The organism is Streptomyces sp. 7R007, from assembly GCF_054850255.1.
In genome coordinates this window covers 54,682-111,277 of sequence record NZ_JBTWMV010000009.1, presented here as the reverse complement: position 1 = coordinate 111,277, position 56,596 = coordinate 54,682, and the positions used below count along the sequence as shown (strand labels likewise).

General features: G+C 73.4%; 48 protein-coding genes and 1 pseudogene (2 of these 49 running past the window's edge). 15 read left to right on the top strand and 34 right to left on the bottom strand.

Going from position 1 to position 56,596, the window contains the following annotated elements; translation table 11 throughout:
- Positions 1-1,336, top strand: the 3' portion of a protein-coding gene (locus ACYF6T_RS14530) for an N-acetylmuramoyl-L-alanine amidase (protein ID WP_461696494.1). 629 nt of this gene lie to the left of the window's left edge; 1,336 of the gene's 1,965 nt are visible here — the last part of the coding sequence; its start codon lies off the left edge, out of view; the stop codon is at positions 1,334-1,336.
- Between the two features lie 19 nt (positions 1,337-1,355).
- On the opposite strand, the gene ACYF6T_RS14525 is transcribed toward ACYF6T_RS14530, so the two are convergent.
- The 8 genes and pseudogenes from ACYF6T_RS14525 to ACYF6T_RS14490 all read right to left on the bottom strand — a co-directional run bounded on the left by ACYF6T_RS14525 (position 1,356) and on the right by ACYF6T_RS14490 (position 10,547).
- Complete coding sequence (locus ACYF6T_RS14525; RefSeq protein ID WP_461696493.1) at positions 1,356-1,850, bottom strand: hypothetical protein; 495 nt, start codon at positions 1,848-1,850, stop codon at positions 1,356-1,358.
- Between the two features lie 52 nt (positions 1,851-1,902).
- The gene (locus ACYF6T_RS14520) at positions 1,903-4,785 is read right to left on the bottom strand and encodes an ATP-binding protein (protein WP_461696492.1); all 2,883 of its coding nucleotides are present in this window, start codon (positions 4,783-4,785) and stop codon (positions 1,903-1,905) included.
- A 303-nt stretch (positions 4,786-5,088) separates the two neighbouring features.
- Positions 5,089-5,990: pseudogene (locus ACYF6T_RS14515) on the bottom strand (universal stress protein).
- A gap of 140 nt (positions 5,991-6,130) precedes the next feature.
- Entirely contained in the window at positions 6,131-6,373 is a 243-nt protein-coding gene (locus ACYF6T_RS14510; RefSeq protein ID WP_461696490.1) for a DUF397 domain-containing protein, read from the bottom strand.
- An 82-nt stretch (positions 6,374-6,455) separates the two neighbouring features.
- The gene (locus ACYF6T_RS14505) at positions 6,456-7,622 is read right to left on the bottom strand and encodes a thiolase domain-containing protein (RefSeq protein WP_461696488.1); all 1,167 of its coding nucleotides are present in this window, start codon (positions 7,620-7,622) and stop codon (positions 6,456-6,458) included.
- Positions 7,619-8,677 (bottom strand): thiolase domain-containing protein, encoded by a 1,059-nt coding sequence (locus ACYF6T_RS14500; RefSeq protein WP_461696487.1) that lies wholly within the window; start codon positions 8,675-8,677, stop codon positions 7,619-7,621. Before ACYF6T_RS14500 ends, ACYF6T_RS14505 begins: the two co-directional genes overlap by 4 nt.
- Entirely contained in the window at positions 8,674-9,615 is a 942-nt protein-coding gene (locus ACYF6T_RS14495; RefSeq protein ID WP_461696486.1) for a Zn-ribbon domain-containing OB-fold protein, read from the bottom strand. The genes ACYF6T_RS14500 and ACYF6T_RS14495 overlap by 4 nt, the downstream gene beginning before the upstream one ends.
- A 131-nt stretch (positions 9,616-9,746) precedes the next feature.
- The gene (locus ACYF6T_RS14490) at positions 9,747-10,547 is read right to left on the bottom strand and encodes a crotonase/enoyl-CoA hydratase family protein (RefSeq protein WP_461696485.1); all 801 of its coding nucleotides are present in this window, start codon (positions 10,545-10,547) and stop codon (positions 9,747-9,749) included.
- 189 nt (positions 10,548-10,736) lie between these two features.
- Between ACYF6T_RS14490 and ACYF6T_RS14485 the strand changes: the two genes are divergently transcribed.
- From ACYF6T_RS14485 to ACYF6T_RS14475, 3 genes are all read left to right on the top strand, one after another.
- Entirely contained in the window at positions 10,737-12,347 is a 1,611-nt protein-coding gene (locus tag ACYF6T_RS14485) for an acyl-CoA synthetase (RefSeq protein WP_461696483.1), read from the top strand.
- Between the two features lie 166 nt (positions 12,348-12,513).
- The gene (locus ACYF6T_RS14480; RefSeq protein ID WP_461696482.1) at positions 12,514-14,418 is read left to right on the top strand and encodes an alkaline phosphatase family protein; all 1,905 of its coding nucleotides are present in this window, start codon (positions 12,514-12,516) and stop codon (positions 14,416-14,418) included.
- Between the two features lie 112 nt (positions 14,419-14,530).
- Positions 14,531-14,941 carry an excalibur calcium-binding domain-containing protein gene (locus tag ACYF6T_RS14475; RefSeq protein ID WP_461696481.1) on the top strand — a complete coding sequence of 137 codons (411 nt, stop codon included), beginning with the start codon at positions 14,531-14,533 and terminating at the stop codon, positions 14,939-14,941.
- An 18-nt stretch (positions 14,942-14,959) separates the two neighbouring features.
- On the opposite strand, the gene ACYF6T_RS14470 is transcribed toward ACYF6T_RS14475, so the two are convergent.
- On the bottom strand, positions 14,960-15,823 hold the full coding sequence (locus ACYF6T_RS14470) for an alpha/beta fold hydrolase (protein WP_461696480.1): 864 nt from the start codon (positions 15,821-15,823) through the stop codon (positions 14,960-14,962).
- Between the two features lie 189 nt (positions 15,824-16,012).
- Here ACYF6T_RS14470 and paaK point away from each other — a divergent pair, with 189 nt between their 5' ends.
- On the top strand, positions 16,013-17,308 hold the full coding sequence (gene paaK, locus ACYF6T_RS14465; protein ID WP_461696479.1) for a phenylacetate--CoA ligase PaaK: 1,296 nt from the start codon (positions 16,013-16,015) through the stop codon (positions 17,306-17,308).
- 605 nt (positions 17,309-17,913) lie between these two features.
- Here the strand turns inward: paaK and ACYF6T_RS14460 are convergent.
- The 5 genes from ACYF6T_RS14460 to ACYF6T_RS14440 form a co-directional block, all read right to left on the bottom strand.
- Complete coding sequence (locus ACYF6T_RS14460; protein ID WP_461696477.1) at positions 17,914-19,410, bottom strand: acyl-CoA synthetase; 1,497 nt, start codon at positions 19,408-19,410, stop codon at positions 17,914-17,916.
- 150 nt (positions 19,411-19,560) lie between these two features.
- The gene (locus tag ACYF6T_RS14455; protein WP_461696476.1) at positions 19,561-20,415 is read right to left on the bottom strand and encodes a hypothetical protein; all 855 of its coding nucleotides are present in this window, start codon (positions 20,413-20,415) and stop codon (positions 19,561-19,563) included.
- A gap of 100 nt (positions 20,416-20,515) precedes the next feature.
- The gene (locus ACYF6T_RS14450) at positions 20,516-22,069 is read right to left on the bottom strand and encodes an acyl-CoA synthetase (RefSeq protein ID WP_461696475.1); all 1,554 of its coding nucleotides are present in this window, start codon (positions 22,067-22,069) and stop codon (positions 20,516-20,518) included.
- Positions 22,066-23,175 carry a nitronate monooxygenase gene (locus ACYF6T_RS14445; RefSeq protein ID WP_461696473.1) on the bottom strand — a complete coding sequence of 370 codons (1,110 nt, stop codon included), beginning with the start codon at positions 23,173-23,175 and terminating at the stop codon, positions 22,066-22,068. The genes ACYF6T_RS14450 and ACYF6T_RS14445 overlap by 4 nt, the downstream gene beginning before the upstream one ends.
- Before the next feature lie 54 nt (positions 23,176-23,229).
- Positions 23,230-24,120 (bottom strand): helix-turn-helix transcriptional regulator, encoded by an 891-nt coding sequence (locus ACYF6T_RS14440; protein WP_461696472.1) that lies wholly within the window; start codon positions 24,118-24,120, stop codon positions 23,230-23,232.
- 54 nt (positions 24,121-24,174) lie between these two features.
- Between ACYF6T_RS14440 and ACYF6T_RS14435 the strand changes: the two genes are divergently transcribed.
- On the top strand, positions 24,175-24,978 hold the full coding sequence (locus tag ACYF6T_RS14435; protein WP_461696471.1) for an SDR family NAD(P)-dependent oxidoreductase: 804 nt from the start codon (positions 24,175-24,177) through the stop codon (positions 24,976-24,978).
- A gap of 66 nt (positions 24,979-25,044) precedes the next feature.
- Here ACYF6T_RS14435 and ACYF6T_RS14430 read toward each other — a convergent pair whose 3' ends face one another.
- From ACYF6T_RS14430 to ACYF6T_RS14415, 4 genes are all read right to left on the bottom strand, one after another.
- Positions 25,045-25,233: a DUF2795 domain-containing protein gene (locus ACYF6T_RS14430; RefSeq protein ID WP_461696470.1), complete on the bottom strand. Its 189-nt coding sequence runs from the start codon at positions 25,231-25,233 to the stop codon at positions 25,045-25,047.
- Positions 25,234-25,319: 86 nt separating this feature from the next.
- Positions 25,320-25,769, bottom strand: a complete 450-nt coding sequence (locus ACYF6T_RS14425) for a DUF7144 family membrane protein (protein WP_461696469.1) — start codon at positions 25,767-25,769, stop codon at positions 25,320-25,322.
- A gap of 31 nt (positions 25,770-25,800) precedes the next feature.
- Complete coding sequence (locus ACYF6T_RS14420; protein ID WP_461696468.1) at positions 25,801-26,271, bottom strand: SHOCT domain-containing protein; 471 nt, start codon at positions 26,269-26,271, stop codon at positions 25,801-25,803.
- Positions 26,272-26,349: 78 nt separating this feature from the next.
- Entirely contained in the window at positions 26,350-28,224 is a 1,875-nt protein-coding gene (locus ACYF6T_RS14415) for a hypothetical protein (protein ID WP_461696467.1), read from the bottom strand.
- A 328-nt stretch (positions 28,225-28,552) separates the two neighbouring features.
- On the opposite strand from ACYF6T_RS14415, the gene ACYF6T_RS14410 reads away from it, so the two are divergent.
- Complete coding sequence (locus tag ACYF6T_RS14410) at positions 28,553-29,962, top strand: DUF2252 domain-containing protein (RefSeq protein ID WP_461696466.1); 1,410 nt, start codon at positions 28,553-28,555, stop codon at positions 29,960-29,962.
- Positions 29,963-29,974: 12 nt separating this feature from the next.
- Here the strand turns inward: ACYF6T_RS14410 and ACYF6T_RS14405 are convergent, their stop codons facing one another.
- The 9 genes from ACYF6T_RS14405 to ACYF6T_RS14365 form a co-directional block, all read right to left on the bottom strand.
- Positions 29,975-30,172 (bottom strand): hypothetical protein, encoded by a 198-nt coding sequence (locus ACYF6T_RS14405; protein ID WP_461696465.1) that lies wholly within the window; start codon positions 30,170-30,172, stop codon positions 29,975-29,977.
- Between the two features lie 52 nt (positions 30,173-30,224).
- Positions 30,225-30,743, bottom strand: a complete 519-nt coding sequence (locus tag ACYF6T_RS14400) for a hypothetical protein (RefSeq protein WP_461696463.1) — start codon at positions 30,741-30,743, stop codon at positions 30,225-30,227.
- A 13-nt stretch (positions 30,744-30,756) separates the two neighbouring features.
- Positions 30,757-32,385: an MFS transporter gene (locus ACYF6T_RS14395; RefSeq protein ID WP_461696462.1), complete on the bottom strand. Its 1,629-nt coding sequence runs from the start codon at positions 32,383-32,385 to the stop codon at positions 30,757-30,759.
- A 107-nt stretch (positions 32,386-32,492) separates the two neighbouring features.
- Positions 32,493-35,156 (bottom strand): helix-turn-helix transcriptional regulator, encoded by a 2,664-nt coding sequence (locus tag ACYF6T_RS14390; protein WP_461696461.1) that lies wholly within the window; start codon positions 35,154-35,156, stop codon positions 32,493-32,495.
- Between the two features lie 139 nt (positions 35,157-35,295).
- Positions 35,296-36,864 (bottom strand): phytoene desaturase family protein, encoded by a 1,569-nt coding sequence (locus ACYF6T_RS14385; protein ID WP_461696459.1) that lies wholly within the window; start codon positions 36,862-36,864, stop codon positions 35,296-35,298.
- A gap of 180 nt (positions 36,865-37,044) precedes the next feature.
- The gene (locus tag ACYF6T_RS14380) at positions 37,045-39,330 is read right to left on the bottom strand and encodes a serine/threonine-protein kinase (protein ID WP_461696458.1); all 2,286 of its coding nucleotides are present in this window, start codon (positions 39,328-39,330) and stop codon (positions 37,045-37,047) included.
- A gap of 63 nt (positions 39,331-39,393) precedes the next feature.
- On the bottom strand, positions 39,394-40,236 hold the full coding sequence (locus tag ACYF6T_RS14375) for an oxygenase MpaB family protein (RefSeq protein WP_461696457.1): 843 nt from the start codon (positions 40,234-40,236) through the stop codon (positions 39,394-39,396).
- A gap of 198 nt (positions 40,237-40,434) precedes the next feature.
- The gene (locus tag ACYF6T_RS14370) at positions 40,435-41,613 is read right to left on the bottom strand and encodes an acyl-CoA dehydrogenase family protein (protein ID WP_461696456.1); all 1,179 of its coding nucleotides are present in this window, start codon (positions 41,611-41,613) and stop codon (positions 40,435-40,437) included.
- Positions 41,614-41,731: 118 nt separating this feature from the next.
- On the bottom strand, positions 41,732-42,106 hold the full coding sequence (locus tag ACYF6T_RS14365; protein WP_461696455.1) for a four-helix bundle copper-binding protein: 375 nt from the start codon (positions 42,104-42,106) through the stop codon (positions 41,732-41,734).
- A gap of 124 nt (positions 42,107-42,230) precedes the next feature.
- On the opposite strand from ACYF6T_RS14365, the gene ACYF6T_RS14360 reads away from it, so the two are divergent.
- Entirely contained in the window at positions 42,231-42,593 is a 363-nt protein-coding gene (locus ACYF6T_RS14360; protein ID WP_461696453.1) for a DUF6479 family protein, read from the top strand.
- A 42-nt stretch (positions 42,594-42,635) separates the two neighbouring features.
- On the top strand, positions 42,636-42,986 hold the full coding sequence (locus ACYF6T_RS14355) for a hypothetical protein (protein ID WP_461696452.1): 351 nt from the start codon (positions 42,636-42,638) through the stop codon (positions 42,984-42,986).
- Here the strand turns inward: ACYF6T_RS14355 and ACYF6T_RS14350 are convergent.
- The 3 genes from ACYF6T_RS14350 to ACYF6T_RS14340 are packed head-to-tail and all read right to left on the bottom strand — an operon-like array spanning position 42,983 to position 44,276.
- The gene (locus tag ACYF6T_RS14350) at positions 42,983-43,423 is read right to left on the bottom strand and encodes an SRPBCC family protein (RefSeq protein ID WP_461696450.1); all 441 of its coding nucleotides are present in this window, start codon (positions 43,421-43,423) and stop codon (positions 42,983-42,985) included. The genes ACYF6T_RS14355 and ACYF6T_RS14350 overlap by 4 nt on opposite strands.
- 50 nt (positions 43,424-43,473) lie before the next feature.
- Positions 43,474-43,812 carry an ArsR/SmtB family transcription factor gene (locus ACYF6T_RS14345; RefSeq protein ID WP_461696449.1) on the bottom strand — a complete coding sequence of 113 codons (339 nt, stop codon included), beginning with the start codon at positions 43,810-43,812 and terminating at the stop codon, positions 43,474-43,476.
- The gene (locus ACYF6T_RS14340) at positions 43,809-44,276 is read right to left on the bottom strand and encodes an SRPBCC family protein (RefSeq protein WP_461696447.1); all 468 of its coding nucleotides are present in this window, start codon (positions 44,274-44,276) and stop codon (positions 43,809-43,811) included. Before ACYF6T_RS14340 ends, ACYF6T_RS14345 begins: the two co-directional genes overlap by 4 nt.
- A gap of 121 nt (positions 44,277-44,397) precedes the next feature.
- Here ACYF6T_RS14340 and qcrB point away from each other — a divergent pair, with 121 nt between their 5' ends.
- A complete protein-coding gene (gene qcrB, locus ACYF6T_RS14335) occupies positions 44,398-45,915 on the top strand; it encodes a cytochrome bc1 complex cytochrome b subunit (protein WP_461696446.1) in 1,518 nt (505 codons plus the stop codon).
- Here the strand turns inward: qcrB and ctaF are convergent.
- Genes ctaF through ACYF6T_RS14315 form a run of 4 tightly spaced genes read right to left on the bottom strand, consistent with a single transcriptional unit; the run spans position 45,870 to position 51,639 of the window.
- Positions 45,870-46,301, bottom strand: a complete 432-nt coding sequence (ctaF, locus tag ACYF6T_RS14330) for an aa3-type cytochrome oxidase subunit IV (RefSeq protein ID WP_461696444.1) — start codon at positions 46,299-46,301, stop codon at positions 45,870-45,872. The two genes, qcrB and ctaF, sit on opposite strands and share 46 nt — an antisense overlap.
- Complete coding sequence (gene ctaD, locus ACYF6T_RS14325) at positions 46,301-47,983, bottom strand: aa3-type cytochrome oxidase subunit I (protein ID WP_461696443.1); 1,683 nt, start codon at positions 47,981-47,983, stop codon at positions 46,301-46,303. The genes ctaF and ctaD overlap by 1 nt, the downstream gene beginning before the upstream one ends.
- A gap of 56 nt (positions 47,984-48,039) precedes the next feature.
- Complete coding sequence (gene ppdK, locus ACYF6T_RS14320) at positions 48,040-50,727, bottom strand: pyruvate, phosphate dikinase (RefSeq protein WP_461696442.1); 2,688 nt, start codon at positions 50,725-50,727, stop codon at positions 48,040-48,042.
- Between the two features lie 9 nt (positions 50,728-50,736).
- Positions 50,737-51,639: a universal stress protein gene (locus tag ACYF6T_RS14315; protein ID WP_461696441.1), complete on the bottom strand. Its 903-nt coding sequence runs from the start codon at positions 51,637-51,639 to the stop codon at positions 50,737-50,739.
- Positions 51,640-51,778: 139 nt separating this feature from the next.
- Between ACYF6T_RS14315 and ACYF6T_RS14310 the strand changes: the two genes are divergently transcribed.
- The 5 genes from ACYF6T_RS14310 to ACYF6T_RS14290 form a co-directional block, all read left to right on the top strand.
- Positions 51,779-52,417: a universal stress protein gene (locus tag ACYF6T_RS14310; RefSeq protein WP_461696439.1), complete on the top strand. Its 639-nt coding sequence runs from the start codon at positions 51,779-51,781 to the stop codon at positions 52,415-52,417.
- A gap of 139 nt (positions 52,418-52,556) precedes the next feature.
- Positions 52,557-53,051, top strand: coding sequence for a hydrogenase maturation protease (locus ACYF6T_RS14305; RefSeq protein WP_461696438.1), 495 nt, complete (start codon positions 52,557-52,559; stop codon positions 53,049-53,051).
- The gene (gene hypF / locus ACYF6T_RS14300) at positions 53,048-55,330 is read left to right on the top strand and encodes a carbamoyltransferase HypF (protein WP_461696436.1); all 2,283 of its coding nucleotides are present in this window, start codon (positions 53,048-53,050) and stop codon (positions 55,328-55,330) included. The genes ACYF6T_RS14305 and hypF overlap by 4 nt, the downstream gene beginning before the upstream one ends.
- Positions 55,331-55,336: 6 nt before the next feature.
- On the top strand, positions 55,337-55,594 hold the full coding sequence (locus tag ACYF6T_RS14295; protein WP_461696435.1) for a HypC/HybG/HupF family hydrogenase formation chaperone: 258 nt from the start codon (positions 55,337-55,339) through the stop codon (positions 55,592-55,594).
- Positions 55,595-55,790: 196 nt separating this feature from the next.
- Positions 55,791-56,596, top strand: partial view of a 4Fe-4S dicluster domain-containing protein gene (locus tag ACYF6T_RS14290; RefSeq protein ID WP_461696434.1) — the 5' portion only. The gene runs 331 nt beyond the window's last position; only the first 806 of its 1,137 coding nucleotides appear in the window; its start codon is at positions 55,791-55,793; the stop codon falls past the right edge of the window.

The window sequence follows — 56,596 nt, the reverse complement described above, 5'->3', positions numbered from 1 at the left end:
CGACGTGTACGACGTGATCCGCACCGGCGAGCAGCGCACCACGGACGCCGGGCAGCGGGTGACGCTGGCCGCGCGGCCCGCCGTCGCGCCCGACACCGGGCAGCTCGCGCGGACGGGTCTGCGCACGGTCTCCGCGAACGGCACCGAGTGCCCCAAGTCGGTGTCCTGCGAGTGGATCCCGGCGCCGTACGAGGAGTTCGGGGACAACGACTACGGCAACCACGACCTCGGGGACCGCCCGGCCTCGCAGAGCATCCGGTACATCGTCGTCCACGACACCGAGGGCGCCTGGGACGGTGTGCTCAACCTCGTCCAGGACCCCACCTACGTGTCGTGGAACTACACCATCCGCTCGACGGACGGTCTGATCGCCCAGCACGTCAAGGCCAAGGACGTGGCCTGGCACGCGGGCAACTGGTACGTCAACGCCAAGTCGATCGGCATCGAGCACGAGGGCTTCCTGGCGAACCCGGACGCCTGGTACACGGAGGAGATGTACCGGGCCTCGGCGCGGCTGGTGCGCTACCTGTCGGCGAAGTACGGCATCCCGCTGGACCGGCAGCACATCCTCGGCCACGACAACGTGCCCGGCCCGACCACCTCGACGATCCCCGGCATGCACACCGACCCGGGCCCCTACTGGGACTGGCGGCACTACTTCGAACTGCTCGGCCATCCGCTGCAGCGCACGGCGCGCAAGGGCGGCGGCCTGGTGACGATCCTGCCGGACTACGCCGCCAACCAGCCGGAGTACACCGGCTGCGTCACCAAGGGCGAGCCGTGCGCGGCGCACGGTTCGAGCGAGGTGCGGCTGTACTCCGGCCCCGGCGAGTCCTACCCGCTGATCAAGGACGTCGGCCTCGGCACCGCCCCGACCACCGGCGTGAACGACCTGTCCTCACGCGTCTCCACCGGTCAGCAGTACGCGGTCGCGGACCGCGACGGCGACTGGACGGCGATCTGGTACCTCGGCCAGAAGGCGTGGTTCCACAATCCCAGGGGGGAGCGGACCGCGGTGCGGTCGGCCGGGCTCGTGGTGACGCCCAGGGACGGCCTGGCGAGCGTCCCGGTGTACGGCCGCGCCTACCCGGAGGCCTCCGCCTACCCGACGGGCGTGCCCGTGCAGTCGGTGTCGCCGCTGCCGTACACGCTGCCGGCGGGACAGCGGTACGTGGTCGGCGACGAGGTGCCCGGCCAGTACTACTACGCGGTCACCTTCACCACCGACTCACACCGCGTGGTGACGGGCCAGGACCTGTACTACGAGATCCAGTACGGCCACCGGGTGGCGTTCGTGCGCGCCGCCGACGTCCGGCTGCTGCCCTCCGGGCGGTAGCGGACTCGGACCCGCTGGTTCAGCCCTGCTGGAAAAGCTCCGCCGGGAGCGGCTTCAGCAGGGCGTACAGGTCGTCGGTGATGGGGCGGTCCCAGGCGGCGATGGTCACCAGGACGTTGTCGCTGCGGTCGAACTGGACGCAGGAGATCCGGCTCTCGGACAGCTTCAGCCGGCGCACGATCAGGAGGTTGTCACCCTGCATCACCGGCATGTCCTCGACGCCGACGACGGTGACCTCCTCCTCGTTCTCCAGCGCGATCAGCAGCTGGGCCACCTCGAAGGGGATCTCGCCCTCCCCCACTTCCCGGGCCGGGGAGCCCTCGGGCAGGTTGCCGATGATCATCGCGGGGCCGCGGCCGCCGAAGAGGTCGTAGCGCAGGAAGACACCCTGGCAGGTGCCGTCGGGGGCGGGCAGCAGCCCGGCGCCGAGGTTGCCGGGCCAGTCGCCCGGGTCCATGGCCAGGACGTCGAAGTCGGGACCGGCGGGGGTCGCGCGGCGGCGGAGGAACGACATGCGCCAATGGTACGGGGGCGGGGGTGCTCGTGCGTGTGCGGGGCGGCGCACCTCACGAAGAGGTGAGCGTCTCGGCCAGGCCGGTGATCTCCGTGCCCATCTTCCGGTAGACCGCCGACAGCAGCCGTACCGCCGTCTGCTCGTCCGTGTGCAGTGTGTGCGCGATCTCGGCCTCCGTGCGGCCCTGGGCCGCGAGGGTCGCCGCCGTGCGCTCGCGCGCGGTGAGGGTGTCCGTCTCCGCGCTGTGCAGGCGGCGCGGGCGCAGACCGGCCTCGGTCAGCTCGTCGCGGGCCGTCTCGGCGAGGCCGTCCGCGTTGCACTGGACCGCGGTGTCCAGGCCCCGGTAGAGGTGTTCGGCGGCCTCGCGCGGGCGGCCGGTGCGGCGCAGTTCGGCCCCCAGGGCGACCAGGGCGCAGCCCAGCTCGTACGCCGCCGGGGAGCGTTCCAGGTAGGTGACGGACTCCTCCAGGTACTTGACGCGCAGCGAGCCGGAGGAGACGTCGGCCGCCGCGCGCAGGGCCTGGCCGATGGCGGACGGAGTGCCGAACTGGCGGGCGCGGGCGACCGCTTCGAGGGCGGTGGCGACCGCGCGTTCGGGGGTGTCGTGCCGCTCGGCGCGGGCGAGGTGGAGCTGCCAGGGGCACCAGGCGGGGTTGCGCATGCCGCGCGGCTCCAGGCGCCGGCCCGCGGCGGCCAGTTCCTCCGCGGCTTCGGCGGTGCGGCCGCGGGCGAGCAGCAGTTCGCCGTGCACGGTCTGCGCGTCGGGGAAGACGACGGCGGCCGGGAAGGGCGCGCGGAACGCGTAGTCCTCGGCGACCCGGGCGGCCTCGCCGGTCCGGCCCCGGGCGAGCAGGACCTCGATGAGGATGCCGACGGCGTACCAGTGGGCGGGGGTGCCGGGGCCGACGCGTTCGGCGAGGCGCAGGCCGGCGCGGACGAAGTCCTCGGCCTCGGCGAGCCGGCCGCGCCGGTAGCGGACGTAGGCGAGGAGCGTGTAGGCGAAGGAGAGGTGGGCGCCGCGCCAGCCCTGCCGTTCGAACTCGGCGATGCCGGCCGCGAAGAGCTCCTCCGTACGGCCCGGGCGGTCGGCGTACGTGAAGGCGAGGGCGACCAGGACCGGCACCTCGAAGCCGCGGTCGGGCTCGGCCCAGCCGAGGCCGCCGGCGAGGGCGCGTTCGGCGTGGTGGAGGGCGACGCGGGCGGGTTCGCCGCGCAGGACCGCGTCCCAGGTGCGCAGGCCGATGATGTAGCGCTCGGTGAGGTCGCGGCCCGCCAGGCGGTCGGCGAGCCGGGTCAGGCGCCGGGAGCGGGAGGGGTGGTCGGGTTCGTCGGCGCGGAAGGCGTCCCACATGAACTGTTCGGCGACCATGCGCAGCCGGATGCGGGCGTCGTCGGTGGCGCGGATCTCGTGGGCGAGGGTGTCGGAGGCCTCGGCGAGGCGGTCGCTGTGGGCGAGGACCTGGGAGAGCCGGTAGACGATGCGGTGGCGCAGGGCGGGGTCGGCGATGGGTTCGGCGAGGGCGGCGCGCAGGTGGTTGACCGTGGTCGCCGGTTCGGTGAGCAGGGAGGCGGAGCCCAGTTCGTACAGCACGGCCGCGCGTTCCTGCTCGGGCGGGGGTTCGCGCAGGGCGCGGGCGAGGTGACGGCGGGCCGCGTCGGGGGCGCCGGCCCGCAGGGTCTCGACGGCGGCGGCGCGCAGTTGCCGGACGACCCAGGGGTCGCCGTCGGGGTGGATCTCCAGGAGGTGGCGGGCGGCGGCGGCCGGTCCCTGGCCGTCGTTGATCACGCACCAGGCGGCCTGGCCGTGCAGGGCGACGCGGATGCCGGGCGGGATGGCCCGGTAGACGGCGGTGGCGATGAGCGGGTGGACGAACTCCAGGGTCTCGGCGCCGGTGAGGATGCGGGCGGTGCGCAGGGCGTCGGCGGCGTCGGCGGCCTCCTCGTGACCGAGACCCGCGACGGCGGCGGCGAGCAGGGGGTGGATCTCGGTGCCGAGGACGGCGCAGGCCCAGGCGAAACGGACGGTGGAGGTGCCGAGCCGTTCGAGGCGGGAGAGGAGTCCGGCGCCCTTGACGGCGGCGGCGAGGTCGCGCAGCAGGTGGGCGGCGGACTCGGTGGGCGTCAGACCGCGGTCGCGGACCTTGGCGAGGAGTTCGACGGTCTCGAAGGGGCTGCCGGCGGTGACGGCCCAGCACTCGCGGCAGAACGCGTCGTCGGCGTGCGGGCCGAGGGTTTCGCGCACGAGGCGGGCGACGGCGACGGCGCTGAGCGGCTCCAGGTCGAGGGGCCGTCCGCCGGATCGGCCGGGCAGCGACCTGAACGCCTCGGCGTGCTCGGGGAGTTCGTCGGGCCGGTAGGCGACGACGACCAGTAAGGGGAGCTGTTCGGCGCGGGGTGCGAACGCGGCCAGCCAGCTGAGGGATTCGGAGTCGGCCCAGTGCGCGTCGTCGAGGACGAGGACCATCGGGGCGCGCCGGACGGCGAGATGGGTGAGCACCCAGTCGAGGCCGTCGCGCAGGCCCTGCTGGTCGGGCGGGGCGCCGCCGGTGGGGGCGCACAGGCCGAGGGCGGGGCCGACGATGCCGTACCAACTGCCCAGGGCCGAGCGAAGGTCGGCCTCGGCGGAGCCGGCGAACTGGGGTTGCAGGAGCTGGCGGGCGACGTGGAAGGCGACGCGCTGCTCCTGGTCGCCGCCGCGGGCACAGAGCACGGTGCAGCCGTGTGCGGCGGCGCGCCGGCGGACCTCGGCGAGGAGGGTGGTCTTGCCGATGCCGGCGCGCCCGGCGAAGGCGAGCAGGGCGCCGCGGGGCCGTGCGGCCGGCTCGGCGCCGTCCCGTCGCAGGCCGGTGAGTTCCTCCAACGCCTCGTCGACGGCGGCGAGTTCGCTTTCGCGCTCGAAGAGCGTGCGTGTGCTCCGTACGATGCGCTGCACCATGGTGTACCCCCTGTCACGGTGGTACGTCCGCGCGGGGAGCGGGCGCGCACCGTGACCTCCAGGCACCTCAGCGTACGCCTCACCGACGGCCCGGCGGCCCGGGTCCGGAGCTTTCCCCGGCCCCGAACAGACGACCGCCGGCCCCCGGTTCCCCCCGCCGACGGCCGCCTCCGGCGGACCCGTGGCCGGACCTCCCGGTGACCCTCCTGGCAGACCAATCCGGAGGACTGGCGAGCGGGTTCGGGCCGGCGCCGCACGAGGCGCGGGTGCGGTGATCACTTCGGCGGGCGGGCGGACTGCGGCTCACTCCCTTGCCGGGCTGGGCGGTACCACCGCCACCGGGCTCGCCGCGTGCAGGAGCACCGCCTGGGTGACCGAGCCGATCATGCGGGCCGGTGCGAGCAGGCGGCGCCGGTGGCGGCCCACCACGACCAGGTCGGCGCCCTGGGAGGCGGCGACCAGGCGGCCGGCCGCATCGCCCGGGGCGAGGTACGGCTCGGCCACGACCTCGGGGTGCCGTGCGCGGTGCGGGGCGAGGAAACCCTCCGCCAGGGTGCGGGTCTCGGCCTCGACGGCGGCCTGGTCGACGGCTGGCGGCAGCAGTTCGGCGGGGGCCGCCCAGGTCTGCGCGGGCCAGGGATAGGCGACCAGCACCCGCAGGCGCGCACCGCGCAGGGCCGCCTCGGCGAAGGCGAACGCGAGCGTGGCCTCGTCGGGACCGTCCGCCTGCAGGCCGACGACCACGCGCGGTCCGGGCCCCCCGGAAGGTCCCCGTGCACCTCGCGGCCGGGCCGGGGCACCACGACGACGGGGCACGGGGCGTCCCGGGCGGCGGCCAGGCCGTTGGAGCCCAGCAGCAGACTGGCGAAGCCTCCGCCGCCCCGGGAGCCGAGCACCAACAGCTGTGCCGTGGAGCCCAGTTCGGGCAGGACGGCGCTGGGCACGCCCTCGAGCACCACGTACTCCGCGGCCGGCCGCCCGGCCCGCCCTGCCAGGTGCGTGCGCGCCTGGTCGAGCACCGGGTCGTCCTCCGCGTCCGGGGGCCCGGCGGCCAGGACGTCGGGCCGGCTCCAGACGGCGTACTGCCGTACGTGGACCACCCGCAGCGCGGCCCCGCGCCCGAGGGCGGCGTCGAGAGCCCAGTCCAGGGCGCGCAGGCTGTCGTCCGAACCGTCGACCGCCGCGACGACCGGCAGGGTGTTCATGGGGTTCCTCACCTCCGGACACGCGACCTCCCCCGGGGCCGGCCTGGCTCAGGCGGCGGCCCCGGGAAGGTGCTCACGGTCGCGTGTCCGGAAAAACGGGCGGAACACACCCCTCACGGTTCACGTCGAGCGCACCCGGTTCACGTCAGGTCGAACTCGCCCTCCCTCGCGCCCGACACGAAAGCGCCCCACTCGGCGGGGGTGAAGATCAAGGAAGGGCTCTCCGGACGGCCACTGTTGCGCATCGCGATGAAACCCTCGACAAAGGCGATCTGGACATCCCCCAGGCCCCGGCTGCTGGAGTGCCACTCGGCGCTGCTGAGGTCCAGCTCCGGCTTGTCCCAGCCCGCGAGCGGCTGCTGCTGGATGGTGCTCTCGGCCACGTCCGTGCTCCTCCCGATTCGTCGTCCGCGGTCAGCCTAGCGATCGTCTTCTGCCGCCGACAGGCCACGTGAGGGGGACCTTTCAGGAGGTGGGCGGTTCGGCCCCCACGAGCCACATGGAGAAGAACTGCGATCCGCCGCCGTAGGCGTGTCCGAGCACCGTGCGGGCGCCCGCCACCTGGTGTTCCCCGGCCTGTCCGCGCACCTGCAGCGCCGCCTCCGCGAAGCGGATCATGCCGGAGGCGCCGATGGGGTTGGTCGACAGGACACCGCCGGACATGTTGACCGGCAGGTCGCCGTCCAGTTCGGTCACGCCGGACTCGGTGAGCTTCCAGCCCTCCCCCTCGTCGGCGAAGCCCAGGTTCTCCAGCCACATGGGCTCGTACCAGGAGAACGGCACGTAGATCTCGGCGGCGTCGATCTCCCGGCGGGGGTCGGCGATGCCGGCCTGCCGGTAGACGTCGGCGGCGCAGTCCTTGCCGGCCTGCGGGGAGACGAAGTCCTTGCCGGCGAAGAGGGTCGGCTCGCTGCGCATGGCCCCGCCCAGCATCCAGGCGGGCGGCCGGGGCGCCCGGCCCGCGCCCGCCCGGTCGGTGAGCACCATGGCGCAGGCGCCGTCGGAGGACGGACAGGTCTCCGAGTAGCGGATCGGGTCCCACAGCATGGGTGAGGCCTGGACCTTCTCCAGGGTGATGTCGTGCTCGTGCAGATGGGCGTACGGGTTCTTCAGCGCGTTGCGCCGGTCCTTGTACGCCACCAGCGAGCCGACGGTGTCGGGCGCGCCGCTGCGCCGCATGTACGCGCGCACGTGCGGGGCGAAGAAGCCGCCCGCTCCCGCGAGCAGGGGCTGCTGGAAGGGGATCGGCAGCGACAGCCCCCACATGGCGTTGGACTCGGACTGCTTTTCGAAGGCGAGCGTCAGCACGGTGCCGTGGACGCGGGCCGCGACCAGGTTGGCGGCGACCAGCGCGGTGGAGCCGCCGACCGAGCCCGCGGTGTGCACGCGCAGCATCGGCTTGCCCACCGCGCCGAGCGCGTCGGCCAGGTACAGCTCCGGCATCATGACGCCCTCGAAGAAGTCGGGCGCCTTGCCGATGACCACGGCGTCGATGTCGGCCCAGGTCAACTCGGCGTCGTCCAGGGCCCGTCCGGCCGCCTCGCGGACGAGTCCCGCGATCGACACGTCGCGTCGGGCCGCCACGTGCTTGGTCTGGCCGATGCCTACGACGGCCACGGGCTCCTTGCTCATCGCGGATCCCCTTCGAGTACGGCGACCAGGTTCTGTTGCAGACAGGGACCGGACGTGGCGTGGGCGAGCGCCCGGTCGGACGCGCCGCGGTGGATGGCGGCGGCGGCCTCCCCGATGCGGATCAGCCCGGCGGCCATGATCGGGTTGGCCGCGAGGGCGCCCCCGGAGGGGTTGACGCGCACGCTGTCGTCCAGCCGGAGGGCCTTGCGCAGGACGACCTCCTGTGAAGTGAACGGCGCGTGCAACTCGGCGGTGTCCACGGGCCGTTCGAAGGCACCGGCGTGTTCGGCGGCCAGGCGCGCGGAGGGCGAGTCGGTCAGGTCCCGGACTCCCAGGCTGTGCGCCTCGATGCGGTGGTCGACGCCGCGTATCCACGCCGGGCGCTCGCACAGCTCCCGGGCGCGCTCCCCCGCCGCGAGGACGACGGCGGCGGCCCCGTCGCCGATGGGCGGGCAGTCGCCGGTGCGCAGCGGCCGTACCAGGTAGTCGCCCTGCGGGAGTGGACCCCGCAGCTGGGCGTGGGGGTTGGCGGTGGCGTCCTGGCGGCTGCGGGCGGCGACCGCGGCGAGGGCCGGCTCGTCGGTCTCGCCCGCGTCGACGAGCGCCTGCGCCTGGAGGGCGGCCAGGGCCACGGAGTCGGGCCACAGGGGCGCCACGTAGTACGGGTCCAGCTGCCGGGTCAGGACGTCGCGCACCGAGCCGGGTGAGGACTTGCCGTACGCGTAGACGAGCGCGGTGTCCGCGTCCCCGGTCAGCAGTTTCGTCCACGCCTCGTACAGCGCCCACGCGCCGTCCATCTCCACGTGCGACTCGGAGATCGGCGGCCAGGCGCCGACCCCGTCGAGGGCGAGGGTGAAGGAGAAGGCCCGACCGGCGAGGTAGTCGCTGGAGCCGGAGCAGGTGAAGCCGATGTCGGCGGTCTTCAGGCCGGTGCGGTCCAGGACCTCGTGCAGCACCGGCATGAGCATCTCCACCTCGGAGAGCTCGTCGGTGGTGCGCCGGTGGTCGGTCTGGGCGAAGGCGACGACCGCGATGTCCCGGGACGCAGCGCTCACAGCAGCTCCTTGTAGGTGTCGTACTCCGCGTCGGGCTCCCCGGTGGGCCGGTAGTGGTCGGGGTAGCGGGCGCCTTCCGTCCACACTGCTTCGACGCGCAGGCCCATGCGGACCCGGTCGTAGGGGATGCCCCCGATGCGGCCGTGCAGGGCGAGGTCGGCGCCGTCGAGGGCGATGTGGGCGTAGACGTAGGGGACGTCGATGTCGAGGTTCTTCGCCTTGATGTTGACGATGCAGAAGGTGGTGACCGTGCCGCGCGGCCCCACTTCGACCTGTTCCGACGTGGCGACGCCACAGGTGGGGCACGCGCCCCTCGGGGGGACGTAGACCTTCCGGCAGGAGGGGCAGCGTTCACCGACCGTGCGCCGTTCGGAGAGGGCGTGGATGTAGGCGGACTGGGCGCGGCCCGGCGAGTAGGTGTAGTCGAGGCGGGCGGGGGCGACGATGCCGGTGATCGCGTCCGCGAACGCGCCGCTGTGGCCGCCGGGCCGGGCGGCCTCGCCGTCGTAGGGCTCGAAGCAGGCGATGTCCGTGATGGCGCCGGCGCGTTCCTCGGCCCAGCGGACGCGGACCCGCAGGCCGGTGTGCACGGCCTCGGGGCCGGGTGCGTCGAGGGCGTGCAGCAGGGCGGTGTCGGCGCCGTCGAGGCGGACCAGGACCCAGGCGAAGGGCGTGTCGAGGGGCTGGCCGCGCCGGGGGCTGTGGTTCCAGGCCCAGGTGGTGACCGTACCGGTGGGCGCGACCTCGACGAGGTCGCGCAGCTCCCCGGCGGTGACGGGGTCGTACTCGACGGGCGGGACGAGCGTGCGGCCGTCGGCGGTCCTCACCCCGAGCACCACGCGCTCGCGCAGGCCGGTCAGGAAGGCGCTCTGGACCGGCCCGAGGGAGCGGGTGAAGGGGAACTCGACGGTGAGGGGGGCTTTGAGGACTTCGGGCATCGGGGCTGCCTCCTCGGGAGATGGGTGGTGGGGGGCGCGCCCCGACGGGGCGCGGGGCGGTGACGTGTGCGGCTCCGCCGCGCGGGCGCGACCGGTCCCACACGACCCGCGCCGTCCGGACCGGCCCGGCGCTACGCCCGCTTGTAGACCGGCGGCCGCTTCTCCGCGAACGCGCGGGCCCCTTCCTTGGCGTCGGCCGTGTCGAAGATCGGCCAGCCCCGCTTGAGTTCGCTGGCGAGGCCGTCGGTCTCCGTCATCTCGGCCGTCTCGTAGACCGACGCCTTGATCGCCTCGACCGCCAACGGCCCGCAGGCGTTGACCTGTTCGGCGATCTCCAGGGCCTTGGCGAGCGCGGTGCCGTCGGGCACGACATGCCCGATCAGCCCGATGCCGGCGGCCTCCCGGGCGGTGTAGGGGCGGCCGGTGAGCAGCATCTCCAGGGCGTGGGTGCGCGGGATCTGCCGTTGCAGGCGGACGGTGGAGCCGCCGATGGGGAAGAGTCCGCGCCTGACCTCGTAGAGCCCGAAGGTCGCCGACTCCCCCGCGACGCGGATGTCGGTGCCCTGGAGGATCTCGGTGCCGCCGGCCACGCAGTGGCCCTCGACGGCGGCGATCACCGGTTTGCGGGGGCGGTGGTGGCGCAGCAGCGCCTTCCAGTGCAGGTCGGGGTCGGCCGTGAGCCGGTCCCGGTACCGCTCGCCGTCCGTGCCGCGGCCGGCGAGGGCCTTGAGGTCCATGCCGGCGCAGAACGAGCCCCCTGCCCCGGTGAGGACGATCGAGCGCACGGCGTCGTCCTCGTCTGCCTCCACCCAGCCGTCGTACAGCCCGACCAGCATCGGCAGCGAGAGCGCGTTCTTGGCGTCGGGCCTGTTGAGTGTGAGCACCAGTGTGGCGCCTTCGCGCCGCACGGTGAGGTGTTCCGTCCCACCCATGGCCATCTCCCCTCTCCTGGAACGAGAACAGGTTGCAGTAGCCGGGGAGGCACTTCAAGGGTTTTCTGACAGACAGTCAGATTTCTTCGCGCGAACCCTTCACAGTTGCCGCCCCCTTTGCTCTGATGACCGGCGAACCGAAGGATGCGCCTTTCTTCGTCATGGCTTCGGCCGGGGTCAGGAGGAGCGGTGGAGTACAACCTTGCGGACCTGTTCGAGTCGGTCGTGGACGCGGTGCCCGACCGGGAGGCCCTGGTGTACGTCGACCATCCGGGCACCGGCGCGGAAGTGCGCCTGACCTACGCGGAGTTGGACGCGGCCGCCAACCGCGTGGGCCATCACCTGATCGACGCCGGGATCCGGCCCGGCGAACACTTCGGACTGCACCTGTACAACGGCGTCGAGTACCTGCAGACGCTCCTCGGCTGCCTCAAGGCGCGGATCGTCCCCGTCAACGTCAACTACCGCTACGTCGAAGAGGAGTTGGTGTACCTCTACCAGGACGCCGATCTGGTGGGCCTGGTCTTCGACCCGGAGTTCGACGACCGGGTGGCGGCGGCGCTGCCGCAGTGCCCGAAGCTGCGGCACCTGGTGCGAACGGGCGGCGCGGGCCAGGGGGCCGGCGCGGTGGCCTTCGCCGAGGCGGAGGCGGGCGGTGCGCCCGGGCGCGGGTTCCCGGTCCGCTCCGGCGACGACCAGTTCATCATCTACACCGGCGGCACCACCGGGATGCCCAAGGGCGTGATGTGGCGTCAGGAGGACCTGTTCTTCTCGGGTCTCGGCGGCGGCGCGCCGACCGGCGAGCCGGTCAAGAGGCCCGAGGAACTGGCCGAGCGGGTCGCCGCCGGCGGCTTCGGCATCACGTTCTTCCCCACCGCCCCCCTCATGCACGGCACCTCCACCCTCACCTCCCTCATCGGCTTCAACTTCGGCCAGCGCGTCGTGATCCACCGCAAGTTCGTGCCCGAGGAGGTGCTGCGCACGATCGAGAAGGAGAAGGTCACCAGTGTCTCGCTGGTGGGCGACGCGATGCTGCGGCCCCTGATCGACGCGCTCGCCGGGCCCATGAAGGGCACCGACTGCTCCTCGGTGTTCAGCGTCTCCTCCTCCGGGGCGGTCCTGTCGGAGACGGTGCGCCGCCAGTTCCAGGAACTGGTGCCCGGCGCGATGCTGCTCAACAACTACGGCTCCTCCGAGTCCGGCTTCAACGGCACCGCGACCGCCGACTCGGGCGCCGGGCAGAGCTTCCGCATCCGGGTCAACTCCCGCACCCAGGTGGTCGATCCGGCGACCCACGAGCCGGTCGCCGTGGGCGAGGTGGGCCGGGTCGCCCAGTGCGGCCACGTCCCGCTCGGCTACTACAACGACCCGGAGAAGACGGCCGAGACCTTCTTCGAGAAGGACGGCGAGCGCTGGGTGCTGCTCGGCGACATGGCCACCGTGGACGAGGACGGTGTGGTCACCGTGCTCGGGCGCGGCTCGCAGTGCATCAACACGGGCGGCGAGAAGGTGTACCCGGAGGAGGTCGAGCAGGCGCTGAAGTCCCATCCCGACGTGTACGACGCGCTGGTGGCCGGGGTGCCGGACACGAAGTGGGGCAACCACGTGGCGGCCGTGGTGCAGTTGCGCGAGGGCGCGGCGCGGCCGTCCCTGGAGGAGATCCAGTCGCACTGCCGTACCCGTCTGGCCGGGTACAAGATCCCGCGCCAGCTCGTCGTCGCGGAGGCGATACGGCGCTCGCCGAGCGGCAAGGCGGACTACCGGTGGGCCAAGGACGTGGCGGTGGCGGCGGACCGGTGACCGCTGGGGGCGCCGCGCTGCGGGCCGGGTGGGCGTACTCTTTGCGCGCGGTTGACCCGGTTCATTGAACGGCGGGTTACGCGGGGCCGTACGCGAGGTTGGCGGCCCTGACCTGCGGGCCGGGTCCGCCGTGCCAGCACCGCGCATCGCACGGAAGGACCCACGGGTGTCGCATCTCACCCCGCCTCGCCACCTGGCCACTGCCGACCCGGCGGCAACGGACCCGGCCGAGGAGCCCTCGGCCGACCCGGCGGCCACCGAGACCGAGCCGGGGGCCGTGACGGACGTACGGCGGACGGACGAGCAGGAGACCGGCCAGCAGACGCAGCCGGGCGACGGCGCCACAGCCGATGAGCCCGTGCCCGAGTCCGTGCCCGAGCCCGTTTCCGAGTCCGCCGCCGTCTCCTCCGGCGTCCGCCCCGGCTGGTTCGGCTGGCGCCGGCGTTACCCGCGTGCCGCGCGTGCCGTGCGGGTGGGGACGACCGTGCTGGCCGGTGTACTGGTGATCGTGGCGGACCTGGTGCCCGACCGCCTCGACCGGATCACCCTCCGGTCGGTCCTCCGCCTCCCCGTCGAGCCGATCCTCCTCGCGATCGTCCTGCTGGCGCTGCCGGCGAAGGCACGGCGGATCGCGGCCGTCGTCGCGGGGGCGTTCCTCGGGCTGACGACCGTGCTGAAGTTCGTCGACATGGGCTTCTACCAGACCCTGGCGCGGCCGTTCGACCTGGTCTTCGACTGGACGCTGCTGAGCGACGGGGCGGACTGGGTGAAGGACTCCTTCGGCCGCTCCGGTCAGGTGCTCGCGGTGATCGGCGCGCTCGTCCTGCTCGTCGTCGTGCTCGTGGTGTGCGCGCTCGCGGTGCTGCGGCTGGCGGACACCATGGGCCGCCACCGGTCCGCGGCCGTGCGCACGGTGCTCGTCCTGGGCACGGTGTGGATCACCTGCTTCACGCTGAGCGTGGAGTTCGGCAGCGTTCCGTTCGCCACCAGGGGCTACAGCCAGTTCCTCGCCCACCGGGTGCAGTCCGTGCGCGACGGGCTGGGCGACGCCGAGGTCTTCAAGAAGCAGATGCGGGTCGACGCGTTCGCCGACACCCCGTCCGACCAGCTGCTGACCGGGCTGCGCGGCAAGGACGTGATGTTCACCTTCATCGAGAGCTACGGCCGGATCGCGATCGACGACCCCACGATGGGGCCCGAGGTGGACGCCACGCTCCAGGAGGGGAACGCCCGGCTCAAGGCGGCCGGGTTCGCCTCGCGCAGCGGCTGGCTGAGGTCGCCGGTGACGGGCGCGGGCAGCTGGCTCGCCCACTCGACGTTCCTGTCCGGGCTGTGGGTCAAGAACCAGGCGCGGTACCGGACCCTGACCACCAGCGACCGGGCCACGCTGACCAGCTACTTCCAGAAGACCGGCGCCTGGCGCACGGTGGGCATCGTGCCCGGGGTGCGCAAGGCGTGGCCGGAGGGCACGTACTTCGGTCTCGACCACATCTACGACTCCACGCATCTCGGCTACCAGGGTCCCTACTTCAGCTGGACGCCGGTGCCGGACCAGTTCAGCCTGGAGGCCTTCCAGAAGCTGGAGCACGGCAAGAAGAACCGTGACCCGATCATGGCGGAGATCATTCTCGCCTCCAGTCACAACCCCTGGTCCCCCATCGCCCACATCATCGACTGGAAGGACCTCGGGAACGGCAAGATCTTCTACAAGATCAAGAAGGAGGGCACGAACCCGACGGAGGTCTGGAAGAGCGCGCAGCGCGTGCGCACCGAGTACCGCAAGGCGATCCAGTACTCCCTGGACAGCCTGACCCAGTGGATGCAGCGCTACGGCGACGACAACACCGTCCTGGTCTTCCTCGGCGACCACCAGCCCGTGCCGACCGTGACACGGGGCAGCGCCAACAGGGACGTGCCGGTCACCATCGTCGCCCGCGACCCGAAGGTGCTGGACCGCGTCTCCGGCTGGGGCTGGACCGATGGTCTCAAGCCCGCCTCCGACGCCCCGGAATGGAGCATGAACCAGTTCCGCGACCGCTTCATGTCGGCCTACGGCCCGCAGGGCGGCTGACCCGGACGGGCGCCCCCTTCGAACGGCGTATCAAGACGCGCCCGGCGGCCGGGGCGTCCCTAGGGTCGCAGTACCGGTGATCTGGTTCACCGCGCCCGAAGGGACGACCCCCATGCACCCAGGCATACGCGCGCTCGCCACCGCCGCCCTCACGGTCCTCGTGGCCACGGGACCGGCAGCGGTCGCCGCCCACGCGCAGACCGACGTCGACTGCTCCGACTTCACCTTCCAGGAGGACGCGCAGGCCGTCTACAACCGCGACCCCAGCGACCCCAACCGGCTCGACGAGGACAACGACGGCGTCGCCTGTGAGTGGCTTCCCCACAGGGTTTCGGCCACTTCTACGGCGGCCGCCACCACTGTCCCGCAGCAGGGCGTCAACGCAGGTGTGGGTGGCTCATATGGGCCGAGCGACCTGGATGTGGTGGCCGGCGTCGGGCTCACCGTCGTCGGGGTGGGACTGGCCACCGGTCATGTGCTGCTCCGCCGCCGGCGCGCGGCCGCCCTGCCGCGACGGCATTGAGAGAGTCGTGCCGCGGCCTCAAGCCGTCGCGGACGAACCTGACGGCCGGCCGTCCAGAAACGCTGCGACCCTCTCCGCGAACCACCCCGGGCCGTCCAGCCACGGGTAGTGCCCGGCGCCCGGCTGGACGGCCCACTCGGCGTTCGGGAACACCTCCGCGGCAGCGCGCGCCAGCTCGGGGCGCGGGCCCCCGTCCAGCTCGCCGGCGAGGACCAGGACCGGAGCGGTGAAGCGGGCCAGGGCCGCCCGGGTCGCGGGCGGGTCGTAGGCGCCGTCGGAGCCGTAGACGTCGCCGGCGTCGTCGTTGAATTCCGCCTCGGCGCGGGCCTCGTGCCGCCGGGCCGTCTCGTCCCAGCGGCCGTAGAAGAAACCCGCGAACGCGGGATCGTACGCCCCCTCTCCCGCCAGCCACGCCTCGAACGGCCCGAACGCCTCGTCGAACCACGGCTCGTCCTTGCGCAGCCGCGCGACGGCCAGCCGGTGCTCGGCGGTCGCCGGCTCGCCCAGGGCCCACGGCGTGGCCGTGACCAGCACGAGCCGCGCCACCCGCCGCGGGTACCGGGCGGCGTACAGCATGGCCAGGCTGCCGCCCGCCGAGTGCGCGAGCAGGTCCATCCGCTCCAGGCCCAGGTGGACCCGCAGCGCCTCCACGTCGTCCACCAGCCGGTCGCAGCGGTACGTCGCCGGATCGGCCGGCGTCGCCGACGCACCGGTCCCCCGCAGGTCGAGCAGCACCAGCCGGCGGTGCGCGGCCAGGCCGCCCAGGTCGCCGAGATAGGACGAGGCCCGCATCGGGCCGCCCGGCAGGACGACCAGCGGGTCGCCCGCGCCCCGGAGGTGGTAGGCGAGCTCGGTTCCGTCGGGTGCGCTGAAGGTCGGCATGCGGCCCATCCTCGGGGCGGCCGGCCCCACGGCGCCATCGACTTTCACGGCCCCCGCGCTCCCGCCCCGGGGAGAAAAGTAGGCACGCCCCCCTTGCCTGCGCCTCCGCCACCTGGATTACTGATCCCGAGCACCGCGACCGAATGATCGGTCGTCCGGAATGATGCGGTTGGCGAGGGAGAAGTCCCCATGGTGGATGCGACGGAGCTCCTGGACGCGGGGGAACGGCTCGATGCGGAAGCGCTGCGCGCGTTGCAGCTGGAACGGCTGCGGGCATCACTGCGGCACGCCTACGACAACGTGCCGTTCTACCGGGAGTCCTTCGAGAAGGCGGGCGTACGCCCCGACGACTGCCGCACCCTCGCCGACCTCGCCCGTTTCCCCTTCACCACCAAGGCGGACCTGCGCGAGAACTACCCGTACGGGATGTTCGCCGTGCCCCAGGACCGCATCCGCCGCATCCACGCCTCCAGCGGCACCACCGGCCGCCCCACGGTGGTCGGCTACACCGACGCCGACCTGTCCCTGTGGGCCGACATGGTGGCCCGCTCCCTGCGCGCGGCGGGCGCACGCCCCGGCGACAAGGTGCATGTGGCGTACGGCTACGGGCTGTTCACCGGTGGCCTCGGCGCACACTACGGCGCCGAACGGCTCGGCTGTACGGTCATCCCCGCGTCCGGCGGCATGACGGCGCGCCAGGTGCAGCTGATCCGCGACCTCCGGCCCCAGATCATCATGGTCACGCCGTCCTACATGCTCACGATCCTCGACGAGTTCGAGCGGCAGGGCGTGGACCCGCGCGGCACCTCCCTGCGCGTGGGCGTCTTCGGCGCGGAGCCGTGGACCGAGCGGATGCGCGCCGAGATCGAGGAGCGGTTCGCGATCGACGCCGTCGACATCTACGGGCTGTCGGAGGTGATCGGACCGGGTGTGGCGCAGGAGTGCGTGGAGACCAAGGACGGCCTGCACATCTGGGAGGACCACTTCTATCCGGAGGTCGTCGACCCGATCACGGGTGAGGTGCTGCCCGACGGCGAGGAGGGCGAGCTGGTCTTCACCTCGCTCACCAAGGAGGCGATGCCGGTCGTCCGGTACCGCACGCGGGATCTGACGCGGCTGCTGCCCGGTACGGCGCGGGTGTTCCGGCGGATGGAGAAGGTCACCGGGCGCAGCGACGACATGGTGATCCTGCGCGGGGTGAACCTCTTCCCCACGCAGATCGAGGAGATCGTCCTGCGCACGCCGGGCGTCGCGCCGCACTTCCAGCTCCGGCTGACCCGCGAGGGCCGCCTCGACGCCCTCACGGTACGGGCGGAGGCCCGCGCCGACGCCGGACCGGATGTCCGGGAGGCCGCCGCGCGTTCCATCGCGGCGGCCGTCAAGGACGGCATCGGCGTCTCGGTCACCGTCGAGATCGTGGAACCGGAGTCACTGGAGCGATCGGTGGGCAAGATCCGCCGCATCGTCGACCTGCGGGAACGCTAGGCCCGCCGGGCGTTCGCGGCTCAGCGCGTGTCGGCCGGCTTCGGTGCCTGCCAGGCCGTGTCGGACACCTGGTTGAAGCCCCGCGGCTTCGCGTCGTCACCGGCCATGGGCCGCGCGAGAGGCGCGGACGGGCTCCCAGTGGCAACGTGTCTCCTCGCCGGCCGGCAGTGCCGAGGCGTGGGCGCGCAGCTGCGGCTGTGCGAGTGGCGCCGATGCGCCACCGCCCCTCCCAGGCGGTCAGCTGCGCCTCGGAGAACAGGTACCGGCGCATCTCGCCGGGCTCCGGTTCGCCCGGCTGCCGACCGGCCGCGGCCCGGGCCGGCTCCAGGGCGGCCGCCGCGGCCTTCATCAGCTCCACCCGCGTCTGCAGCACGGTGGCGCGCAGCGTCTCCCGGTGCTGCGCGCGCCGCTGCACCACGTGCGTCAGCCCGACGGCCACCACGGCAGACGGCAGCGATGCGAACAGGATCGGCACGCCGGCTCCCCCCGGGTGACGGCGAATCGAGCCCGATGCTCCATCGCCCCCGCGCCCGCGGCAAGCCCGGCCGCCTCCCTGCCCGTGATCCACACACGGCCGCACCGAGCCAACCGCCCACGCCTGGGCGCTAGTCGGCGAACCGGTCCCTGAGTTCGCGCTTGAGGATCTTCCCGCTCGCGTTGCGGGGCAGTTCGTCCACGAACAGCACCCGCTTCGGCGCCTTGAAGTGCGGGAGCTTCTCGCGCGCGTGCGCGACGAGTTCGGCCTCGGTCACCTCGCCGCGCGGCACGACCACCGCCGTGACGGCCTCGATCCAGCGGTCGTCGGGCAGGCCGATCACGGCGACCTCGGCGACGGCGTCGTGGGTGTAGAGGGCGTCCTCGACCTGACGCGAGGCGACCAGGACGCCACCGGAGTTGATGACGTCCTTCACCCGGTCGACGATCGTGTAGTAGCCGTGCGCGTCGCGCACCGCGAGGTCGCCGGAGTGGAACCAGCCGTCGCGGAAGGCGGCGGCCGTCTCCTCGGGCTTGTCCCAGTAGCCCTCGCACAACTGCGGGGAGCGGTAGACGATTTCACCGGCGGTGCCGTCGGGGACGTCCTTGCCGTCCTCGTCGACCACGCGCGCGTCGACGAACAGCACGGGCCGCCCGCAGGAGTCCATGCGGCCCTCGTGCTCGTCGGGCGCGAGGACGGTGGCCAGCGGCCCGATCTCGCTCTGGCCGAAGCAGTTGTAGAACGCCAGCTTCGGCAGGCGCTCCCGCAGTCGCTGAAGAACCGGCACCGGCATGATCGACGCCCCGTAGTACGCCTTGCGCAGTCCGTCGAGGTCGCGGGTGGCGAAGTCGGGCCGGTTGGCCAGGCCGATCCAGACGGTGGGCGGCGCGAACAGGCTGTCCACGCGGCCGGCCTCGATCAGGTCGAAGAGCCGGTCGCCGTCGGGCCCGTCGAGGATGACGTTGGTGGCGCCGACCGCGAGGTAGGGCAGCAGGAAGACGTGCATCTGCGCCGAGTGGTAGAGCGGCAGCGCGTGCGCGGGGCGGTCGCCGGCGCTGAGGTCCAGGGCGGTGATCGCGCTCAGGTACTCGTGGACCAGCGCGCGGTGGGTCATCATCGCGCCCTTGGGCAGGGCGGTGGTGCCCGAGGTGTACAGCAGCTGCACGAGGTCCTCGGTGCGCGGTTCGGGTCCGTCGTACGCGGGTGCCGTCGCGAGCCTGGCGAGCAGCGAGTCGTCGGCGTCGCGCAGGGCGAGCGCGGGCACGCCGGCGGGCAGCCGGCCGGCGAGGCCGGGGTCGGCGAGGACGAGGGCGCTGCCCGACTGGCCGACGATGTACGCCAGGTCGTCGCCGGTGAGGTTCTGGTTGACCGGCACGTGCACGAGACCGGCGCGGGCGCAGGCCAGGAAGCCGATCAGGTAGGCGTCGGAGTTGTGGCCGTAGGCGCCGACCCGGTCGCCGGGCGCGAGCCCCTGGCCGAGCAGCACGCTCGCCGCGCGGGAGACGGCACCGTCGAGTTCCTCGTACGTCCACCTGCGGTCGCCGTACTCCACCGCGACCCGCGCCGGGGTGCGCCGGGCGCTGCGTCGCAGCACCCCGTCAACCGTGCTGCCCTGTCCCTGCGTCATGACTCATGATCCTCGGCCCGTCACCGACGCGGGTCAAGCACGTCGGTGACGTCAGCGGCGCGGTCACGGCGAACGGCCGCGGTCTGCTGCCGGGCAACCCGCACGATCCCTGGCGCGGCGGGTGGCGAGGCCGCTGACCGTCCCGAGGCGTCAGCCCCGGCTCCCCGTGACGACCGGCCGCCCGGTGAACGCGTCCAGCAGGATGCGCTCGCCCAGCGGCCGGTGCAGCGTCACCGTCACCTCCTGGCCGATGAGTTCGCTGGTGCAGGGTCCCTTCCGGCCGCCGGTGACGGTCGCGGACAGCACGACGCTGCGGCCGGTCTCCAGCACGTCGACGGCGGCACCGTCGTCACAGGCCCCGTGTCCGGCGAGCACGGTGACGGACCGGCCGGCGTCGGCCACCTCCACCAGCCGCTCCAGCGGCCACAGGGGGTCGCCGGGGTTCTGCGCCGCCGGTCCGATCGGCGCCTTGGGCTGCCGCGACGGGTTCAGAGCGACCCGCTTGAGCGGGGTGTCGTAGCCCCGCAGCGTGAACAGCCAGGCCGGGACCGTCGCCGGACCCCGGCTGGTGAGCAGGGTCGTCCGGCCCAACTCCGCGCCTGTGACGGTGAGATGGGGCCCGCCGGCAGCGCCGCGGGCCACGGAGTCGTATGCCTGGCGTGCGCTCATCAGCGGCAGGGCGAGCGAGCCCCCGCCGTCCCATGTCACGCGGCCGGTCCTCGCCGGGACGGCGGGCAGGGCGGTGCGCAGGACGAACTCGCCCTGCGCGTACGCCTGTTTGTCGGCGTCGTTGTGGAAGGCGTCCTCGGGCGGCTGGATCACGTCGTCCAGCGGGTAGTAGCCCTGGGTCCACGCCTCGGCTGCCGGGGAGCCGTTCCAGGCGTCGGCGACCGCGCGGGCACGCGCCTGCGAGGCGACCGCGTGCTCGTCGCTCTTCCCGGCGCCGCAGCCGGCGGCGAACAGGGCGAGGGCGATCAGGAGTCGGCCTGTGTGTGCGGTGCGCATGGGTCCCCCCGAGCGGATGGCGGTCGCGTGCGGTGCCGTTACGGTGACGTCCTGGCACCGTCGCGCGTTCGCCGCGAGGGACGGTTGTTCCCGCGGTTGCTCACACGGGCCGCGTACGCCCCTGCCAGTACGGGTCCCGCAACCGCCGCTTGTACAGCTTGCCGTTGGGGTCGCGGGGCATCTCCGCGATGAAGTCCACGCTCTTGGGCCGCTTGTAGCCGGCGAGTTGGTTGGCGCAGTGGGCCAGCAGCTCGGCGGCGAGGTCCGGTCCGGGCGCACGGCCGGGCGCCGGTTCGACGACTGCCTTGACCTCCTCGCCCCAGTCGTCGTGCGGGATGCCGAAGACGGCGGCGTCGGCGACGGCGGGGTGCTGGAGCAGCACGGACTCGATCTCGGCCGGGTAGATGTTGACCCCGCCGGAGATGATCATGTCGATCTTGCGGTCGCGCAGGAACAGGTAGCCGTCCTCGTCGAGGTAGCCGAGGTCGCCGACGGTGAAGAAGTCGCCGATGCGGTTCTTCTTCGTCTTGTCCTCGTCCTTGTGGTAGGAGAAGCCGCCGGTGTTCATCTTCATGTAGACGGTGCCGAGTTCGCCGGGCGGGAGCCGGTTGCCGTCCTCGTCGAAGACGGCCAGCTCGCTGATGGGCCAGGCCTTGCCGACGGTGCCGGGCTTCTTCAGCCAGTCCTCGGCGGTGGCGAAGGCGCCGCCGCCCTCGCTGGCCGCGTAGTACTCCTCCACCGCCTCGCCCCACCAGTCGATCATCGCCCGTTTCACGTGGTCGGGACAGGGCGCGGCGCCGTGGATGGCGTGCCGCATGGACGACACGTCGTAGGAGCGCCGCACCTCCTCCGGCAGGGCCAGCAGCCGGTGGAACTGGGTCGGGACCATGTGCGTGTGCGTGCACCGGTGGGTGTCGATCAGGCGCAGCATCTCCTCGGGCGTCCACTTGTCCATCAGGACCAGCCGGTGGCCGATGTGCAGGGACGCGCCCGCGAACTGCAGGACGGCGGTGTGGTAGAGCGGCGAGCAGACGAGGTGGACGTTGCCGTCGAAGGGCTTGATGCCGAAGATGCCGAGGAATCCGCCGAGATAGGCCTCCTCGGGTTTCTTGCCGGGCAGCGGGCGGCGGATGCCGCGGGGGCGGCCGGTGGTCCCGGAGGTGTAGTTCATGACCCAGCCGAGCTCGCGGTCGGCGGGCGCCGACTCCGGCTGCCCGGCGAGGAGTTCGGCGTACGGGCGGAAGCCCTCGACGGTGCCGACGGCGTAGCGGTGGGTGACCGGCAGGCCCGCCTCGTCGGCCGCGTGGCGGGCGGGGCCGGCGAACCGCTCGTGGGCGATGAGCGCCTTGGCGCCGCAGTCGGCGACGATCCAGCCGATCTCCGGTCCCACGAAGTGGTGGTTGACCGGGACCAGGTACCACCCGGCCTGGCTGGCGGCCAGGTAGGCGCTGAGGAACTCGACGCCGTTGGGCAGGACGACCGCGAAGGCGTCCCCGCGCTCCAGCCCGGCGGCGCGCAGACCGTGCACGAGGCGGTTGGCGGCGGCGTGCAGGCGCCCGGCGCTCCACTCCTCGCCGTCCGGCGCGATCAGCACCGTGCGGTCGGGGTCGTGGCCGGCCTGGGCCCAGAACCCGGCGGGGGGCGTGCTCGTCATGTGCCGCTCCTTCCGGCGATGCGGTTGACGCGGTCGACGGCTTCCTCGAAGCCGCGGGTGAGGTCGTCGAAGACGGCCTGGACGCTGCGTTCGCTGGTCATCCGGCCGACGATCTGGCCGACGGGCGTGCCGAGCAGGGGCTCGACCTCGTACTTCTGGATGCGGGTGAGGGCCTCGGCGACGAGCAGGCCCTGCAACGGCATCGGCAGTGCGCCGGGGCCGCTCGGGTCGTCCCAGGCGTCGGTCCACTCGGTGCGCAGCTGGCGTGCGGGTTTCCCGGTCAGCGCACGGGAGCGCACGGTGTCGCCGGAGCCGGCGGCGAGCAGTTTGCGCGTCACCGCGGGCGACGACAGGTCGGCCTCCGTGCAGGTCAGCCAGAGGGAGCCGAGCCAGACGCCCTGGGCGCCGAGGGCGAGGGCGGCGGCGACCTGCCGGCCGCTGCCGATCCCGCCGGCGGCCAGCACGGGCAGCGGGTCGACGGCGTCCACGACCTCGGGCGTGAGCACCATGGACGCGATCTCGCCGGTGTGCCCGCCGGCCTCGTAGCCCTGGGCGACGACGATGTCGATGCCGTTGTCCCTGTGCTTGAGGGCGTGCCGGGCGCTGCCCGCGAGCGCGGCGACGAGGACGTCCCGGTCGTGGGCGCGCGCGACCACGTCGGCCGGCGGTGAGCCCAGCGCGTTGGCGAGCAGCCGGATCGGGTAGTCGAAGGCGACGTCGAGCTGGGTGCGCGCGACCTGCTCCATCCACCCCGTGATGCGCCAGCCGGACGCCTCCCCCTCGGCCAGCTCGGGCACGCCGTACTTGGCGAGGGTGTCCTTGACGAACTGCCGGTGCCCCTCGGGGATCATCGCCTCGACCTCGGCCTCGGTCACACCCTCGACCTTCTTGGCGGGCATGACGACGTCGAGGCCGTAGGGCTTGCCGTCGACGTGGGCCTCGACCCAGTCGAGATCACGCTTGAGGTCGTCGGGGGCGGTGTAGCGGACCGCGCCGAGCACGCCGAAACCGCCGGCCCGGCTGATGGCCGCGGCGACGGCGGGGAACGGCGTGAAGCCGAAGACGGCGTGCTCGACTCCCAGTTTCTTGCTCAGCTCCGTCTGCATGGGCGCAGGATGCCGCAGTCCTGTAGCCGACGGAAGAGCTTTTCTGATAGACCGTCAGATTTTGTTGGCCGCCGGATTCACCGGAGTCCGCTCCGCTCCGGGCACCTCCAGGCGCTGGGGGCCGACCACGGACAGCAGGCGCAGCGCCTCCTCGGAGGGCGAACCGGGGGCGGCGGTGTAGATGACGACCCGCTGGTCCAGGTCGGTGATGTCCAGGACGTCGCAGTTGACGGTGACCGGTCCGACGAGCGGGTGCTGGAAGGTCTTGCAGAGGGTGGGGGTGGCGGCGACGTCGTGGTCGGCCCACAGCCGCGCGAACTCCTCGCTGCCCGTGCGCAGTTCGTCGATCAGTGCGGTCAGTTCGGGGTCGCCGGGATAGCGGGCCGCGACGGCGCGCAGGTCGTGCACCGAGGTGCGGGCGAACTCCTCGCCGTCCGAGACGCCGTAGAGCGGGCGGCCGTGCGGGCGCGGGCCGAGGAAGGCGCGCCGCACGAGGTTGCGCTCACGCGGCGGGAGGGCGGAGAAGTCCTCCATGAGGGCGGCGGCGAGGTCGTTCCAGGCGAGGACCTCGTAGGCCGCCGAGATGACGATCGCCCCGGCCTGCGGCAGCCGGTGCAGCAGGTCGGCGATGCTCTGCCGGACCTCGCGCGAGGGCCCCCGCGGCGGGCCCGGCGGGGTGCCGGCGAGATGGTGCAGGTGGTCGCGTTCGGCGTCGGACAGACGCAGGGCGCGGACGAGCTGGGCCAGCACCTCACGCGAGGGGTGCGGGGCGCGGGCCTGCTCCAGCCGTGTGTAGTACTCCGTCGAGATGTACGCCAGCTGCGCCACCTCCTCGCGCCGCAGCCCCGGGGTACGGCGCCGCGGGCCCGCGGGCAGGCCCACGTCGGACGGGGTGATGCGCGCACGCCGGCTGCGCAGGAAGTCGGCCAGTTCGCGTCGGTTCACCCCTCCAGTGTGCGCGGGGGCCGGCCGGCCGAGCCAGGTACCGGCGATGCCTGGATGAGCGCCGGGCCCGGGCGCAGGCTCGTCGGCATGGACAACACATCACACCTGCTGGCCGGCAAGGTCGCCTTCATCACCGGAGCGGGGCGCGGCATCGGTGCCGCCGCGGCCCGGCTGTTCGCCCGGGAGGGAGCCCGGGTGGTGCTCGCGGCCCGTACCGAGGCCCAGCTGAAGGCCGTGACCGAGGAGATCCGGGACGCCGGCGGCACCGCCGGCCACGTCTTCTGCGATCTGGCCGACGCGGCGAGCGTGCGGGCCGCCGTCGACCGCGCGGTCGAGCTGTACGGCCGCCTGGACATCGCGTTCAACAACGGCGCGACCATCCAGACGCCGGGCCCCATGGACCAGTTGACCGAGGCCGAGTTCGACCACGTCACCGCCGTCAACCTCAAGGGTCCCTGGCTCGCCATGAAGGCGGAGGTCGCCGCCATCCGGGCCACCGCCGGGCGCGGGGCGATCTGCAACACCTCCAGCGTGGGGAGCCTGATGGGCAACCCCTGGCTGCCGGCGTACGGTGCGGCGAAACGGGCGCTCAACAGCCTCACCGCCTCGGCGGCCGTCACCTACGGCCCGGAGGGCATCCGCGTCAACGCCATCGCCCCCGGCGCCACGCTGACCGAGATGATCGACGCGTGGGAGACGAACTCGCCCGGCATCGTCGAGCAGCTCACCGCGCAGACCCCGCTGGGCCGGGCCGCCGACCCGGAGGAGATCGCCCAGGCCGCCGCCTGGCTGCTCAGCGACCGCGCCTCCTACGTCACGGGCGCGGTCCTCCAGGTCGACGGAGGCATACGAGCCTGAGAGGGGACGTACGGACCCGAACGGACGGGCCCCTCACGGGGCCCGGGCCGCTCGGTCCGTCGGCGCCTAGTGGAAGACGGCCTTCTGCACCTCGTTCGGGCCGTCGAAGCTGTTCTCCTTCAGACCGTCGAGGCGGCTGACGATCTTGTCGTCCGCCTTGTTCTTGCGGGCGCAGTCCACCAGGGCCTTCTTGTCCGCCGGGTAGTCCATGCCGCTGAGGGCCTTCTGCAGGTCGATGGGGCTGAGGTCCGCCATGGCGACCTCCTTCCGAAGGGTTGCGGATTCCGAAATGACCGGAATTTCCGCTCTGGTACCCCTCAGCGCAGGGCGCATGCGCGCCGTCAGATGTCGCGCCCCGGGTGCTCGAACGGGTCGAAGGACTCGTCGTCGCGCCGGACCACGCACAGGGCCCAGATGATGAATCCGGAGAAGGCGATCATCACCACGGACCACACCGGGTAGTACGGCAGGGAGAGGAAGTTCGCGATGATGATGAGCCCGGCGATGGCCACCCCGGCGACGCGGGCCCACGTCATCGCCTGGAACAGCCCGAAGCTGACGAGCACGCCGACCGCCCCGAGGATCAGGTGGATCCAGCCCCAGCCGGTGAGGTCGAACTCGAAGACGTAGTTGCGCGTCGTCACGAAGATGTCGTCCGAGGCGATCGCCATGATGCCCCGGAAGACGTCCAGCAGTCCGGCGATCATGAGCATCACGGCCCCGAAGGTCATCAGCCCGCCGGCCCAGTTCTGCCTGGTGGTGTGCGCGTGTGCCGTGTGTGTCGCGGTCATCGTGGTGCCTCGATTCGTGTCGTCCGGTGGCTCAGCGGCCGGCGCCGGAACCGACGGTGCCCGCGCGGTCGAGGCCGCCGGAGCCGCTGAGCACCAGGTCCTTGGCCCTGCGGTAGTCGTCGTCCGTGATGTCGCCGCGGGAGCGCAGCTCGGAGAGCTTGGCGAGGTCGTCGACGCTGCTCGTGCGGCCGTCGCCGCCGCGCGCGGTCTCCCGGACGTACCGGTCGAAGGCGTCCTGCTGGGCGCGCGCCTGCGCGACCTCCCGGCGCCCCATGTTCTTGCCGCGGGCGATCACGTAGACGAAGACGCCCAGGAACGGCAGGACGATGGTGAAGACCAGCCAGCCGGCCTTGCCCCAGCCGCCGAGGCCGTCGTCGCGGAAGATGTCGACGATGATCCGGAACAGCAGGACGAACCACATGATCCACAGGAAGAAGACCAGCATGGACCAGAAGACGCTCAGCAACGGATAGTCGTAGGCGAGGTAGGTCGAGGCGTTCATGTCGCTCCTCCTCTCCGGGCACGGGCCCGGCAGCCGGTGTGTCACTTTCAGCGTGGGCCCCGCGGGGGCCGTCGGGCCTCACCCCGGGCGGGTGAGACCGGGGGGCGCGCCGGGAGCCCGGTCCGCGGCGGAGGCGGCGACCTGAAGGGCGAACAGCGTGCCGAGCACGAGGCACAGAACGAGGACCACCCCGCCGACCGTGGGGTGGTTCCACAGCACCAGGGACAGGGCGCCGGCCCCGATCACAACGCCGGTCGTCCACGACCGGTGGGCGTCCAGCCACCGTCCCCCGCCGCCGGTGTGCACTCCGCGACGGCCGAGCGCCCGGCCGGTGGCGGTGGTGGCCCGCCCGGCGAGGGAGCGCAGCCGGCGGGCGACCCGGCCCGGGCCGTACAGCCAGGCGGCGAGCGCGGTGATCACCGCGACGACCAGGAGGGTGCGGGTGCTGTCGCGCAGGAAGCGGACGAAGGTGTCGTAGATCGCCGCGGCGGCGTCGGTGGGCAGGGTGTCCGAGGGGACCGCGTCGAGGTACACGCGCCGGACCACGGCCAGCGCGACGAGCAGCACCACCGCCATCACGCCGATGCCCGAGGCCGTGATCAGCAGCATCAGCCGGTGCGCCGGGGCGGTCCACACGGCGCAGGCGGCCACGGCCACGGTCAGCACGGGCAGCCAGGTCCCGACGATGTCCAGCAGCCGCATCCCGTCCTGGGCCCTGCCCAGCTGCTCGGTGCGGAACAGGGTGATCGTGCGGTCGCTGTCCGGGATGGCGGCGGCCTTCTCGAAACCGGCGTCGACGAGGCGCTGCCGCACCTGGTCGACGACCGGGCCCAGGTTCAGCTGCACGCTGTCGCCCTGGGCGCGCAGGGCGCCGCTGCCGTCGCCGGTCAGCATGCGCACGACGGCGGCGTGGGCACGGCGGTTGGAGCCCTCCCAGACCTGCTGGAAGGCGTCGCTGGTGATCACGCGACTGACGTTGCGGTGGACGACGCTCGTCACCGCCGAGCGCAGCGGACCGGCCAGTGCCGTGGAGCCCGCGACGACGCGCGGTGGGGCGCCGGAGTCCTCCAGCGTCCTGGTGAGCGACGCCGTCAGGGCGTCGACGTCGATCTGGGAGACGACACGCCGGGTGAGCCGGTCGATGACGACGTTCTGCACCGCCGGGTCGGCGGCGAGCGGTGCCACGGTCTGGACGTAGCGATCGGTGTCGACGACCTCGTCGTGGACCCAGGCGGCCACCACGGCCAGCGGCGTGAGCAGCATGGTCAGCAGCAGCAGGAGGGTGGCCGCGGCGCGCCGCAGGCGCCGGTGGCGGACGGTGGCCGCCCTGCGCAGCCGCTGGTACTCGGCGTGCTCGGCGGCGGTCAGGACATGGGCGGTGTCCGCGGTGCCGGCGCCGGCCGGCGGAGCGGAGATCTTGCTGGGAGCCATCGTTCCTCCCGCGGGATGAGTACCGGACGACGCGGGGCGTGGGGACGGGGTCCACCGCCGTGGCGTCTGCGGGACCGCCGTGGGCCGGCGCGGCCCGGCGAGGCCGCCGGAAGTCGCCGCCGGCGCCCCGCGCAGCGCGGCCCGCAACGCCGGGCCACAACCCGAGCAGCCGCGCCAGGGCGCGGGCGCACTCGGTGGAAAGGACCGCACCGCGATCCCGGCGACACGGACGAGCGCCGCGCCGCCCGGCACGAACCCGAGGTGCGGCAGGTCCCGGACGGCCGGCGCGGTGTACGCCGTCAGGCCGCCCGCCGGCCAGAGCACCCCGACACTCCGCAGGGGACGGCGCGGGCACAGCGCCCCGGCCGGCACGACCAGCACCGCCGCCGACTGCGCGGGCAACCGGTCGCCGTGCTCGCGCCCGGCGGAGGCCGCGACGAACCGGAACGCCCCGCCCGCCACCAGGTACCAGACCGCCGGCACCGCCAGGACGCGCGGTGTCTCCTCCGGACAGACCGGCACGACGATCCCCGGCACCACGGTGGCGGCCGCCGCGCCCGGGATCCGGGACCACGAGCACCCGCGCCGGGTCGTCCCCCGAGGCGTCGTGGGCCGCCCCGTCGCACATGGCTGCTGGTCCGGTACGCGGTGCCGGATCACGCGACACGGTCATGGCTCCTCCTCGCGTGATCGGCGGGCCGCGAAGGGACCGCCGACGGGGCGGTGTGCGAAGACCCCACCCGGTCAGCGTGCCGCCCGTGACCGGCCGCCGGGTCACCCGTGGCGGGTGATCCCCGTGCGCCGGGGCGGCGGTGAGGTGGGGTGAGAACCCGGCCCCGGAGGTGGCATCATGTCGACGCCCGCCATGTTCACGCCCGCCCTGCCCGTGCCGGACAGAATCGCCCACGGCAGGAACGCGCGCACCCGCACCCCGCGGTCGAGCCACGGCCGGTTCGCGACGGCGCCGGACCGGCCGGACCCGGTCGCGGTGATCGAGCGCCAGTCGGCGACGCGCGTGCCCGAACTGGTGCCGATCCGCTACGGCCGCATGCTCGCATCGCCGTTCCGCTTCTACCGGGGCGCCGCCGCGATCATGGCGACGGACCTGGGCGCGCTGCCGCACACCGGCCTGCGGGTGCAGCTGTGCGGAGACGCCCATCTGCTGAACTTCCGGATGCTGGCCTCTCCGGAACGCCATCTGGTCTTCGACATCAACGACTTCGACGAGACGTACCCCGGGCCCTTCGAGTGGGACGTCAAGCGCCTCGCGGCCAGCTTCGTCATCGCGGCCCGGGCCAACGGCTTCCCGGCCGCCGAACAGGACCGCGCCGTGCGCGTCTGCGTGCGCGCCTACCGCGAGCGGATCAGGCAGTGCGCCGGCCTGCGCACCCTGGACGTCTGGTACGCCCAGGACGACGTGGACGCGCTGCGCGCGCTGCTGGCCTCCTCGATGGACAAGACGGCCCGCCGCCGTACCGCGCACGCCGCCGAGCAGGCCCGTGCCCGCACCCACCTGCGGGCCTTCGCCAAGCTCACCCGTGCCACCGCCGCGGGCCGGCGCATCGCGGCGGACCCGCCGCTGATCACCCCCCTGGCGGACCTCGCGGCGGACCCGGGCGAGGAGGGGCGCGAGAAGGAACTCCAGGCGCTCCTGGAGGACTACGCGCACACGCTGTCCTCGGAGCGCCGGCATCTGCTGCGCCACTACCGCCTGGTCGACATGGCCCGCAAGGTGGTGGGCGTCGGCAGCGTCGGCACCCGCTGCTGGATCCTGCTGCTGCTCGGCCGCGACGACGACGATCCCCTGCTGCTGCAGGCCAAGGAGGCGCAGGAGTCGGTGCTCGCGGCCCACGCGGGCGGCGAGGGGTTCGACCACCAGGGCCGCCGTGTGGTGACCGGGCAGCGTCTCATCCAGACGACCAGCGACATCTTCCTCGGCTACACCCGCGTGACGGGACTCGACGGCCGGGAGCGGGACTTCTACGTACGCCAGCTGCGTGACTGGAAGGGCATCGCGCGGCCGGAGACCATGGGGCCGGACCTGCTGAACCTGTTCGCGGGGCTGTGCGGCGCCTGCCTGGCCCGGGCCCACGCCCGGTCCGGTGATCCCGTCGCCATCGGCGCCTACCTGGGCGGTGGCGACCGGTTCGACCGGGCGCTCGTCCGGTTCGCCCAGCGCTACGCCGACCAGAACGAGCGGGACTTCGCGGCCCTGCGGGAGGCCGTGGACTCCGGCAGGGTCACGGCCGCAGTGCTCTGACCCGCGCGCCGGTCACTCGGGAAGCTGGCGCATCTCCACCACGCGCAGGCCGAGGGACTGGCAGCGGGCCAGCAGCCCGTACAGTTCGGCCTCGTCGACGACCGGCCCGAACAGGACCGTCTGACCCGACATCATCACGTGCTCCAGCTCCGGGAAGGCCTCGGTCAGGGTCGTCGACACGCGGCCGTCGATGCGGATCTCGTAGCGCATCTGCTGCCCTCTCCCTGAACTGGTGATCCCCTGACGCGGCGGGCCACCGGGTTCAGTGCTTCAGAAAGATCTTGAACGCGATGATGAGCAGGCCCAGCAGCAGGTTGACCGCGGCGGTCGAGGCCGCCGGCCGCCAGGTGGCGCCGGCGCGCCGGGCCGCCGCCACCGACCAGCCGATCTGTCCGGCCACGGCGACGCACAGCGCCAGCCAGACCGCGCCCTGGTCGTCCAGGCCGAGCAGCGGGCTGACGGCCACGGCCGCGGCCGGCGGCACGGCGGCCTTCACGATCGGCCACTCCTCCCGGCAGACGCGCAGGACGGTCCGGCGGTCAAGGGGCTGGTGCGCCAGGCGCGCGCCGAACAGCTGCGCGTGCACGTGTGCGACCCAGAACACCAGGCCGGTCAGCGACAGCAGCAGCACCAGCTCCAGGCGCGGGAACGAGCCCAGGGTGCCCGCCCCGACCACCACGGACGCGGCGAGCAGGGAGCCGTAGACACCGCCGGTGTAGTCGCTCGCGGCCCGCTGCTCGGCGCTGCGGGCCCGGGGCGTGATCCGCTCGGTCCGGGACATGGCGGCCGCCCGCTCAGCCGACCCGGCCGACGGCCCGGGCCGGCGCTGCGGCCTGCGGTCGCCTGGCCCGTCCGGTCCGGCCGGCCGGCAGGCCCGGGGTGACCAGGAAGCTCGCCAGGGTGATGCCGCCGGCGGCGAGGACCGCCGCCTTCAGCCCGTCGAGCTGGGCGGAGGCGTACGACGCCGTGAGCGCGTCGACCTCGTTCGCCGGCAGTCCGGCGCGTTCGGCGGCCGAGCGCACGTGGTCGGTCGACACGAAGCTGATGCCGGACTCCAGGGCCGTGCTCGTCTCGTGCCGGGCCTCCTGCGACAGCTGGGGGTTGTTGTCCACCTGGGTGGTGAAGGCGTGGGCCAGCGCGCCGACGAGCAGCGAGCCGATGAGCGCGGTGCCCAGCGCCGAGCCGAGGTTCTGGGCGGTGAACTGCAGCCCGCCGGCCTCGCTGCGCTCCTCCTCGCCGGCGCTGGACTGCACGACGTTGCCCAGCTGGGAGGCGAGCAGGCCCATGCCGAGGCCCAGGACGGCCATGGCGCCGGCGAACTGGGCGTCGTCGATGACCGGGTCGATGGTGGCCAGCAGCCACACGATCGCCCCCGTCAGCGTCAGCAGCGCCAGCCGGACCACCCGGCGCGGGCCGGCGACCCGCCCCAGCCGGGAGGCGACCGTGGAGGCCGCGAGCATGGTCACGGAGACCGGCAGCAGGCGCAGCCCGGTCTGGAACGCGTTGAAGCCCTGCACCACCTGCAGGTACAGCGGGATGGCGAAGAACAGGCCGAGCAGGATGAGGTTCTGGGCGAGCAGCGTCAGCAGTCCGCACCGCAGGGCCGGCCGGCGCAGCAGCACCAGGTGCACCAGGGGGTCCTCCGCACGCGCGTCCCTTCGGTGCTCCCAGCGGACGAAGGCGTACAGGACCGCCACGCCGGCGCCGACGACGAACAGCGTCGGTGCGAAACCGAGGACCGTGAAGGGCGGGTTGCGGGGCTGCACCCAGCCCCAGGAGCCGCTCTGCAGCACACCGAGCACGCCCAGGGCCAGTCCGGCGGCCGAGAGCACGGCGCCCACGGCGTCCAGCCGCGGGCGCGTCCCGCTGCGCGGGACCTCCGCGATCGCCTTGCGGAACAGCAGCACGGCGACGACGACCACGACCTCGCCGGCGAAGACCAGCCGCCAGGTCAGGTACGTCGTCACCCAGCCGCCCAGCAGCGGACCGACGGCGATCCCGGCGCCGGCGAGTCCGCCGACGACGCCGTAGGCGATCGCCCGCTCCCGTCCCCGGTACGCCTCCGCGACCAGCGCCGCCATGGCCGGCAGCACCATCGCGGCGCCGAGCCCTTCGATCACCGACCAGCCGAGGGCGAGGACCCACAGCGCGGGCGCCAGCGCCGTCAGGGCCGATCCGGTGCCGTAGACGGCCATGCCGAGCAGGAACACGCGGCGGCGGCCCCACATGTCGCCGAGCCGACCGCCGATGATCATGAATGCGGCCATGACGAGGGCGTACAGCGTGATGACCGCCTGGATGGCGGTGACCTCGGTGTCGAAGTCCTGCACCAGCCGGCTGATGGAGACGTTCATGACGGAGGTGTCCAGGACCATCAGGAACTGGGCCGTCCCCAGAACGATCAGAGCGCGCCAGTGTCCCATGATGTCCACCTCGCCGAAGTCGGCTCCCGGGCGCGGCGGCCCGCGCTCCTTTCATGGGAGCCGAAGGTCCCGCCCGCCGCCTCACCCGCCGCGGGCGAGGGGGACGGTCACAGCAGGCGCAGCTCGCGCGCGCGGCGCACGGCGTCGGTGCGCCGGTTGACGGCCAGCTTGCGGTAGACGCTTCTGAGGTGGGTCTTGACCGTGTTCACCGACACGAACAGGTCGGCGGCGATCTCCTGGGTCGACATCATCCGCGACAGCCGTTGCAGCACCTCCCGCTCCCGCTCGCTGAGCTCCTCCACGACGAGCGGCGCGGGCCGGGCGGTGGCCGGCGGCGGCGCCGGGCCGGAGGTGAGCCAGCCGGCGGCGAGGCGCTGGAGCTGCGGCAGCGCCAGGGGCTGCCGGATCCAGGGTCCGGCTTCGAGGAAGGGCCGGCGCAGGCGTTCGCGCCGGGCTTCGGTGAGCGCGCTCGCGAGCAGTCTGCGGGCGGCGGCGGGGTCGCCCGCCTCCTGGGCGGCCTGGGCCCGCACCAGCGTGGCGCGCACGGTGAGCGCCGGACCGCTGTGGCCCGCGTCGTGCATCCGGTCCAGCAGGCCGCTCGCCGCGCGGGGGTGTCCCGCGGCCAGCTCGGCCCGGGCGGCGCCGACGGCGCACACCGGCTGGTCGTCGGCGAGCGGGCGCAGCAGCTCGGCCGCCTCCTCGGGCCGGCCCTCGGCCAGCGCGGCGGCCGAGTGGACCACGGCGGCCTGGCCCTCCGCCCACGGCGAGCGGGTGTCGGCGTGATCGTGCGGGCCGGCGACGGGCAGCGCGGCCCGGGCATCGCCCCGGGCGAGCAGGAGGCGCGAGGCCGCGATGGACCGGGTGGCGGCCGTGACGGGGTCCTCGTGGACCGGCCGGGCGGACTCGTCCAGCAGCGTCTGGGCCTGTGCGAGTTCGTTGCGGTCCACGGCGACCGCGGCCAGCACCAGGCGTCCGATGCCGGAGCCGGCCGCCTCGGACAGCCCGAACCGCTCCGTCTCCGCCTGTGCCGCCCTTGCCTCGCGCTCCGCTCGTCCCAGCCAGCCGTTCAGGTAGTCGATCAGTGCCAGGTGTCCCAGGGACTCCTCGCGGGCGGGCGCGGTGGCGGCCTGCCGGGTGGAGTGGGCCACCGTGGTCAGGGCGGCGCGTGCCGCGTCGAAGTGTCCGGCCCACAGCCGGGCCGAGCCGAGGTGGGTGAGCAGCAGGGCGAGGAGTTCCGGATGTCTGTCCAGGAGGTGGGCGGGGAGGGCCGGCCGCAGGTCCTCGGCCGTCTCGGCGGCCTTTTCGGCTTCCTTGGGGGAGCCGGTCAGCCGGGCGGTCAGAGCGTCCAGCAGGGCGCAGCTGAGCCGGGCCGCCGGGGCGGACCCGTCGGTGGTCAGCCGGGCCTCGGCGTGGTGCAGGTGGGCCAGGCCGCGGTCGACGTCGTTGCGGGAGAGGTCCTGGGCGGCGCGGACGAGGTCGGTCGCGGGGCTCGTGGCCTCGGGGCTCATACGGGAGAACAGCTCGCCGAATCCCCCGGCGTCCGGTCCGTCGAGGAGCTGGGCGATCGCCAGATCGTCGACGAGGGCGCGGGCGGCGAAGTCCCAGTCGTCCGCGGCGGCACCGTGCGCGAGGGTCGCCGGGAGGGATCCGTTGCGCCGCAGCCAGCGTGCGGCCCGGCGGTGGAGTTCGGGCTCCAGACCGGGGCGGTCGACCCGCAGGTGGGCGCGGAGGATCTCGCCGAACAGGGGATGGAGGCGGTACCAGGTGTGCCCGAGGTCCTCGACGAATGCGTTCTCGCGGTGCAGCCGGGCGAGGAGGGGCCCGGCGTCGGTGCGGCCCGTCAGGGTGTCGGCGAGGCCGGGGCAGAACCGTTCCAGGACGCTGACGCGCAGCAGCAGGTCCTGCGTGCGGGGCGGCTGGCGCCTGAGCACCTCGGCGAGGAGGAAGTCGGCGACCGTGCTGCGGCCGGCCTCGAACTCCTTCAGGTACCTCTCCGGATCCTGGCTGTGCCGTGCCGCGAGCGCGCACAGCCGCAGTCCGGCCGCCCATCCGCCGGTGCGCTCCACCAGGGCCCGGACCGCGGGCGGGGACAGGCGCAGGCCGTGCAGGTCCAGCAGTGCGGTGGCCTCCTCGGTGGTGAAGGCCAGCTCGGCGCCCCGGATCTCGGTCAGCTCGCCGGCCGCCCGGTAGCGGTGCAGGGGCAGCGGCGGCTCGGTGCGGGTGACCAGCACCAGGCGCATGCCGGGCCCGCAGTGGCGTACGACGAACTCCAGCTGGTCGGCGATCAGGGAGGCGCCGACCCGGTCGTACTCGTCGAGCACCACGACCACGGGCCGTTCCCGGCCGCCGAGTTCGGTGGCGAGGCGGGCCAGCAGCGTGTGCTCGACGCGCCCGGCGACCGCCGGCCGGCCGACCGCGTGGGGCACCGGCGCGCCGCAGGAGCCCAGGGCCTCGATCAGATAGGACCAGAACATTCCGGGCCCCTGGTCGGCCATGTCGGCGGTGAGCCAGGCGACGGGCCCTTGCTGTGCCTCGGCCCAGTCGGCGACCAGCAGGGTCTTGCCCGCTCCGGCGGCTCCGTTGACGACCGTCACGGGTGTCAGCAGGGCCTGGTCGAGATGCGTGACCAGCCGGTCCCGGCGCAGGTAGGTGGCGGGCCGGCGCGGTGCGGCGAACCGGGTCCGCAGGAACGGGTCCCCGAGGGGATCGGCCCGGCACGGGGCAGGTCCCGAAGTCTTCTCACCACGCACGGCCACAGCGCTCACCGCCACTGTCCGTAGGGTCGCGGGCAACGCTCCTTCCACCAGGATCCCAGTGTTCACGCGCCCCGTCCTGCTTCACAGGGTCCGATGGTCCCTGGGCCCCCGGTCCGGGTGTCCCTGCCCTCCGCCCTCGCCCCTGCCGGGCCCCTCACCCGCCCGCCGACTCCAGCACCGCCATCGCCGCGTTGTGCCCCGGCACCCCGCTCACCCCTCCCCCGCGCACCGCGCCCGCGCCGCACAGCAGCACGTTGACGTGCCGGGTCTCCACGCCCCAGCGGCCGGTGCCCTCCTGGGCGTACGGCCAGGACAGGGCGCGGTGGAAGATGTTGCCGCCGGGCAGGCGCAGGTCGCGCTCCAGGTCGAGCGGGGTCCTGGCCTCGATGCAGGGGCGTCCGTCGGCGTCGGTGGCCAGGCAGTCGGCGAGGGGCTCGGCGAGGTGGGCGTCGAGCTGGGCGAGTGTCGCCTTCAGCAGCTCCTCGCGGGCGGTGTCGTTGTCGCGGGCGAAGAGCCGGGCGGGGGTGTGCAGGCCGAAGAGGGTGAGGGTGTGGCAGCCGCGCTCGACGAGGTCGGGTCCGAGGATGGTCGGGTCCGTCAGGGAGTGGCAGTAGATCTCGGAGGGCGGGGCGGCGGGCAGTTCGCCGGCGGCGGCCTGGGCGTGGGCGGCGGCGAGCTGCTCGTAGCCCTCGGCGATGTGGAAGGTGCCGGCGAACGCCTCCCGCGGGTCGACGGCGCTGTCACGCAGCCTCGGCAGCCGCTTGAGCAGCATGTTCACCTTGAGCTGGGCGCCCTCGGCGGGCGCGGGCGGCGCGTCGCCGGTCAGCTCGGCGAGGGCCTGCGGGGAGGCGTTGACCAGGACGTGCCGGGCGGCGGCGGTGCCTTCGGCGTCGGCCGTGCGGTACGTGACCTCGGCCGTACGGCCGTCCGTGGCGATGCGGACCGCCTCGTGGCCGGTGGCGATCACGGCGCCCGCCTCGCGCGCGGCGGTGGCCAGGGCGTCGGTCAGGGCGCCCATGCCGCCGACGGGGACGTCCCAGGCGCCGGTGCCGCCGCCGATCACGTGGTACAGGAAGCAGCGGTTCTGGGCCAGCGAGGGGTCGTGGGCGTCGGCGAAGGTGCCGATCAGGGCGTCGGTGAGAACCACGCCCCGGACCAGGTCGTCGGCGAAGCGGTCCTCGATCGCGACGCCGATCGGCTCCTCGAACAGCACCCGCCAGGCTTCCTCGTCGTCGATCCTGCGGCGCAGCTCCTCGCGGCCGGGCAGCGGTTCGGTGAGCGTGGGGAAGACGCGCTGGGCCACGCGGCCGGTCATGCCGTAGAAGCGCTGCCAGGACGCGTACTCGCGCTCGGAGCCGGTCAGCCGGGCGAAGGCCTCGCGGGTGCGCCGTTCGCCGCCGCCGACCAGGAGGCCGGTGGGCCGGCCGTCGCGTTCGACGGGGGTGTACGAGGAGACGGTGCGGGCGCGCACGCGGAAGTCCAGGGCGAGGTCGCGCACGATCTTCTTCGGCAGCAGGCTGACCAGGTAGGAGTAGCGCGAGAGCCGGGCGTCGACGCCGGCGAAGGGGCACGTGGAGACCGCGGCGCCCCCGGTGTGGTCCAGCCGCTCCAGCACCAGCACGGACCGTCCGGCCCGGGCCAGGTAGGCGGCGGCGACGAGGCCGTTGTGGCCGCCGCCGACGATCACGGCGTCGTAGGTGCGGGGCTGCTGGTGTGCGGTCATGGTTCTTGGTAACACGCGGTGATCCAGGTCGGCGAGAGGGCGGCGCCGCCCGCGACCGGGTGCGGACTCCCCGCATGGGGCACTCACAGCACCACCTGCACGACCTGGTCGAGCAGGTGGTCCGGGCCGGGAACGCGGTCCGGCACCACCCGTCGTCGGCCGTATGCCCCCCTTCTGGCATCACCAGGGCGGCCAGGCGTGCTCCCTGCGGCGGCCGGCGCCGAGCTCACCGCCGCCCGCCGCCCGCTGCTGCCGCAGCACCGCCACCCGCCGGTACAGCTGGACGGCCTCGGCGCCGCGGCCGAGCTGTTCCAGGCAGTGCGCCTCGTCGTTGCGGCTGGCGAGGGTGTCCGGGTGGTCGGCGCCCAGGACACGCTCGCGGGCGGCGGCCACCCGGCGGTACTCCGTCAGCGCGTCCGCCCACCGGCCCAGCCAGCCCAGGCCGACGGCGACCTCGCGGCGGCTGACCAGCGTGTCCGGGTGCTCGGGGCCGAGGACGCGTTCGCGGATCGCGCACACGTCGCGGGACTCCGCCAGGGCCTCCTCCCAGCGGCCCAGGCGGCCGAGGTTGACGCCGAGACCGTGCCGGGCGCGCAGGGTCTCCGGGTGGGTGGGGCCCTGGACGCGGGTGCGGTCGTCGATCAGCTCGCGGTACAGCGTCAGCGCCTCCGCGCTGCGCCCGAGGCGGCCCAGGCTGATGCCGACCTCGTAGCGGGCGGAGAGGGTGTCGGCGTGGTCGGGGCCGAGGGCCCGGGCGCGGGCCTCGGCGACCTCGCGGTAGGTCTGCAGGGCCTCCGGCCAGCGGCCCAACTGACCGAGGGCGTAGGCGACTTCGTAGCGGGTGACGAGGGTGTCGGGGTGCTCGGGGCCGAGGACGCGGGCGCGCGCGGCGGCCACGTCGCAGGCCATGCGGTACGAGTCCTCCAGACGGCCGAGCCGGCTGAGGTTGAAGGCGAGGTTGTGGCGGCAGCGCAGGGTGTCGGGGTGGTCGGCGCCCAGGACACGCTCGCGGGCGGCGAGCACGGCGGTGTACACCTGGTGGGCGTCGAAGTGGCGGCCCAACTGGCCGAGCACATACGCCATTTCCTGGCGGGCGGCGAGGGTGTCGGGGTGGTCGGCGCCCAGCGCGCGGGTGCGGGCGGCGGCCACGTGCTTGTACTCCCGCAGGGCGTCGGCGGCGCGGCCGGTGCGGCTGAGGGTGAAGGCGACCTCGTAGCGGCTGGCGAGGGTGTCGGGGTGGTCGGGGCCCAGCAGGTGGGCGCGCTCGGCGGCGACCGCCCGGTGCACCTCGCCCGCCTCCGCCCACCTCCCGAGCCGCCCGAGGCTGAGCCCGGCGTTGTGCCGGCCGGCCAGGGCCGTGAGCGCCTCCGGGGCGGGGGCCGGCGGCTGCTGCGGCACCGGCTCGGCGGTTCGGCCGGAGACCGAGCGGGAGATCCACTCGCCGGTGAGCCCGGCGCCGGCGTCCGGCGGGGTGGTGCGCAGACCCGCGCCGGTGGCCTTGTGACCGGTGGTCATGCCGCGGGTCCAGGACGGCAGGCGCGGCTCGCGGGAGGGGGCCGGCTCCGGCGGGCGCAGCACGGGCCGGGGGGTGACCACGGTGGGCACGTACGTCGGGGTCGTCCGCCCCAGGCTGATCCTGCGGCCCAGCTCGCGGGCGTCGTGCGGGCGTTCCTCGGGGCGTTTGGCCAGCAGGTCCAGGACGATCTTCTCGAAGTACTCGGGGAGTTCGGCGCGTGTGGCGCGCGGTGGCCGGGGCGGGGTGTCGCGGTGGCCGACGAGGATCGCCCAGGCGTCGTCGAGGTCGAACGGCGGGGCGCCGGTGGCGATCTCGTACAGCACGCATCCGAGGGAGTACAGGTCGCTGCGCTGGTCGACCTCGGAGCCGCTGATCTGCTCCGGGGACATGTAGTGCGGGGTGCCCATGGCGATGCCGGTGCCGGTCAGCCGGGAGGTGAAGCCGATGTCGTGGCCGAGGCGGGCGATGCCGAAGTCGCAGATCTTCACCGTGCCGTCGGCCAGCCGCATGATGTTGGCGGGCTTCAGGTCGCGGTGCACGATGCCCTGCCGGTGGGTGTAGTCGAGGGCGGCGGAGACCTGGTCGGCGATGTCGACGACGTCGGAGACGGGCAGCGGGTGGTGTCTGTTGTCCTCCAGCAGCTGGCTGAGGTTGCGCCCGTCCAGCAGTTCCATCACCAGGAACAGGACGCCGTCGGACTCGCCGAAGTCGTGGACGACGGTCACCCCGCGGTGCTGGAGGGCGGCGGCCACCCGGGCCTCGCGGCGGAAGCGCTCCCTCAACACGCGGGTGAAGGCCTGGTCGTGGTGCGGGCCGAGGGGCTTGAGGCACTTCACGGCGACATGCCGGCCGAGGGACTCGTCGCGCGCCCGCCACACCTCGCCCATGCCGCCGCGCCCGATCAGGTCGAGCAGCCGGTAGCGGCCCTGGATCAGCCTGCTGTCCCCCATCTCCCGTGATCGCCCCCGTACCCTGTTCGCCCCGCCCGCCCCTGGCTCGTCCAGTATGGCGAGCTATCGTCCGAGTTTGTACGGCGTGGGGCGGGAGCCGGGGCCGAGGCGTGCCATGGCGCGCAGGATGTGCTTGGGCGGCAGTTGCCAGCGCAGACGTGCGGGAACGCAGCGCAGCACGGTGCCGGTGGCGCGCAGTCGCCGGGTGACCGCGGTAGGCCGGGGGGCCGGTCTGCCGTACAGCTCGTGGGCGTACGGGGGCAGGGCGGCGTACGCCAGTTGGGCCACGCGCCGCCACAGCAGCTCGCGCGCCGGGACGAGAAGGGGGTGCGTCGGCGGGCGGAGCAGGAAGTCGTCCACCGCGCGTGCCTCGGGCGTGGCGGCGAGTTCGGGGCGCACCTTCTCGAAGTAGGCGGCCAGCTCCGCCTGGTTCGCGGGTACGACGTCGGGATCGAGGCCCACCAGGCGGGCGCTGACGCGGTGTTCGTCGACGTAGCGGTCGGCCTCGGCGTCCGTGAGGCGGATTCCGGAGCGGCGTACGACGTGCAGATACGAGTCGATCTCGGCGCAGTGCACCCACAGCAGCAGGTCGGGTTCGCCGACGCCGTAGCGCTCCCCGGTGTCCGGGTCGACGACCGTCAGCATGCTGTGGATCTTCCGCACGCGGGCGCCGGCCCGCTCGGCGGCCTCGGTGGTGCCGTAGGTCGTCGTGCCGACGAAGTTCGCGGTCCGCATCAGCCGGCCCCAGGCGTCCTTGCGGAAGTCGGAGTTCTGCATGACCCCGCGCACCGCGCGCGGATGCAGTGCCTGGAGGTAGAGCGCGCGGACCCCGGCGACCCACATCATCGGGTCGCCGTGCAGCTGCCAGGTCACCGACTTCGGCGTGAACAGTCCGGGATCACCCATGACCGCAGGCTAACGCCGCATGCCGGCCCATGTCCGCGAGAGCGTCGACGGGATGCGGGGAACGCGACCCTGGGGGCGGCGGTGGCCGAAGCTCCGCGCGGGGCGAGCGATTCCCGCTCGCCGACTCGCACGCAGCGGCGTCGACGCGCACGAAGCGGCGTACACCGCCCGCGCATGCGGCCGGACAGACCCGTTTTGTCACCGGCGCACCCGGGGCATCCCCAGGCCGATCCAGGAGATGATCTCGCGCTGGATCTCGTTGTTGCCGCCGCCGAAGGTGAAGATCACCGCCGAGCGGTAGCCGCGCTCCAGCTCGCCGTGGAGGACCGCGCCGGCCGAGCCCTCCTTCAACTCCCCCACCGCGCCCGTGATCTCCATCAGCCAGGCGTAGGCGTCCCGGCGCGCCTCGGAGCCGTACACCTTGACCGCGGAGGCGTCCTGCGGGGTGAGGGTGCCCTCCTGGACGGCGCTGACCATCTGCCAGTTGAGGAGCTTCATCGCGTCGAGCCTGGTGTGGGTCCGGGCCAGGCTGCGGCGCACCCAGGGCAGGTCGATCACGCGCCGGCCGTCGGCGAGCTTGGTCTCCATGGCCCAGCGCTGGACGTCGTGCAGGGCGCGGATGGCCATGGTGCCGTGGGCGGCGAGGGTGACGCGTTCGTGGTTGAGCTGGTTGGTGATCAGCCGCCAGCCCTGGTTCTCGGCGCCGACCCGGCGGGTGACGGGGACGCGGACGTTCTCGTAGTAGCTGGCGGTGGTGTCGTGGGAGGCGAGGGTGGTGATGACCGTGCAGGAGTAGCCGGGGTCGGTGGTGGGGACGAGGAGCATGGTGATGCCCTTGTGGGGCGGGGCGTCGGGGTCGGTGCGGGTGGCCAGCCACACCCAGTCGGCGGTGTCGCCGTTGGTGGTCCAGATCTTCTGTCCGTTGACCACGTATGCGTCGCCGTCGCGCACCGCGCGCGTCTTGAGCGAGGCCAGGTCCGTTCCCGCGTCCGGTTCGCTGTAGCCGATGGCGAAGTCGATCTCGCCGGAGAGGATCTTCGGCAGGAAGTACGCCTTCTGCTCGTCCGTGCCGAACTGCATGATCGTCGGGCCGACCGTGTTCAGCGCCATCAGCGGCAGCGGGACGCCGGCCTGGGCGGCCTCGTCGAAGAAGATGAACTGCTCCATCGCCGTCAGCCCGCGGCCGCCGTACTCCTTCGGCCAGCCCACGCCCAGCCAGCCGTCCTCGCCGAGCCGCCGGATCGTCTCGCGGTAGAAGCGCTTCTGGGCGGCGGGGTCGCCGTGGCGCGCGTAGGCGTTGTCCGGTACCAGCTCGGCGAAGTAGGCGCGCAGTTCGGTGCGCAGCCGCTGCTGCTCGGGCGTGTATTCGAGGTGCACGGCGCCTCCAGGCTTCCCAGGCCGGTGCTGACGGCGCACACCGTAGAACGTGTTCCAGAAATTGGGAATGCCGGTGCCGTGCGAAATGGGGGGCGGGGGGTCGTAGGCGGGTGGGGGGTCAGTTCAGGGTGGCCAGGAAGTCCGTGCACGCCTGCGCGCACTCCCGGCAGGCCTTGGCGCTGTCCTCGGCGCCGGGATGGTCGTCGAAGACGTGCGCGGCCTCCAGGCACACGGTGCGGCACCACTCCACCTGGATGCGCATGCCCGCCTCGTCGAGGTGGCTCTGTTCGGACAGCACGCGACAGGTGGCGTCGCACACCTCCGCGCACATGATTCCTTTGCGTCGGATGAGTTCCTGCTCCTCCGTCCCGTCCGGATCCACGAGGCTGGCGCGCAGGGCGCATGCCCGTGCGCACTCCGTGCACGCCTGGGCGCACGCGAAGCGGTCCTCCAGGAACCGGAAGAGCTCCTGCTGGGTCGTTGTCGAAGTCACACCGCGCGGGTAGCCGGTGCCGACCGCGTCAAACCAGTCCGGCGCGGGCGAGTACCTGCGTACGCCGGGTTTCGCAAGTCCAGGTGAGTCGGTTCACGGCCGGGGCCCGGGGTACCCGCGTGCCATGAACATCGCATCGCTGGACATCGCCGCAAGCAGCGCCTCCGCCATGGGACTCGTCGCGGCGGGCGTGGTGATCGTGGTCGTGCTGATCGGCGCCTTCATCGTCGGCGCCCGCGTCCGGCGCCGGGAACCGGCGCCCCCGCACCCCGACGAGCAGCCGCGCCTGCCGGCCGACGGTCCGGTGCGTGAGGTGCGGGAGAACCGCGAGCCCGACGAGGTGCCCCGCAGCGACCACCGGCTGACCCCGCACGAGCTGCCGAACCACGGCAACTCGCCGTCGCGTTCCGCTCCGCACCGGCAGCGGCCGCGGTGGAACGAGGGCAGCAGCGGCTCCTTCGGGAGCGGGGGTCCGGGCAGCAGCTGACCCCCGGCGGCCGCTGATCCGAGCGAGAGGGAAGTGAGAGCCATGACCGACCCGGCGCGCGGCACGCTGCCGCTGCCCGACTACGACCACCTGCCGATCGGCGGCCTGGAGAGCCGCGTACGGTCGCTGAGCGCCGACGAGGTGCGCGACCTGCTCGCCTACGAGCGCTCGCACGCCGACCGCCTGCCGGTGACCGAACTGCTGTCCGCCCGTCTGGAGCAGCTGGAGGCGGGCGCGGAGCCGACGACGGGCGATCCGGGTGCCCTGCGCCCCGAGCAGGCCGGGCGGCACGGGGGCTCCCCGGTGTCGCCGGCGACCTCGCCGCAGCCCTTCAGCCCGCCTCCGCACGGCACCCCGGACCAGCGAGGCAAGCCCAAGGGCGACCGCACCTAGTGCCAGTTGCCGATCTGCACGTCGTGCGGTGAGGGTGCGCCCTTGCCGGTCTCGACCAGGTCCTTCAGGCTCATCAGGTAGACGGCCCACTTGGTGCTGCAGTGGTACATGAACTCCACCGGTTCCTTCCAGCCCTCGTGGCGGAACAGCACGATGGTGAAGTCGTCTTCCCGGGTGAGTTCGAAGCGGACCCGGGTGCCGATCCATTCCGCGGGCCCGTCGACGACCTCCCAGAGCACGCGCTCGGCGGGCCGCGCCTGCACCACCTTCATGTCGAAGCCGCCGGGCACGAAGCGGAACCGGATCACACCTCCCACCCCGCTGTCGCCCTCGATGTCCTCGGTCCACCACTTCGACAGTCCGTCGATCGTGGTCAGTGCGGCGTAGACGTCCTCGGGCGGGGCCAGGACGCCGATCCTGTGCAGGATGTCCACCATGTCGGTGTCTCCTTCTCAGCGGGTGGGTGTGACTCGGCGGGTGGGTGTGATCAGTTGTCGCGGTCGCGCTGGATGGCCTCGGCGATCCACCTGATGCGCTGCAACCGGGCGTCCCAGGCGGCTCCGACGGAGGCCAGTTGGGCCACCGCGCGGGCCAGTTGAGCTTCGTCCACTCGGTAGAGGCGCTCGCGGCCGGAGGGCGTGACGTGCACCAGGCCGACCCGGCCGAGGACGGCGAGGTGTTTGGCGACCGCCTGCCGGGTGACCGGAAGCCGCTCGCTCAGCGAGGTCGCCGTACCGCTGCCGCCGGCCAGCAGCAGGTCGAGCATGCGGCGGCGGACGGGGTCTCCGACGGCGGACCAGAGCTCGTCGTCGACGGTGACGCTCATGACGTGGACACCAGCCGGGCGACGTAGGCGGCGAGGCGGGGCAGGAAGTACTCCCAGCCGCTGACGTGGTCGCGGTAGTACTCCTCCAGCACGGCCGCCTCCCAGCCCCGCTCCCGGAAGCCGGTCTCGGTGAAGCGCAGCAGCGTGCCCGTGCCGGACGGGACCAGGTCGAAGGTCACCAGCAGCGAGTTGGCGGACTCGGGGACCTGCCCCTCGTCGCAGACCCACCGGAAGGCGAAGCGCCGGGGCGGGTCGGCCTCGACCACGGTCAGGGAGAGGACCTTGGCCTCCGGTGAACTCCGGTCACCGAACGAGATCACTCCGGTGGCGCCGGGCACCGGTTCACCGAGCTCCGCCTCGTCGGGCCACCACTCGCGCAGGTGCTCCGGTCTGCTGACGACCTCGTAGACCACTTCCGGTGTGGCCTCGACCCTGATCTCCCGCTCGATACTGCCGTACTCCATCGCACCCGACTCCAATCGCAACCTTTGGTTGCACATAAGACTACGACCGCACTCGCCCATGCGCAACCTTTCGTTGCGGATACGTGTGTTTCCGGTACGACCGCGCGGGCACCCGTGCGCCGTGCTGGCGAGGAGAGACACGGCCCGGTCCCGGCCCGCGGCGGAGCGCGCCGCCGACGCGATCGACGCGCGGCTTCCCGTCTACGACGGCGGCAAGCTGCTGCGGAAGGCCTTCCCCGACCACTGGTCCTTCCTGCTGGGCGAGATCGCCCTGTACAGCTTCGTCGTCCTGCTGCTGACCGGCGTGTGGCTGACGCTGTTCTTCCACCCGTCGATGACGGAGGTCGTCTACGCCGGCACCTACCGCCCCCTGGACGGGGTGCGCATGTCGGAGGCGTACCGCTCCACGCTCGACATCAGCTTCGACGTGCGCGGCGGGCTGCTCATCCGCCAACTGCACCACTGGGCGGCGCTGGTGTTCCTCTCCGCGATCGGCGTGCACCTGCTGCGCGTCTTCTTCACCGGCGCCTTCCGCCGTCCCCGCGAGGCCAACTGGCTGATCGGCGTGACCCTGTTCCTGCTGGCCCTGGTGGAGGGCTTCGCCGGCTACTCGCTCCCCGACGACCTGCTGTCGGGCACGGGCCTGCGCATCGCGCAGGGCATCATGCTGTCGGTGCCGGTGGTGGGGACGTACGTCAGCATGTTCGTCTTCGGCGGCGAGTTCCCCGGCCACGAGCTGGTCCCCCGGCTGTACGCGGTGCACATCCTGCTCGTCCCGGGCCTGCTGCTGGCGCTGGTGACCCTCCATCTGATCCTGGTCTTCCACCTCAAGCACACGCACTGGGCCGGCCGCGGGCGCACCAACCGCAACGCGGTCGGCAAGCCCATGTTCCCGCAGTTCGCGGCGAGTTCGACCGGGCTGTTCTTCATGGTCTTGGGCGTGCTGACCCTCCTCGCCGGCCTCGCGCAGATCAACCCCATCTGGTCCTACGGGCCTTACCGGCCGGACGTCGTCTCGACGGGGTCGCAGCCGGACTGGTACGTCGGCTTCCTGGAGGGCTCACTGCGGCTGATCCCCCGCTGGGAGACGGAGGTGGCCGGGCACACGATCATGTGGAACGTGTTCCTGCCCGCGGTGGCGCTGCCGCTCGGCCTGTTCGCGGTGCTGTACGCGTACCCGTTCGCGGAGCGGTGGGCCACCGGCGACGACCTGGAGCACCATCTGTGCGACCGGCCGCGTGACCGGCCCGTGCGCACCGGGCTCGGCGTCGCCGGGATCTGCTTCTACGGGGTGCTGCTGGCGGCGGGCGGCAACGACATCCTGGCGCACACCTTCAAGGTCTCCCTCAACACCCTGACCTGGGTCTTCCGCGTCGCCGTGCTGGTGCTGCCGCCGCTGGCGTTCATGGTGACCCGGCGGCTGTGCCTGGCGCTGCAGGAGGCCGACGAGGAGCGGCTGGCCGAGGGCGAGGAGACCGGTGAGATACGGCAGACCGTCGCGGGCGGCTACGAGGAGAGCCACCGGCCGCTCGACGAGGAACGGCGGCACGTGCTGGAGACCTACGGGTACGGCGTGAACGGGCGGGACGGACGTCACGTCGAGGAACGGGAGCTTGCCGAGGGCGAGGTGGAGCGCTGAGCGTCCCGTCCGGCGTACTGGAAGACCATGCCGAACACCCCGTGGCCGAGGATGCCCAGGCCCAGCAGGAACAGCCACAGGCCGAAGACCACGCCCAGGGCGAGCAGGACGGCGCCGAGCGCGGTCGTGATCGGCCAGGGGCTGTGCGGCGAGAAGAAGTCCACCGGGCCCGCGGTGTCGACGACCTGCGCGTCCGGCCGGTCCTGCGCGCGCAGTCCGCGCCGACGGTACTGGATGTGCAGGAAGAACGCGACCAGCGCAGCCATCAGACAGGCGACGGCCAGCGCGGCGGTGCCGGCGGGTTCCCGGGAGCGCCACCAGTAGCCGGCGGCGGTGACGGCGAAGAAGACCGCCACACCGGTGAAGAGTCGGGCCTCGGTACGCATCAGTTCTCCCGTTTCGTCTCCTGTCGCGCCGCCACCTCGGGGTGGTGCAGGTCGAACGCCGGCGACTCGGAGCGGATGCGCGGCAGCGCGGTGAAGTTGTGGCGGGGCGGCGGGCAGGAGGTGGCCCACTCCAGGGAACGGCCGTACCCCCAGGGGTCGTCGGTGCCAACCTTCTCGCCGTACTTCGCGGTCTTCCAGACGTTGTAGAGGAACGGCAGCGTGGACAGGCCGAGCAGGAAGGCGCCGATGGAGCTGATGGTGTTGAGCAGGGTGAAGCCGTCGGCCGCCAGGTAGTCGGCGTAGCGGCGGGGCATCCCGGCCTCGCCGAGCCAGTGCTGGACCAGGAAGGTCGTCTGGAAGCCGGTGAACAGGGTCCAGAAGTGAATGCGGCCGAGGCGTTCGTCGAGCATGCGGCCGGTGAGCTTGGGCCACCAGAAGTAGAAGCCCGCGAACATCGCGAACACCACCGTGCCGAACAGGACGTAGTGCAGGTGGGCGACGATGAAGTAGCTGTCGGTGAGGTGGAAGTCGAGGGGCGGCGAGGCGATCAGGACGCCGCTGAGGCCGCCGAGCAGGAACGTCACGAGGAAGCCGGACGCCCACAGCATGGGCGTCTCGAAGGACAGGGAGCCCTTGATCATCGTGCCGATCCAGTTGAAGAACTTGATGCCGGTGGGCACGGCGATCAGGAACGACATCAGCGAGAAGAACGGCAGCAGGACGGCGCCGGTGGCGAACATGTGGTGGGCCCACACCACGGCGGAGAGCATGGTGATGGCGATGGTGGCGCCGACGAGGGTGACGTAGCCGAAGATCGGCTTGCGGGCGAAGACCGGGATGATCTCCGAGATGATCCCGAAGAACGGCAACGCCACGATGTAGACCTCGGGATGGCCGAAGAACCAGAACAGGTGCTGCCACAGCAGGGGGCCGCCGCTCGCGGCGTCGTAGACGTGCGCGCCGAACTTCCGGTCCGCCTCCAGGGCCAGCAGCGCGGCGGTCAGGACGGGGAAGGCGGGCAGCACGAGGATCGAGGTGAACAGCACGTTCCAGGTGAAGATCGGCATCCGGAACATGGTCATGCCGGGGGCGCGCAGGCACAGGATGGTGGTGATGAAGTTGACCGCGCCGAGCGTGGTGCTCACCCCGGTCACCACCAGCCCCATGGTCCACAGGTCGCCGCCCGCGCCCGGACTGCGCACGGCGCTGTTGAGCGGGGCGTAGGCGAACCAGCCGAAGGCCGCCGCTCCCCCGGGCACCAGGAACCCGGACACCACCATCAGGCCGCCGAACAGGTAGAGCCAGTACGACAGCGCGTTCAGCCGCGGGAACGCCACGTCCGGGGCGCCGATCTGCAACGGCATCACCGCGTTCGCGAAACCGGCGAACATGGGCGTGGCGAACAGCAGCATCATCACGGTGCCGTGGATGGTGAAGAGCTGGTTGTACTGCTCCGTGGTGAACAACTGAAGTCCCGGCCGGGCGAGTTCGGCCCGCATCAGCAGCGCGAGGACACCGCCGAACAGAAAGAACGAGAAGGCGGTCGTGAGGTACAGATTGCCGATCACCTTGTGATCGGTCGTGGTCGCCCAGCGCAGCAGGGCCCGCCCCGACGACGTACGCACCCGCGGCCGCTGCGGAGGCACCGCACGCAGCCGCTCCGTCCTCCTGTCCACCGCCATGCGCGGCGGGTACCCGGGGGCGGCGGGACCAGTCACCGCCCCCGGCCCGTGTCACCTCACCGGCTGTCGCTGGCCTTGGTCGTCTCCGTCAGGGCCGCGCGCCCCGCCTCCAACCGGGCCGCCGGGATGCGGAACGGGGAGCAGGAGACGTAGTCCAGGCCCGCTCGGTGGAAGAAGTGGATGGAGTCGGGGTCGCCGCCGTGTTCGCCGCAGACGCCCGTCTCCAGACGGGGGTTGACGGCTCGGCCCGATGCGACGCCCAGTTCCACCAGGCGGCCGACGCCCTCCTGGTCGATGGTCTCGAAGGGGGAGACCGAGAAGACGCCCTTTTCGATGTAGAGCGGGAAGAAGGACGCCTCCGCGTCGTCGCGGGACAGGCCCCACGTGGTCTGGGTGAGGTCGTTGGTGCCGAAGGAGAAGAAGTCGGCGACCCGGGCGATACGGCCGGCGGTGAGCGCGGCACGCGGCAGCTCGATCATCGTGCCGATCGGGCAGTCCAGGGTCAGTCCGGTCTCTGTCTCCACCTCGCCGAGGACACCTTCCGCCTCGGCGCGGGCCAGCCGCAGCTCCTCGACGGTGCCGACCAGCGGGATCATGATCTCGGCGCGCGGGGTGCCGCCGGCCCGCAGCCGCTGGACCACGGCCTCGGCGACGGCCCGCACCTGCATGGCCATCAGGCCGGGGACGGCCAGGCCCAGCCGGACACCGCGCAGGCCCAGCATCGGGTTCTGCTCGTGCATCCGCTCGACGGCGGCGAGCAGTTCACGGTCGTGCGGGTCGGGGTGCTCGGTGCGCGCGAGGCGGACGGCGAGTTCGGTGCGGTCGGGCAGGAACTCGTGCAGCGGCGGGTCGATCAGCCGGATCGTCACCGGCAGCCCGTCCATCGCCTCCAGGATCGCGGTGAAGTCGTCCCGCTGGAGCGGCAGCAGGGCGTCCAGCGCCCGTTCGCGCGCCGCGTCGTCGCGGGCCAGGATCATCGCCTCGACCAGCGCCCTGCGCTCCCCGAGGAACATGTGCTCGGTACGGCACAGACCGATCCCCTGCGCGCCGAGCGCACGCGCGCGTACGGCGTCCTCGGGCGTGTCCGCATTCACCCGCACCTCCAGGCGGCGCACCGCGTCGGCGTGCGCGAGGGCGCCCAGGACCGCGTCGGTGACCTGGTCGGTGGCGGTGCCCGTCTCCAGCGCGCGCCCGACGTCGGACGCGGTCAGCGGCAGGGCGCCGAGGTGGACGGTGCCGGCGGTGCCGTCGACGGAGACGGTGTCGCCCTCGCGCACCACCGCGCCGGAGGGGGTGGTGAACTGCCGGGCCGCCGTGTCGACGGCCAGTTCCTCCGCGCCGCACACGCACACCTTGCCCATGCCGCGCGCGACGACGGCGGCGTGGCTGGTCTTGCCGCCCCGGCTGGTCAGCACCGCCTGCGCGGCGATCATGCCGGGCAGGTCGTCGGGGGTGGTCTCCCGGCGAACCAGGACCACCTGCTCGCCGGCGGCGGCACGGCGTACGGCCTCGGCGGAGTCGAAGACGACGGCGCCGACCGCGGCACCCGGCGAGGCGGGCACGCCGTGGGCGAGGGGCCGGTCGGTGGTCTTGACGTCGAAGCGGGGGAACATCAGCCGGGTCAGTTCGGCGCCGTCGACGCGGACGAGGGCCTCGTCCGCGCTGATCGTCTGCTCCTCGCGCAGGTCGTGGGCGATGCGGAAGGCGGCCTCGGCGGTGCGCTTGCCGACCCGGGTCTGCAGGATCCACAGCTTGCCGCGCTCGACGGTGAACTCCACGTCGCACAGGTCGCGGTAGTGGTTCTCCAGCGTGTGCAGGTGGTCGCCGAGTTCGACGTAGGCGCGCGGGTCGAGCGTCTTGAGCTCGCTCAGCGGCAGCGCGTCGCGCACCCCGGCGACGACGTCCTCGCCCTGCGCGTCGGGCAGGTAGTCGCCGTAGCGGCCGCGTTCGCCGGTGGCGGGGTCGCGGGTGAAGGCGACACCGGTGCCGGAGTCGGAGCCGAGGTTGCCGAAGACCATCGCCTGCACGTTGACGGCGGTGCCGAGGTCCTCGGGGATGTGTTCGCGGCGCCGGTAGACGCGGGCGCGCTCGGTGTTCCAGGAGTCGAAGACGGCCCGGATGGCGCGGGAGAGCTGGTCGGCCGGGTCCTGCGGGAAGTCCTCGCCGGTCTCCTTGCGGATGATCTCCTTGAACTCCTCGGTCAGCCGCACGAGTTCGCCGGTGCCGAGCAGATGGTCGTCGGCGACCCCGCGGCGGGCCTTGTGCTCGGCGATGGCCTGCTCGAACAGGTCGCCGTCCACGCCCATCACGGTGTGCCCGAACATCTGCACCAGCCGCCGGTAGGAGTCCCAGGCGAACCTCTCCTGCCCGGACGCCTTGGCGAGCCCGGTCACGGACTCGTCGTTGAGCCCGATGTCGAGGATGGTCTCCATCATGCCGGGCATGGAGAAGCGGGCGCCCGAGCGCACGGACACCAGCAGCGGGTCGTCGGGCGCGCCGAGGGTGCGGCCCATGGCGCGCTCCAGGCCGGCGAGGGCCTGGGCGGCCTCGACGGCGAGCTCGGGCGGCTCCTGGCCCGTTGCCAGGTAGACCTTGCAGGCCTCGGTGGTGACGGTGAATCCGGGCGGCACCGGCAGACCGATCCGGGTCATCTCGGCGAGTCCGGCTCCCTTGCCGCCGAGCAGGGCGGCCATGTCGCGACCGCCCTCGGCGAATGCGTACACGTACTTCGTCGGCGTGCTCATCAAGGCCTCTCAGACATGGGGGACGACGGCCACAGGGCAGTCGACGTGGTGGATGGCGGCATGGGCGACCGGGCCGGTGTGCGGGCCGGCGGCGCGCTCGGTGACGCGGCGGCCGACGACGAGCAGGCTCGCCCCGGAGGCGGCCCGCACCAGCACGGACTGCGGGCGGCCCTCGGTCACGGTCTGCACGACCACGACCTCGGGGTACTTCTCGTGCCAGACCTGCAGGACGGCGCTGAGAAAGCCGAGCCACTCCCCGGCCCGGTGCGGGGCTTCGAGCAGCCCGATCTCGCCGGGACCGAGCCCGATCCGGGACGGCTGCTGCCAGGCGTGCACCGCCCTGAGACGGGCGCCGCGCAGCCGGGCCTCCTCGAAGGCGAACTCGATCACCTCGTCGCAGGGGTCGCCGAGGTCGACGCCGAGCACGACGTCCCGGTAGGGGGTGCTGGTCGACGGGCTGCCGTCGGCGGCGGGCCGGTGTTCGTCCGCGGCCTCCTCGCCGGAGCGGACGAGGACGACGGGCCGCTCGGCCCGCGCCACCACGCCCAGGGCGACCGAGCCGACCAGGAACCCGGTGAAGCCGCTCAGCCCGCGCGAGCCCAGCACCAGCAGCTCCGCCCGCTCGGCCGCCTTCAGCAGCGCGGCGGTCGCGGGTCCCTCGACCTGTTCGTCGTCCAGGCGCAGGTCGGGGCAGGTACGGCGGATGCGGTCCTCGGCCTGGCGCAGGGCGCGGTGGGCCAGGTGCCGTTGCACCGCGGTGGCGGGTTCGCCGTCGTCCTGGCGGGGATGCCAGTTCCAGGCGTGGACCAGCCGCAGCGGCCGGTCCCGGCGCAACGCCTCGTGGGCTGCCCACTCGGCGGCGGCGAGGCTCTCGGCCGATCCGTCGACTCCGGCGATCACGGGGGGAAGCATGGTGCGCACCTCCTGCGCTCGGTCTGCTCCTCGCCTTCAGCGTGGCCCGGTGCTCCACCTGCGGGCATGGGCCGCCAGGGCTCGATGCGGGACCGTTCGGCCCCTGCGCCGGGCGCCGGCCGGACGCCACCGTGAAGGCATGGAACGAGTGATCGTCGCGGGCGCCGACGGATCGGCGGAGGGACGGGCCGCGGCCGACTGGGCCGTACGCGAAGCCGTCGAGCGAGGGATGCACGTGCGCGTGGTGCCCACGGCACCGTCCGCGCCGGGCGAGGACGCGGACCTGATCGTGCTGGGGCGGCGCGCGGACGCCGTGGCCGCGCTGGTCGCCGGTTCGGTGCGGCCGGTGGTGCTGGTGCCGGCGACCGCGGTGGACCCGGCGGGCGCCGTGACGGTCGGCCTGGACGCCCGCGAACCGGCGGACGGCGCCCTCGGATTCGCCTTCGAGACGGCCCGGCGGCGCGGGGTGCGGCTGCGCGCGGTGCACACCTGGACGCTGCCGTCCGAGGCCGCGGACCGGCCCTGGCCGCCCGCCGAGGAGGACCGGGCCACCTGGGAGGACCAGGAGGTGCAGCGGCTGTCCGACACGCTGCGGCCCTGGCGCGCGCGGTATCCGGAGGTCGACGTGCTGGCGGACGTCGACGCCCGCACCGTGGCCGAGGCCCTGGGGCACGCCTCCGGCACCTCGGGCCTGCTGGTGCTCGGCCGCCGCACGGGCACCACCGCCCTGGCCGTGCTGGAGACGGCCCGCTGCCCGGTCGCCGTGGTGCCGTCCTAGGACGGTCCGAAGAGGCGCCGTACGTGCGGCCGGCCCGCTCCGGCGGACAGGCCCCGACGCCGTACGGGAGGGTCGGCCCCGGTGGACAGGTCCGTTCGGCCCCTGTGGGGCCCGGACCGGACGGCACACCGTGAGGGGCATGAGGACGAGCAGGGGCATCGCCGTGATCGGCGTCGGCAACGCCTTCCGGCGCGACGACGGCGTGGGCTGGGCCGTGGTCGAGCGGCTGCGGGAGCGGGCCGGGCGCCGACCGCTGCCGTACGACACCGTCTTCGCCACCTGCGACGGCGATCCCGGCCGGCTGATCGGCCTGTGGGAGGGCGCCCGGCTCGCCGTGGTCGTGGACGCCGCGCACGCCCACCCGGGCACCCCGGGCCGCGTGCACCGGCTGGAACTGGACGCCGGGCACCTCGCGCCGCCGTCCTCGACCAGCTCGCACGGGCTGGGCCTCGGCGAGGCCGTCGAGCTGGCCCGGGCCCTCGGACTGCTGCCGGAACGTCTCGTCGTGTACGCCGTGGAGGGCGCCGACAGCGACTTCGGCACCGGCCTGAGCAGCGCCGTCGCGGCGGCCGTGGATCCCGTCGCCGACGCGGTCGAGGACGACCTCGCGCACCTGGCGAGGGAGCGGACATGACCGTGCGGCGCTTCCACGTGGAGGGCATCGTCCAGGGCGTCGGCTTCCGTCCCTTCGTCTACCGCACCGCCTCCGCACTCGGCCTGGACGGCTGGGTCGCCAACGTCAACGGGCACGTGGAGGGCGAGGTCGCCGGACCGTCCGGGGCCGTCGAGGAGTTCGCGGCGCGCCTGCGCACGGACGCCCCCGGACTCGCCCGCGTGCGCCGCATCCGGCTGTCCGAGGGTCCCGTGCGGCCCCTGCCCGCCCCGGGCTTCCAGGTGCGGCGCAGCACACCCGGCGCTGCGGACGTCCGCGAGGTCCCGCCCGACGCCGCGATCTGCGACGCCTGTCTGCGCGAACTGCGCGACCCCGCCGACCGGCGCCACCGCTACCCGTTCGTCAACTGCACGGACTGCGGTCCGCGCGCCACGATCATCGAGGACCTGCCCTACGACCGCGTCCGCACCACCATGCGCCGCTTCCCGCTGTGCGCCCGGTGCGCCGCCGAGTACGCCGACCCGGCCGACCGCCGCTTCCACGCCGAGCCCGTCGCCTGCCCGGCCTGCGGGCCCGAGCTGGCCTGGGGAGAGCTGCGCGGCGAGGAGGCGCTGCGGGCGGCGGTGAAGACCGTCGCCGAGGGCGGGATCGTCGCCCTGAAGGGCCTGGGCGGCTACCAGCTGGTGTGCGACGCGGGCGAGTCGGCGGCCGTGGCCGCACTGCGGCGGCGCAAGCGGCGGCCGGCGAAGCCCTTCGCGGTGATGGTGCCCGACCTCGCGACGGCGGACCGGCTGGCCCGTATCGGCGCGGCGGAACGCGCGGCCCTCACCTCCCCCGCCCGCCCCGTGGTGCTCCTGGCCCGCCGCCGGTGGCACGGCACCCCGCCCCTCGCGCGCGAGGTGCACCCCGGCCTCGACCGCGTGGGCCTGTTCCTGCCCACGACCGGCCTGCACCACCTGCTGCTGGACGAACTCGCCCGGCCCCTGGTGGTCACCAGCGGCAACCTCAGCGACGAGCCCATCGCCATCGACGACACCGAGGCGCGGCGCGCACTGGCCGCCGTGGCGGACGGGTTCCTCACCCACGACCGGCCCATCCGGTCCCGCTACGACGACTCCGTGGTGCAGTTCACCGGACGCACCCCGATCACCGTGCGCCGGGCACGCGGACTGGCCCCGGCGCCGCTGCCGTCCGCCGCGCGGGAGCCGGTCGCGGGGGCCGGCGCCCAGCTGAAGCACACCTTCACGCTGGCCGCCGACGGACGGGCCCATCTCGGCCCGCACACCGGCGACTTGGCGGACGTGGCGGCCCACGAGGCGTTCCTGGCGTCGTACGCTCACCTCAAGCGCCTGACCGGGATCGAGCCCGCCGTCCTCGCCCACGACCTGCACCCCGGCTATCTGTCGACCCAGTGGGCGCAGGCCCAGCCGGTGCGCCGGATGCCGGTGCAGCACCACCACGCCCACGTGGCCGCGTGCGCGGCCGAGCACGGGGTGCGCGGACCGTTCCTCGGCGTCGCCTACGACGGGCTGGGGCTCGGCGACGACGGGACCCTGTGGGGCGGCGAGATCCTCGTCGCCGACCTGACCGGCTACCGCCGGGTGGGCCGGTTCGCCACCGCTCCGCTGCCCGGCGGGGACGCGGCGGTACGGCACCCGTCGCGGACCGCCCTCGGATATCTGCTGGGCGCGGAGACGCTGGGCTCACCCCGGCCGTATCCGTGGCTGACCGGGCACTTCACCGACCGGCTCGATCCGGTCGAGGTCGCCGCGGTGCGCGCCATGATCGCCCGGGACGTCAACTGCCCGCGCGCCTCCAGCGCCGGCCGGCTCTTCGACGCGGTCGCCTCGCTGCTCGGCCTGTGCGACCGGATCGGCTACGAGGGCGAGGCGGCCGTGCTGCTCGAAGCGGCGGCGGGGCGCGAACGGGCGGCCGCGCTCGCCCACCGGGTCGTCCGGGCCCAGGGGTTGTGGGTGTACGACCCCGCGCCCACCCTCGCCGATCTGCTGGCGCGGCGGCTGGACGGGGAGCCGGTGGCGCGGCTGGCGGCGGCCTTCGCGCTCACGCTCGCCGTCGTCACCGCGGAACTCGTCGGGCGCGCGGTGGCCGACGGCGCGCCGACGACGGTGTGCCTGGGCGGCGGGTGCTTCGTCAACCGCCGGCTGCTGACCGAGGTCAAACGCCGGCTGCGCGCGCAGGGACTGCGGGTGCTCGTCGGCGGTCAGGTCCCCGTCGGGGACGGCGGAATCAGCTACGGGCAGGCGGCGGTCGCGGCCGCGCGGCTGGCCGGGGAGAGGTGAGGGCGGATGTGTCTCGGGATACCGGGGCGGGTCGTGGAGGTCCACGACGACGCGGGGCTGCGGATGGCGACGGTGGACTTCGGCGGCATCCGGCGCGAGGCGTGCCTGAGCTGTACGCCCGAGGCGGACGTGGGCTCGTACGTGATCGTGCACGTCGGGTTCGCGATCAGCCGGGTCGACGAGTCGGAGGCCCGACGCACGCTTGAGGTGCTGCGGGCCATGGCGGGCGCGGTCGAGGGCGAGCTCGGGGAAGCGCTGCCGTAGGGCCCGGACGGGGGGGCTTCAGCCGTCCCGGGAGTGCGCGGGGCGGGGCTGGTCGCGTGGTTCCCCGCGCCCCGGCGGGTGCCTGCAGATCCGGTCGGCATGGGGGCGAGGGCCGGATGGCCCCTGCCGGGCCCGGGGCCGCGGGACGGAGTCTGAGTGTGGACGCGCACGATCCGATCCGGACGAGGAGGACCGTATGACCGTCACCGCAGCGCCGGCCGTGCTCGACAGGGAGGGGCTGAACGCGCTGGTCGCGGCGCTTGTCTCGGACGGGCGGACCGTCGTCGGGCCCACGGCTCGGGACGGGGCGATCGTGCTGGCGGAGCTGGCCTCGGCGGACGAGCTGCCCTTCGGCTGGGGCGTCGAACTGGACGCCGGCCGCTACCGGCTCGTCGAGCGCGCGGACGGGGCCGCGTTCGCGCACAGCGCGGGGCCCCAGTCCTGGAAGAACTTCCTGCACCCGGCGCGCGAGCGGCTGTGGAGCGCCGACCGGACCGCCGAGGGGGACGTGACCTTCACGGCCGAGGAGCCCGCGGCGCCCGCCTACGCCTTCCTCGGCGTGCGGCCCTGTGACCTCAGGGCGATCGCCGTCCAGGACCGGGTGCTGACCGGGGGGCGGTTCCAGGACACCGGCTACGGCAGGCGCCGGGCCGGTGCGCTGCTGATCGCCGCCGAGTGCACCGAGCCGGGCGCCACCTGCTTCTGCGTGTCCACCGGCGGCGGCCCCGCCGCCGACGCGGGCTACGACCTGGCGCTGACCGAGGTGGTCGACGCCGACGGGCACCGCTTCCTCGTGCGGGTCGGCAGCGAGGAGGGCGCCCGGCTGCTGAAGCAGGTGCCGCACCGCACCGCCGACCCGGGCACCGAGACGACGGCACGGGAGACGGTCCGGGCCGCCCGGGACCGTATGGGACGCGCCCTGCCTCCGGTCGACCTGCGGGCCCTGATGGGCGCGAGCCTGGACGCCGAGCGCTGGAACGACGTCGCCGGACGCTGTCTGAC

Coding starts and splice junctions, on each gene's coding strand:
- ppdK (WP_461696442.1), bottom strand. CDS start 50,727: ATGAGCACGCCGACGAAGTACGTGTACGCATTCGCCGAGGGCGGTCGC.
- ACYF6T_RS14520 (WP_461696492.1), bottom strand. CDS start 4,785: ATGGTGCAGCGCATCGTACGGAGCACACGCACGCTCTTCGAGCGCGAA.
- ACYF6T_RS14445 (WP_461696473.1), bottom strand. CDS start 23,175: ATGCAGACGGAGCTGAGCAAGAAACTGGGAGTCGAGCACGCCGTCTTC.
- ACYF6T_RS14420 (WP_461696468.1), bottom strand. CDS start 26,271: ATGAACGCCTCGACCTACCTCGCCTACGACTATCCGTTGCTGAGCGTC.
- ACYF6T_RS14405 (WP_461696465.1), bottom strand. CDS start 30,172: ATGCGCTACGAGATCCGCATCGACGGCCGCGTGTCGACGACCCTGACC.
- ACYF6T_RS14495 (WP_461696486.1), bottom strand. CDS start 9,615: ATGCCCGAAGTCCTCAAAGCCCCCCTCACCGTCGAGTTCCCCTTCACC.
- ACYF6T_RS14460 (WP_461696477.1), bottom strand. CDS start 19,410: ATGACGCAGGGACAGGGCAGCACGGTTGACGGGGTGCTGCGACGCAGC.
- ACYF6T_RS14295 (WP_461696435.1), top strand. CDS start 55,337: ATGTGTCTCGGGATACCGGGGCGGGTCGTGGAGGTCCACGACGACGCG.
- ACYF6T_RS14455 (WP_461696476.1), bottom strand. CDS start 20,415: ATGCGCACCGCACACACAGGCCGACTCCTGATCGCCCTCGCCCTGTTC.
- ACYF6T_RS14345 (WP_461696449.1), bottom strand. CDS start 43,812: ATGAGCGTCACCGTCGACGACGAGCTCTGGTCCGCCGTCGGAGACCCC.
- ACYF6T_RS14450 (WP_461696475.1), bottom strand. CDS start 22,069: ATGACGAGCACGCCCCCCGCCGGGTTCTGGGCCCAGGCCGGCCACGAC.
- ACYF6T_RS14375 (WP_461696457.1), bottom strand. CDS start 40,236: ATGGGTGATCCCGGACTGTTCACGCCGAAGTCGGTGACCTGGCAGCTG.
- ACYF6T_RS14395 (WP_461696462.1), bottom strand. CDS start 32,385: ATGGGACACTGGCGCGCTCTGATCGTTCTGGGGACGGCCCAGTTCCTG.
- ACYF6T_RS14340 (WP_461696447.1), bottom strand. CDS start 44,276: ATGGAGTACGGCAGTATCGAGCGGGAGATCAGGGTCGAGGCCACACCG.
- ACYF6T_RS14305 (WP_461696438.1), top strand. CDS start 52,557: ATGAGGACGAGCAGGGGCATCGCCGTGATCGGCGTCGGCAACGCCTTC.
- ctaF (WP_461696444.1), bottom strand. CDS start 46,301: ATGCGTACCGAGGCCCGACTCTTCACCGGTGTGGCGGTCTTCTTCGCC.
- ACYF6T_RS14350 (WP_461696450.1), bottom strand. CDS start 43,423: ATGGTGGACATCCTGCACAGGATCGGCGTCCTGGCCCCGCCCGAGGAC.
- ACYF6T_RS14360 (WP_461696453.1), top strand. CDS start 42,231: ATGAACATCGCATCGCTGGACATCGCCGCAAGCAGCGCCTCCGCCATG.
- ACYF6T_RS14315 (WP_461696441.1), bottom strand. CDS start 51,639: ATGCTTCCCCCCGTGATCGCCGGAGTCGACGGATCGGCCGAGAGCCTC.
- ACYF6T_RS14470 (WP_461696480.1), bottom strand. CDS start 15,823: ATGCCGACCTTCAGCGCACCCGACGGAACCGAGCTCGCCTACCACCTC.
- ACYF6T_RS14380 (WP_461696458.1), bottom strand. CDS start 39,330: ATGGGGGACAGCAGGCTGATCCAGGGCCGCTACCGGCTGCTCGACCTG.
- ACYF6T_RS14475 (WP_461696481.1), top strand. CDS start 14,531: ATGCACCCAGGCATACGCGCGCTCGCCACCGCCGCCCTCACGGTCCTC.
- ctaD (WP_461696443.1), bottom strand. CDS start 47,983: ATGGCGGTGGACAGGAGGACGGAGCGGCTGCGTGCGGTGCCTCCGCAG.
- paaK (WP_461696479.1), top strand. CDS start 16,013: ATGGTGGATGCGACGGAGCTCCTGGACGCGGGGGAACGGCTCGATGCG.
- ACYF6T_RS14410 (WP_461696466.1), top strand. CDS start 28,553: ATGTCGACGCCCGCCATGTTCACGCCCGCCCTGCCCGTGCCGGACAGA.
- ACYF6T_RS14435 (WP_461696471.1), top strand. CDS start 24,175: ATGAGCGCCGGGCCCGGGCGCAGGCTCGTCGGCATGGACAACACATCA.
- ACYF6T_RS14430 (WP_461696470.1), bottom strand. CDS start 25,233: ATGGCGGACCTCAGCCCCATCGACCTGCAGAAGGCCCTCAGCGGCATG.
- ACYF6T_RS14490 (WP_461696485.1), bottom strand. CDS start 10,547: ATGGGTGGGACGGAACACCTCACCGTGCGGCGCGAAGGCGCCACACTG.
- ACYF6T_RS14525 (WP_461696493.1), bottom strand. CDS start 1,850: ATGTCGTTCCTCCGCCGCCGCGCGACCCCCGCCGGTCCCGACTTCGAC.
- ACYF6T_RS14310 (WP_461696439.1), top strand. CDS start 51,779: ATGGAACGAGTGATCGTCGCGGGCGCCGACGGATCGGCGGAGGGACGG.
- ACYF6T_RS14355 (WP_461696452.1), top strand. CDS start 42,636: ATGACCGACCCGGCGCGCGGCACGCTGCCGCTGCCCGACTACGACCAC.
- ACYF6T_RS14505 (WP_461696488.1), bottom strand. CDS start 7,622: ATGAGCAAGGAGCCCGTGGCCGTCGTAGGCATCGGCCAGACCAAGCAC.
- hypF (WP_461696436.1), top strand. CDS start 53,048: ATGACCGTGCGGCGCTTCCACGTGGAGGGCATCGTCCAGGGCGTCGGC.
- ACYF6T_RS14400 (WP_461696463.1), bottom strand. CDS start 30,743: ATGTCCCGGACCGAGCGGATCACGCCCCGGGCCCGCAGCGCCGAGCAG.
- ACYF6T_RS14385 (WP_461696459.1), bottom strand. CDS start 36,864: ATGACCGCACACCAGCAGCCCCGCACCTACGACGCCGTGATCGTCGGC.
- ACYF6T_RS14425 (WP_461696469.1), bottom strand. CDS start 25,769: ATGACCGCGACACACACGGCACACGCGCACACCACCAGGCAGAACTGG.